A 55152-nucleotide genomic window follows, 5' to 3' on the forward strand; every position below is an offset into this window, starting at 1 on the left:
GAGGTCGCGGTCGCGGGTGGCGGCGATGGCCTGGGTCATGGCGCGCAGGTAGTCCTCGGCCCGATCCACCACGCGCGCCACGCGGTCGCTTTGAAAGCTGTCGATGCCCTCGGCGGACTTGTCGCGCAGCGGGTCGGGGCCGAAGGCCAGCAGGTGCAGGGCCATCCCCGCCACTGCATAGATCGCGGGCTCGGCCACGCCGCCGCCCGCGGCATGGGCGGCCACGGCAAGCCCCACGCCGGTGAGGGCTGCGCCGAAGATCTTGCGCGGGATGGCGGGCCGACGGGCGATGCGGCGCGCATCATAGGCTTCCTCGGCGCGCAGCCCCTCGCGGGTGAGCCAGGCCGCCAGCAGCAGAATCCCGAGGGCGACGAGGTTGAGCGCCATCTCGACCGGACCGCCGAGAAAGGCACGAAAGGCCAGCGGCAAAGGTGCAATGAACAGCATGTTGACGCGACCGCCGACGCGCGTGCGCCGCGCGCCGCGATAGCCGCCGCGCGGTGGCGGGGCGGTGTCGCTCCGGTCGGGACTGTGTCTGCCGCCGTAGCGCTGCGCCATCACACGCCCCCCGCCACCGCCACGAAGGCGATGAGCGCCACCAGCAGGAAGAACGCCAGTTTCTGTAACCCGGTATCGCTCATGCACCCTCTCATGCCGCCCTGCGGCAAACTTAGGCGATGGGGGGCGGGGGCGCTAGGGGGAAGATTGGCGGACCGGCCTCAGCCGCGCGCGACCTGGCGGTCCGATTTCGCCTTCTTCTTTTCGCCCACCACCTTTTCGGCGAGATCGCGGGCGATGGCGAAGGCGCCGCGGACCCGGTCGGCCTCGCCCTTCCAGTCGCGGCGCACGACGATCTTGTTGTCGCGGACCTTGGCCAGCCCCTTCTGGTCCTGGATGAATTCCACCAGCCCCTGCGGCGAGGCGAACTTGTCGTTGTGGAACTGGATCGTCGCACCCTTGGGCCCGCCGTCGAGCTTGGCGATACCCGCGCGCTTGCACATCGCCTTGATGCGCATGACCAGCATGAGCAGGTTTACCTCGCGGGGCAGGGGGCCGAAGCGGTCGATCATCTCGGCGGCGAAGCCTTCGAGATCGACCTTGCTCTCCATCCCGCTGAGACGGCGGTAGAGGCCGAGGCGCACGTCGAGATCGGGCACGTAATCCTCGGGGATGAGGACCGGCACGCCAAGGTTGATTTGCGGGGCCCATTGGCCGTCGTCGTCGGGCAGGCCCGTGGCCTCGCCCGAGCGGATGCGCGCGATCGCCTCTTCCAGCATGGACTGATAAAGTTCGAACCCGACGTCGCGCATCTGGCCCGACTGTTCCTCGCCCAACAGGTTGCCCGCGCCGCGGATGTCGAGATCCTGGGAGGCCAGCGTGAAGCCCGCGCCGAGCGTGTCGAGGCTGCTGAGCACGCGCAGGCGCTTCTCGGCCCCCGGTGTCAGCGGCGCGCGCGGCTTGGTCGTGAGGTAGGCATAGGCGCGGGCCTTGGAACGGCCCACCCGGCCACGGATCTGGTAGAGTTGCGCCAGCCCGAACATGTCGGCCCGGTGGATGATCATGGTGTTGGCGGTGGGGATGTCGAGCCCGGATTCGACGATGGTGGTGGCCAGCAGCACGTCGTACTTGCCGTCGTAAAAGGCGTTCATCCGCTGGTCCAGTTCTCCAGCCGCCATCTGACCGTGGGCCACGACATAGGAAACCTCGGGCACCTGATTGGCGAGGAAATCCTCGATCTCGGGCAGGTCCTTGATGCGGGGCACCACGAAGAAGGACTGCCCGCCCCGGTAATGCTCGCGCAAGAGCGCCTCGCGCACGGTGACGGTGTCGAACTCGGACACGTAGGTGCGGATCGACAGGCGATCCACCGGCGGCGTGCCGATGATCGACAGATCGCGAACCCCGGAGAGCGACAATTGCAGCGTGCGCGGGATCGGGGTGGCGGTGAGCGTCAGAACATGCACATCCGAGCGCATCTGCTTGAGCCGTTCCTTGTGCGCCACGCCAAAGCGCTGTTCCTCGTCGATGATGAGCAGGCCGAGGTTCTGGAACCGCACGCTTTTTGCGAGGAGAGCGTGGGTGCCCACCACGATATCGGCGGTGCCCTTTGCCATCGCCTCGCGGGTGCGGGTGGCGTCGCGTTGCGATACGAACCGTGACAACGCGTGGACCGACAGCGGGAACCCGCGGAACCGCTCGGCGAATTCCTTGTAGTGCTGGCGCGCGAGCAGGGTGGTGGGCGCGATCACCGCGACCTGCTGCCCCGCCATCGCGGCGGCAAAGGCCGCGCGCATCGCCACCTCGGTCTTGCCGAAGCCCACGTCGCCGCAGATGAGCCGGTCCATCGGACGCCCAGCCTCGAGATCGGAGAGCACATCCTCGATGGCACGAAGCTGGTCCTCGGTTTCCTGATAGGGGAAGCGTGCCGCGAAGGCCTCCCACGCGTGGGGCTCGGCGGCGATGACGGGGGCGCGGCGCAATTCGCGCTCGGCGGCCACGCGGATGAGCCGATCGGCCATCTCGCGGATGCGCTGTTTGAGCTTGGCCTTCTTGGCCTGCCACGCGCCACCGCCAAGACGGTCGAGCAGCCCCTCTTCGTGACCGTAGCGCGACAGCAGTTCGATATTCTCGACTGGCAGGTAGAGCCTTGATCCTTCGGCATATTCAAGCACGAGGCATTCATGTGCTGCACCCGCCGCAGTGACCACCTCGAGCCCCAGATAGCGGCCGATCCCGTGATCCACATGCACGACAAGGTCGCCCTGCGACAGCGCCTGTGCTTCGGTCAGGAAATTCTCGGCCCGCCGCTTGCGCCGGGCCCCGCGGATGAGCCGGTCGCCCAGCACGTCCTGTTCGGAGATCACGGTGAGCGACGGCGCTTCGAAGCCCTGCTCGAGCGGCCAGACCGCGAGGTGCAGCCCGTGGCGGCCCAGCCCGCCCGCGTCGCGGATGCCGGTCGCGCCGATCAGCCCCTCGTCGGACAAGAGCCCCTCGATGCGTTCACGCGCGCCCTCGGACCAGCACGCGACGAGCACCGATCCGGCCTCCATACGGTCCTCGACGTGATCTTTCAGGACGCTGAAAAGGTTTACCTTTTCCTGCTGCCGTTCGGGGGCAAAGTTGCGCCCGATGCGGCCGCCCGCGTCGATCACGCCCGGCCCCGTGGGTCGTGGCAGCGCCGAGAACTGCAGCACCCGCCGTGCGCCGGTCGCGTCCTGCCAGGCGTTGTCGTCGAGGTATAGCTCCTCTGGCGGGACCGGGTGATAGACCGCTTCGCCGCGTGCCTTCTGACCCTGAGCGTGGCAGCGCGCCTCGTACTGGTCTCGAACCGCCTCCCACCGCGCGGCGCGCGCGGCGTTGGCCTGGTCGTCGAGGGTGATGGCGGCATCGGGGAGGTAGTCGAACAGCGTCTCGAGCCGCTCGTGAAAGAGCGGCAGCCAGTGTTCGGCGCCGGCCGGCTTGCGCCCGGCGCTGACGGATTCGTAGAGCGGATCGTCGGCCACGCTGGTGCCGAAGGCGATGCGGTAATTCTGCCGGAAGCGGCGGATCGCGGTCTCGTCCAGGATCACCTCGGAGACGGGGGCAAGCTCGACGCGGGCAAGCTTTTCGGTGGTGCGCTGCGAGGCGGGATCGAAACGGCGCACCCCGTCGAGCACGTCGCCGAAGAGGTCGAGCCGCACCGGCCCCGCCTCGCCGGGCGGGTAGATGTCGATGATACCGCCACGCAGGGCGTAATCGCCAGGCTCTGTCACGGTGGGGGCCTGCACGAAGCCCATGCGCACGAGGAAGTCGCGCAACGCCTTTTCGTCGATGCGCTCGCCCACCTCCGCCGCGAAGGCGCTCTCGCGCAGGACATCGCGTGCCGGGAGGCGCTGTGTTGCGGCGTTGAGCGTGGTCAGAAGCACGAATCGCTGCGGCATTCCGTGTACCAGCCCGGCCAGCGTCGCCATCCGCGCCGCCGAAATCTCGGCATTGGGCGAGATACGGTCATAGGGCAGGCAATCCCAGCCGGGAAAGCGGATAACCGGCATGTCGGGGGCGAAGAAGGCGAGCGCCGCGGCCATCGCCGCCATCCGCTTGTCGTCGCGTGCGACATGGATCACCGGGCCCTCACGCGCCGACACCTCGCCCAGCACGAGCCGCGCGTCGTACCCCTCGGGCGCGCCGCCCACGGTGATATGGCTGGCCGCTCCCATGCCGGTCAGCCGAGCGCGCCGATGGCCATGTTCTGGTACATGCCCCACATGGCGGTGACGAAGATCGACGCCATGCCGACCATCTGCACCGAGAGGCGGTGCCGCGACAGACGCGCGATGAGCGCCTCGCCGCGCAGCGCCTCGTCGCGGATGCGGCGCGCTGTGCGCAACGACAGCAAGCCCACCCCGGTGAGCGGGAAGGCCAGCATGAAGACGGCCTGCGAGAACTCGTTGCCGTAGACGAAGCCGAGGATCGCGAGCGAGGACAGCGCGAAGGCGGCGATCCCCGCGAGCAGCGTGCCCGACTGGTTCGCCACGTACAGGAGCCGCCCGGTATTTATACGCACCATGTCCTCGAAATCCTCCATCGCCGTTTCGCCCTGACCGCGCCGTGCGCGGATCGCCATGTCCCAGGGCACGCCCAGTACCCAATGGCTGACGGTCGACCATGTCACCGCTAGCGCGATCCAGAACCAGAGGTTGCTGAAGGAGCGCAGGTCGATCAACTCGAAAACATTGTCAAGAAGGGTCAAGGCCGCGCCTCTGTCACTGTATTGCTCGCCCTCTTAGCGCTCGTGCGCGGCAATTCCTACCCTTGAGATGGCGGAATTTCCGTGCAAATGAGGCAGGGTTCCGAATGCCAAACGCCGCGGAGAGCCCGCCATGACCCCTGTTCAGGCCCCCTATCCCGCAAACCGCCCGCGGCGCCTGCGCGCGAGCGGCGCGCTGCGCGACCTCGTGGCCGAGACCACGCTCAGCCCTGCCGACCTGATCTGGCCGGTTTTCGTGCGCGATGGCGAGGGGGTGGAAGAGCCGGTGGCCTCGATGCCCGGCGTGATGCGCCGCTCGATCGACAAGGTGGTGGAGGCCGCGCGCGAGGCGGCCGATCTCGGCATCCCGGCGATGTGCCTGTTTCCCTATACATCGGCAGAGCACCGCACCGCCGATTGCGCCGAGGCGTGGAACCCCGACAACCTCAGCAACCGCGCCACCCGCGCCATCAAGGCCGCGGTGCCGGAGATTGCGGTGATGACCGACGTGGCGCTCGACCCCTATTCGGATACCGGCCATGACGGGTTCGTCGAGGATGGGCGGATCGTCAACGACGCCACAGTCGAGGCGCTGGTGAAACAGGCGCTGGCGCAGGCAGAGGCGGGGGCCGACATCCTGGGGCCATCCGACATGATGGATGGGCGCGTGGGCGCGATGCGCGGGGCGCTGGAATCCGCGGGATATTGGGACGTGGCGATCATGTCCTACGCGGCCAAGTACGCCTCGGCCTTCTACGGCCCGTTCCGCGATGCGGTCGGGGCGTCCGCCGCGCTCAAGGGCGACAAGAAGACCTATCAGATGGACCCGGCCAACAGTGACGAGGCGCTGCGCATGGTGGCGCGCGACCTGGCCGAGGGGGCGGACATGGTGATGGTCAAGCCGGGGCTGCCCTATCTCGACATCTGTCGCCGGGTGAAGGAGCGCTTCGGCGCGCCAACTTTTGCCTACCAGGTGTCGGGCGAATACGCGATGATCCGCGCTGCCGCGCTCAACGGCTGGATCGACGGCGAGCGCGCCATGATGGAGAGCCTCGCCTGTTTCAAGCGTGCGGGTTGCGATGGCATCCTGAGCTATTTTGCCCCCGCTGCCGCGCGGCTGATGGCGGGGCGCTGATGTCTGCGCGGTATCTTGCGCAGAACCGCAATCCTTGGTGACATTGGTGGCTGGCTCGACTATATTGAGTGGCAAGAGTCCGGCTAGGCGAAACGACCGGGCGCAATCAGACGCAATCGAGGCGGGCAAACACATGAGCAATCTCACAAGACGCGGATTCACCCTCGGCGCACTGGCTGGCATGCCGGTTCTCGCAGCATGCGGCAACGGGGTGGGCAGCTCTGGCGGCGCAAAGATCGACGCGCGCGTGAACGCAACGCTGTCGCACATGTATGCCAACTATCCCGGCACGCGCGATCTGGCCGACAAGGCGACCGGCATTCTTGTCATGCCGGTGGTGACCGAGGGGGGGATATTCGTGGGCGGCGGCTATGGCCGCGGGGCGCTGCGGATCGACAACGTCACGGTGGATTACTACTCGGCCACCAAGGGCAGCGTCGGGCTACAATTCGGCGCGCAGCAATTCGCACATGTGCTGTTTTTCATGACCGAAGAGGCGCTGGAAAGGTTCCGGCGGTCGTCAGGCTGGGCCGCGGGCGGCGATATCGAGTATGTCTTCAACGACCGGGGCGAGAACCTGCGTGCCGAGACCACGACCTCCACCGCGCCGGTGGTGGCGGTGATCTTCGGACAGGCGGGGCTGATGGCCGGCGTTTCGCTCGAGGGCATGAAATACACCCGTATCATCCCCTGAGCGGGGGATGGCCGGGTCTGGCCTGGAACTGCCTTTCAGGGGGTTCCCCGCGCGGCTAGTCGCCTCACAACCGACGTCCACTCAATGCCAGTCATCCCTCCCCGGAGCCCCGCCTTGCACGCGCCGCGTTTGCATTGGCGGGGTTTCTTGCTATGGGGCGGGCAGGTTTCATTCAACTCCGGGACAGACACGCCATGAGCAGCATCATCGACATTCACGCCCGCGAAATCCTCGACAGCCGGGGCAACCCGACGGTGGAGGTCGAGGTCATCCTGGAGGACGGCACCATGGGCCGCGCCGCGGTGCCTTCGGGGGCCTCGACCGGCGCGCACGAGGCGGTCGAGAAGCGCGACGGCGATCCGGAGCGCTATGGCGGCAAGGGTGTGCTGGAGGCCTGCGCGAGCGTCAATGGCGAGATCGCCGAGGCGCTCTTGGGCATGGACGCGACCGAGCAGGTGGCGGTGGACGAGACCATGATCGAGCTTGATGGCACCGCCAACAAGGGCCGCCTCGGGGCTAACGCGATCCTCGGCGTCTCGCTCGCCTGTGCGAAGGCGGCTGCCGATTACAGCGCGCAGCCCCTCTATCGCTACGTGGGGGGCACTTCGGCGCGGGTGCTGCCCGTACCGATGATGAACATCATCAATGGCGGCGAGCATGCCGACAACCCCATCGACATCCAGGAATTCATGATCATGCCGGTGAGCGCCGGCACGATCCGCGAGGCGGTGCGCATGGGTGCAGAGGTGTTCCACACGCTCAAGAAGGAACTGAACGCCGCCGGGCTCGCCACCGGGGTGGGCGACGAGGGCGGCTTTGCCCCGGCGCTGTCGGGCACGCGCGATGCGCTGGATTTCATCCTGCGGTCCATCGAGAAGGCGGGCTACGCCCCGGGCGAGGATATCCACCTCGCCCTCGATTGCGCCGCGACCGAGTATTACAAGGGCGGCAAGTACGAGATGGCGGGCGAGGGGGCGAGCCTCACGAGCGAGGAGAACGTCGCCTATCTTCAGGCGCTCTGCGCCGACTATCCGATCATCTCGATCGAGGACGGCATGGCCGAAGACGACTGGGACGGCTGGAAGGCGCTAACCGACGCCATCGGCGACAAGGTGCAACTGGTGGGCGATGACCTGTTCGTGACCAACCCCGCGCGGCTGGCCGAGGGCATCGCGCGCGGCGCGGCCAATTCCATGCTGGTCAAGGTAAACCAGATCGGCACGCTGACCGAGACGCTGCAGGCGGTCGAGATGGCGCATCGCGCGTGCATGACCAACGTGATGTCGCACCGCTCGGGCGAGACCGAGGACGCGACCATCGCCGACCTCGCCGTGGCCACCAATTGCGGGCAGATCAAGACCGGCAGCCTCGCGCGGTCGGACCGGCTGGCGAAATACAACCAGCTCATTCGTATCGAGGAGATGCTGGGCGAGAGTGCGCGCTACGCCGGGTCGTCGATCCTGAAGTAAGCGGCGGGAGGCGTGTTGCTGACAGAAATCCGACCGGATTTCTGTCAGGACTCCGGTCGCGCGTATGGGGGTCAAGTAATTTTCGGGGGCGGGTGAAACCCTAGTCCGTCCCGCTCTGCGTCAGGTTATTCAACCTACACGAAGAATCCCAGCAATCCGCAATGGTCCGTGGTATCAAACGCTCCCCGCGCGTGGGGGGCGTCTTCAAGTCACCCGTAGCTCTGTCCGCCGTTTGCAACAACGCGGACGATTCCGAGCGGACGCGGCGCGGGACCGCCACGCTGGCGAAGTTGTGCGCCAGCGTGGCGTGGCACTCAGGCCCTGCGGCGGCGGCTGCGGCTGCCTGCGCGGCCGCCCGAGCGCACCTCTTCGCCGGGCTTCGGCGGGGCCTTGTTGAACTTGATCCAGTTGCCGCCGTGGGGGTCGTTGGCCATCAGGAAATTCGCGGCGTGGATCGCCTCCATCTCCTTGCCCGCGCGCGCCTTGGTCGATCCCAGACCGAAGATCTGGCAGAAGGTCTCGTCGTCCATGTCCTCGGGAATCACCAGCCCGGTCGCGGCGACCTCGGCCTTCTTGGCCTCGATCTCGGCCTGTTTCACCGGCAGCGCGATCGGGTTCATGATGGCGCTTGTCATCCCCGCCTCGATCGCCATCGGCAGGAAGGCGTTGTTGATGCCGTGCCGGTTGGGTAGGCCGAAAGAGATGTTGGATGCGCCGCAGGTGGTATTGACGCCCAGTTCCTCGCGCAGGCGGCGCACCAGCGTGAACACCTGACGCCCGGCGGTGCCCATCGCGCCCACCGGCATGACCAGCGGATCGACCACGATGTCATGAGCCGGGATGCCGAAATCGGCGGCGCGCTCGACGATCTTCTTGGCGACGGCAAAACGCACGTCCGGATCCTCGGAAATGCCGGTGTCGTCGTTGGAAATGGCCACAACCGGCACGTTGTACTTCTTGACCAACGGCAGCACGTATTCCAGCCGCTCTTCCTCGCCGGTTACCGAGTTCAGGAGCGGGCGGCCGTGCGCGGCCTGAAGCCCGGCTTCCAGCGCCGCGGGAACGGATGAGTCGATGCACAGCGGCAGATCGACCAGCCCCTGCACCAACTCGACGATGGCCGTCATCAGCGGCGGCTCGGTCTCGTTGGGGTTAGGGTTGGAGTTGTAGACCACTCCAGCGTTGATATCGAGCACGGTGGCGCCCGCTGCGGCCTGCGCCACGGCGTCGGATTCCACGGTGGAATAGTCGCCCGCCTCCAGCTCGGCGGCGAGCTTCTTTCGGCCGGTGGGGTTGATGCGTTCGCCAATGACGCAGAACGGCTCGTCAAAGCCGATCACGGCGGTCCTGGTCTTGCTCTCGACGATGGTGCGGGTCATGTCTTATCCTTGTTGCGCAGCCGGGGTGCCCGAGGCACCGCCGTTGTCGATCACCCATTGGGCGTTGGTCTTGATCCCGCCCAGCGGGAAGAAATGCACGCGCTCGATCAGGCAATCGGGATCGGCGGCCTTGTGGGCGGCCAGCGCGGCGAGAACCTCTGTCGGCTCGTAGGGCAGCAGAAGCTTGGTGACATCCATTGCGCGTTTCTGAAGCACTTTCAAGGACGGACCGACGCCGCAGGCGATGGCGAACTTGATCAGCGTCTGAAGTTTGGCGGGCCCGGCGATGCCGATATGAATAGGCATGGTGATGCCCGCTTCGCGCAGGGCATCGGCCCAGGCGATGATCGGCTTCGAGTCAAAGGCGAACTGCGTCGCGATGGCCATCTCGGCATCGGTGGTCTCGGAGAATTTCTGCTTCCAGCGCAGCGCCTCCTCGACGTTCTTGCGGCTGCCATTGGGGTCGATATCCTTGTTGCCCTCGGGGTGGCCCGCAACATGGAGCCGCTTGAAACCCGCGCGGTCAAACGCGCCCGCCTCCAGAAGCTGCATTGAGGAATGGAAATCGCCATGTGGCTTTTGCACGCCACCGGCGAGCAACAGCGCCTGCTCGACGCCCGCCTCGCCCTGATAGCGGGCGATCCAGTCCTCGAGCGTTGCCTGGTCCTTGATGATGCGCGCCGGGAAATGCGGCATCACCGGATAGCCCTCGCTCGCCACGCGGCGTGCGGTGGCGACCATGTCCTCGATGGACGTGCCCTCGATATGGGCGATGTAGACGCGCGTGCCCTCTGGCAGAAGGTCGCGGAAATTCTCGACCTTCTCGGCGGTGCGCGGCATCACCTCGATCGAGTAGCCCTCGAGGAACGCCTCGACCTGCCGGTTCACGGGCGGCTTTGCGGAGGTCGCGGTGTCACGCTTCCTGAAATTCAAAAGAGCCATCGCGGCCTCCCATAGCGATGCGGGTCGCATTCACGCCCAGCCATCATTGCCGATGAGCGCCTTGAGACGCTCGGTGTCGTAAAGGGCGTCGAGCCGGGCGGCCTCGCTTTGCGCGACCTCGCCGGGATCGCCCTCCACCGGGTAGGCATCGCCCTTGCGCCACTCGGCAAGATAGTCGTCCGTCCCCGCCGCCCCCGTCTTCATGGCCGCGCGGTCAATGGCCTGCTCGAAACGCTCGGGCAGTTGCACCTTGGACCCGCGCCGACCCTTGCCGACGATGACCTGCGCGGGAATGTCGCGCCAGTAAACGATGGTGACATCAACCATGACCGATTCCCCTTCCGTGGGCTCTGTCTAATTCACGCCGGGGTCGCGGCAGTGCAGGATTTCGACTTAACAGCGACGTGGAGCGACGCGCCCAACCTAGTCATGCCGCGCGCACCCCGCCACCGTCCGGCTTTGGAATAATTCTCAAGATCATGTTGGCCCGGCGCGAGCGGGTCACGCACGAAAACGGGCGGCACCATCGGTGCCGCCCGTTCAATCTTTGCACTGCAATTGCAGAAATGCGCCTCAGGCCTCGGCTTCAGCCTCTTCTTCGGCGTCGGCTGCGACTTCTTCGGTCTCGTCCTCTTCATCCTCCTGGCTCTTGAGCGCGGAGGGGGCGGAGATGTTGCAGATCACGAAATCGCGGTCGATGGTCGGCTTGGCGCCCGCGGGCAGATCGACCATCGAGATGGTCATCGTATCGCCGATATTCTCCATCTTCGTCAGATCCACGACGATTTTCTCGGGAATGTCGCCCGCCGTCACCACGACCTCGATCTCGGGGCGCACGATGGTCAGCACGCCGCCCTTGCGTAGCGCCGCGCACTCTTCCTCGCCCTCGAAATCGACATGGATGAACAGGTTGATCTTGGTGGTGCGGCGCAGGCGCATGAAATCGACATGCGTCGGCAGGTCCTTGACCACGTCGCGCTGCACGTCGCGGCAGATGACGCGCACATCCTCGTGGCCATCGACCTTGAGGTTGAACAGGGTAGACTTGAACCGGCCTTTCTTGAGGCGTCGGATCAGCTCGTTATAGGGCATCTGTATGGGCAACGGATCCACGTCGCCCCCGAAAACGATCCCCGGAACCAGGTGTGCGCGGCGCACGGCACGAGCGGCGCCCTTGCCTGTCCCCGTGCGTTCCTGGGCGTGAAGATCAGGAATTTCTCCAGCCATGTTGTCTCTCCTTGGCAAAAGGCGGGGTGCCTCCAAGGCTGTCACCCCGCGTGAAGCCGCGCTGATAGCCGACCACGGCCCGGTTGAAAAGAGCAAAATGCCCCGGTACCGGGCTTCACCATTCCTCGAGCACTCATGTCGTGACCCTCGCCGTGCCTCACACCCAGTCCCCGGCAAAATCCTTCGGGATCATCAGCACGTCGCGGTCCAGATCGTGCACGTCACGCCGCCCGCACAGCCCCATCGAGGTGTCGAGCTCCTTGGCGATCACCTCCAGCGCTCGGGTCACGCCCGCCTCGCCCATGGCACCCAGCCCGTAGATAAATGCGCGCCCGATATAGGCACCGCGCGCGCCCAGGCTGAGCGCCTTGAGCACGTCCTGGCCCGATCGGATGCCGCTGTCGAGATGCACCTCGATCTTGTCGCCCACGGCATCCATGATCGCGGGCAGGGCGCGGATGGACGATAGCGCCCCGTCAAGCTGCCGCCCGCCGTGGTTCGACACGATGATCGCGTCCGCACCCACGTTGAGCGCCTCCGCCGCGTCGCGCGGGTCCATGATCCCCTTGATGATGAGCGGGCCGTCCCACATCTTGCGGAATTGCCGGATGCGATCCCAGTCGAGCGCCTGGTCGAACGCCTCTGCCGTCCACGCGGAGAGCGACGAGGGATCGGTCACGCCCTTGGCATGGCCCACGATGTTGCCAAAGCTGCGCCGCTTGGTCCCCAGCATGCCGAGGCCCCACTGCACCTTGGTCATCATGTTCGCCACGCTCGCGGGCGTCAGCTTGGGTGGTGCGCTCAGGCCGTTTTTCAGATCCTTATGCCGCTGACCAAGCATTTGCAGATCGACCGTGATCATCGCCGCCGAGCATTTCGCGTCACGCGCACGGTCAAAGAGGCGCTGCATGAAATCGTCATCCTTGAGCGTGTAGACCTGGAACCAGAAGGGTTTGGTCGTATGCGCGGCGACATCCTCGATGGAACAGATCGACATGGTCGACAGCGTGAACGGCACGCCGAATTTCTCCGCCGCGCGCGCCGCCTTGATCTCGCCATCGGCGCATTGCATCCCGGTCAGCCCCACCGGCGCGAGCGCCACCGGCATCGACACGTCCTGCCCGATCATGGTCGACGCGAGGTTGCGCCCGGTCATGTCGATGGCGACGCGCTGTTTGAGCAGAAGACGCGAGAAATCAGAGGTATTTTCGCGAAAGGTCTGCTCGGTCCAGCTCCCCGATTCTGCGTAATCGTAGAACATCCGCGGTACGCGGCGGCGGTAGAGGGGTTTGAAATCGTCTATGCATGTAATGACGGGCATGGGCGGCACTCCGGGAATTGGTCAGATATCCTTACCGCCTGACGCACCGCCGCGCAATCGACAGGTTTGCCGCAGGGGTCGGGTAGGGCCCCGGGGCATGCAACATCGGTGAGCAGGCGAAAGGCGGGTGGGAGCGCATGAACGCGGCACGTTTCTTCGTGCGCCGCGCCTCAGGCCAGCATCACCATCGGATTCTCGAGGTTCTCGACGATCTGCTTGAGCAGGTCCGCGCCCATCGCGCCGTCGATGACCCGGTGATCCACCGACAGCGTGACCGACATGACCGTAGCCACGGTCAGCTCGCCATCCGCGCCCACCACCGGCTTCTTCAGCCCCGCGCCGACGGCGAGGATCGCGCCATGTGGCGGGTTGATGACCGCGTCGAAATTCTCGATCCCGAACATCCCGAGATTGGAGATCGCGAAGGTGCCGCCCTGGTACTCCTGTGGTGCCAGCTTGCGGTCTCGGGCGCGCTTGGCGAGGTCCTTCATCTCCGCCGACAGCGCCGAGAGCGATTTCATCTCGGCATCCTTGAGCACGGGCGTGAACAGGCCCCCCTCGATGGCCACGGCTACGGCGACGTCAGAAGGCTTGAGCTTGAGCACCTTGTCGCCGGCCCAGACGGCGTTGGCGTCCGGCACCGCCTGCAAGGCCAATGCGCAGGCCTTGATGATGAAGTCGTTGACCGACAGCTTGACGCCGCGCGGCTCGAGCTGCTTGTTGAGATCGGCGCGGAACTTCATCAGCGCGTCGAGGCGGATCTCGCGGCGCAGGTAGAAATGCGGCACGGTCTGCTTGGCCTCGGTGAGACGCGCGGCGATGGTCTTGCGCATCCCGTCGAGCTTGACCTCCTCGAACTCGCGGCCCTCGTACATGGCCATGACGGCATCCGGGGACGGGCCAGAGGGCGCTGCCGGGGCAGGGGCCTTGTCGGCAGGTTTGGCGGCCTCCTTGGCGGGGGCGGCGGCGGGCTTGGCCCCCTCCACATCCGCGCGCACGATGCGGCCATGCGGGCCCGAGCCCTTGATCTGCGTCAGGTCGAGCCCCTTCTCTGCCGCGATCCGGCGGGCGAGGGGCGAGGCGAAGATGCGCTCGCCTTTCTCGTCCTTGGGTGCTGCGGGGGCCGGGGTATCGGATTGCGCGACAGGCTCTGCGGCCTTGCCCTTGCCGGAGCCCTCACCGCCCGCTTTCTCGTCCGGTTTCTCGTCCTTTTCGGGCTCTGCCGCCGCGTCCGCTTCCGGGGCGCTCGCGCCGCCCGATGCGATATCGTCCGCGCTCTCACCCTCTTCCAGCAGCACGGCGATGGGGGTGTTCACCTTTACCCCCTCGCTGCCTTCCTCGACGAGGAGCTTGCCGATGGTGCCTTCGTCCACGGCCTCGAATTCCATCGTGGCCTTGTCGGTCTCGATCTCGGCCAGCAGGTCGCCCGCGTTGACGGTGTCGCCCTCTTTCACCAGCCATTTGGCCAGCGTGCCCTCTTCCATCGTTGGTGAGAGGGCGGGCATCAGGATTTCGGTCGGCATCGCGTCTCTCCCTTACCGGTAGGTCACTTGGCGCACGGCGTCGATCACCTCTTTGGTAGAGGTCAGCGCCAGCTTTTCCAGATTGGCCGCATAGGGCATCGGCACGTCCTTGCCGGTGCAGTTGATGACCGGCGCGTCAAGATAGTCGAAGGCCTGCTGCATCAGCACCGAAGAGATGTAGCTGCCGATGGAGGGCACCGGCCAGCCTTCCTCCACCGTCACGCATCGGTTGGTCTTCATCACCGAGGCGATCACCGTGTCGGTGTCCATCGGGCGCAGGGTACGCAGGTCAATTACCTCGGCCTCGATCCCGTCTTCGGCCAGCTTTTCGGCTGCCTCCAGCGCGTAGGTCATGCCGATGCCGAAGCTGACGATGGTCACATCCGTGCCTTCGCGCCAGACCTTGGCCTTGCCGAAGGGGATGGTGAAATCATCCATCTTGGGCACCTCGAAGGACTTGCCATAGAGGATCTCGTTCTCGAGGAATATCACCGGGTTTGGGTCGCGGATGGCGCTCTTCAGCAGGCCCTTGGCGCAGGCCGCCGAATAGGGCTGCACGACGCGCAGCCCGGGTACCTGGGCGTACCAGACGGCGTAGTCCTGGCTGTGCTGGGCACCCACGCGCGCCGCCGCCCCGTTGGGACCGCGAAACACGATCGGGCTGCCCATCTGACCGCCCGACATATAGAGCGTCTTGGCCGCCGAGTTGATGATCTGGTCGATCGCCTGCATGGCGAAGTTCCACGTCATGAACTCGACGATGGGGCGCAGACCGCCCCAGGACGCGCCCACGCCGATCCCGGCAAAGCCGTGCTCGGTGATGGGCGTGTCGATCACGCGCTTGGCGCCGAATTCATCGAGCAGGTTCTGGGTTATCTTGTAGGCGCCCTCGTACTCGGCCACCTCCTCGCCCATGATGAAGACCGTGTCGTCGCGGCGCATCTCCTCGGCCATGGCCGCATTCAATGCCTCGCGTACCGTCTTCTTTTCCATCTCGGTGCCCTCGGGCCAGTCGGGGCTGGCATCCGCCTTCGGCGCGGCGGGCGCCTTGGCCTCCGCCGGGGCGGATTTCGCCTCCGGCTCGGGGCTCTTCTCGGCGGCTTGCGGGGCAGGGGTGCTTGACGCGGTGTCGATATCGTCGGCGCTCTCGCCTTCCTCCAGCAGCACGGCGATGGGGGTGTTGACCTTGACGCCCTCGGTGCCGTCCTCGACGAGGATTTTGCCGATGGTGCCCTCGTCCACGGCCTCGAATTCCATCGTCGCCTTGTCGGTTTCGATCTCGGCCATGATGTCACCGGCGTTGACGGTGTCGCCTTCCTTGACCAGCCATTTCGCGAGTGTGCCTTCTTCCATCGTCGGCGAGAGGGCGGGCATGAGAATTTCGGTTGCCATTGTCGTCTCTCCTCCTCAGGCGTTCTGCGGCGTCACGTCGGCGACGATATCGGTCCACAATTCCTCGACCGCGGGCTCGGGGCTGTCCTTGGCGAAATCGGCGGACTTGTTGACGACATCCTTGATCTCCTTGTCGATCGCCTTGAGGTCTTCCTCAGAGGCATGACCGCCCGAGATCAGCAATTCGCGCACGTGCTCGATGGCGTCCTTTTCCTCGCGCATCTTCTGCACCTCTTCGCGGGTGCGGTACTTGGCCGGGTCCGACATCGAATGGCCACGATAGCGGTAGGTCTTGATTTCCAGGATATACGGCCCCTTGCCGGCGCGGCAGTGCTTGACCGCCTTGTCGCCCGCCGCCTTGACGGCGAGCACATCCATCCCGTCCACCGCCTCGCCGGGGATGCCGAAGGCCGCGCCCCGGGTGTAGATGTCGGGGGTGGAGGTCGAGCGTTTCTGCGACGTGCCCATGGCATACTGGTTGTTCTCGATCACGAACACCACCGGCAGGCTCCACAGAGAGGCCATGTTGAAGGTCTCGTACACCTGTCCCTGGTTGGCCGCCCCGTCGCCGAAATAGGTGAAGGTCACGCGATCGTTCTCGAGATACTTGTCGGCGAAGGCGAGCCCCGCGCCAAGCGGCACGTTGGCCCCCACGATGCCGTGGCCGCCGTAAAAGCGCTTTTCGGTGGAAAACATGTGCATCGAGCCGCCCTTGCCGCGGCTGTAACCGTCCTCGCGGCCCGTCAATTCGGCCATCACGCCCTTGGGGTCCATCCCGCAGGCGAGCATGTGGCCGTGATCGCGGTAGGTGGTGATGCGCCGGTCGCCTTCCTCGGCGGCGGCCTCGAGGCCCACGACGACCGCTTCCTGACCGATATAGAGGTGACAGAATCCGCCGATCAGCCCCATGCCGTAGAGCTGGCCCGCCTTTTCCTCGAATCGGCGGATCAGGAGCATGTCGCGATAATAGGTCTTGAGTTCGTCGGCAGAAACGTTTGGTTTCGATGCGCTTTTCCGGGGGGCCATACGGTGCTCCTCCTTGGTGGCGGAAATGGTTTAGCGTTAAACAATCTCTTACAACAATCGCGCTTTCGTGGCGAGACCGAATTTTCCGGAGGGGGCAGGACGGCGTGGGTCCGCGTTTAGCGGATCACGATCTCGTCGCCGCGCAGCAGGCCCAGCACGTCGCGCGCCTGCTCATCGAGAAGGTCGAGATCGAGGTATTCATCCGACAGCCGTTTGGTGAGGTTCTCCATCCGCGCCACTTCCGCTTCCAACTCGGCAAGCTGGCGGGCGAGCCGGGCGTTCTGCGCCTCGATCTCGGCGCGGCGAAACAGGCCGTAATCACCCTGAACCGCGGCATAGGCGAAATACACGCCCAGAAAGAACGCGACGGTCAGCCCTGCCAGGGCACCCCAGGGACGGCTCTTGGATTCCATGCTCGGCTCCTCGGTGCGCGGTCTCGGGCCACGCTTTGCCGGACAACCATGCCACAGGTGGCCATGCTTGTGAATCCCCTTTCCTCGGGCCGCGCCGATGCTTAGCCTTCTTGCGAGGAGGATCGCCGCCATGCCCGACAGCCCCGCCCGCGCGTACCTTGCCACCCACGAGGTCACCAACCAGCCCGCGCCGCGCGGCGATCTCGACCTGTGGGCGGGCGACCCGGCGCTCGTAACTCACGCCGGGGCGGCGGGCGCCGACGCGGCGCGGTTGGCCGATTTCGGCGCCAGTATCGGCACGGTGGCGATGCGCGCAGCGGGGCGCGACGCCAACCGCCATCCACCCGAATTCGTGCCGTTCGACGCGGGCGGGCGGCGGCTCGACGCGGTGCACTTTCACCCCGCCTATCATGATCTGATGCGCGCTGGCATCGGCGCGGGCTATGCCGCGATCCCGTGGGAGGCGGCGGCGGGCGGGCACGCCACCCATGCCGCGATGGTCTATCTGATGAGCCAGGTGGAGCCGGGCGTGTGCTGCCCGATGACCATGACCTATGCCGCGATTCCCGCGCTCAAGGCCGACAAGGCGCTGTTCTCTGATTGGGTGCCCAAGCTCACCGCGCGGCTCTACGATCCCGCGCCGCGTCCGCTGCGGGCCAAGGGTGGCGCGACGATGGGCATGGCGATGACGGAAAAGCAGGGCGGTTCGGACGTGCGCGCCAACGCCACCACCGCCACGCCAGAGGGCGCGTATTACCGCCTCACCGGGCACAAGTGGTTCTGTTCCGCGCCAATGTCTGACGGCTTCCTGACACTGGCGCAGGCAGAGGGGGGGCTCACCTGTTTTCTCGTCCCGCGCTGGCTCGAGGAGGGACAAAACGCCATCCATATCCAGCGGCTCAAGGACAAACTCGGCAACCGTGCCAACGCCTCGGCCGAGATCGAGTATCACGGCGCGATCGCGCACCGGCTGGGCGAGGAGGGCGCGGGCGTGCGCACCATCATCGAGATGGTGCACCACACGCGGCTCGACACGTCGATGGCCCCCGCCGGGCTGATGCGCGCCGCGCTGTCGGAGGCGCATTACTGGGCCTGTCACCGCTCTGCCTTTCAGAAACGGCTGATCGACCAGCCGCTGATGCGCGCCGTGCTGGCCGATCTCGCGCTCGACTGGGAGGGCACGCTGGCGTTGGGGATGCACGTCGCGCGTGCCTTCGACGGGCGCGGACCCGAGGCGCGCGCCTTTTCCCGGCTGGGTGTGGCGCTTGCGAAATTCCTCGGCAACAAGCTCTGCCCCGGCCTGGTCTACGAGGCGATGGAGTGCCTGGGCGGCATGGGGTATGTCGAGGACACCCCACTGCCGCTGCTCTACCGCGAGGCGCCGCTCAACTCGATCTGGGAGGGGTCGGGCAACGTGATCTGTCTCGACATCCTGCGCACGATGGCGCGTGAGCCGCTGGCGGGCGAGGCGCTGAGCGCCGAACTGGCCACGGTGGCGGGACAGGATCGCCGCTTTGACGCGGCAATGCGCGCGCATATGGAGACCTTCCCCAAGCCCCCCGGGGAGGCGCAGGCGCGCTGGTATGCCGAGAGCCTCGCCACCCTGCTCACCGCCTCGGTGCTGATGCGTCACGCGCCCGACGCGGTGGCCGGGGCCTATATCGCCACGCGGCTGGCCGAGCCGCGCGGCCGCGTGGCCGGCGCCATTGGCGAAATCGACCCGAGCCCGGTACTAGCGCGGCTGGGCGACGCAAGAGAAGCATGACGCTTTCGCTTCTGGCCTTCGGCGTGGTGATCGCGCTCAACAACCTTGCGCTGTCGCTCACGCTCGGGGCGCTGGACGGGCGGCGGCATTGGCGGCGCATCCTCTCGGTGTTCGCGGTGTTCGAGTTCACCGTACCGCTGATCGGCGTCTGGCTGGGCCGCGAGATCGCGCAGGCGATGGCCGCCGATCTCGGCTGGCTCGGTCCCGTGATACTTGCCGGGTTGGGGATCACGACGCTGCTGTCGCTGCGCGCGGACCGGCGCGACCGGGCCCATCTGGTGCGCGCGATGACGAGCTGGCGGGGCCTCGCCGCGCTCTCGGCGGGGCTGTCTACCGACAACCTGATGGTGGGCTTCGGCCTCGGGCTGGGCGGTGTGTCGCCGCTGGCGCTGGCCACCACGATCATGGTCTGCTCGGTCAGCTTCGCGGCGATCGGGCTGCAGGTCGGCCACCGCGTCAGCCGCGATTACGAGCGCCCGGCGCTGGCGGTGTCGGGCGTCGCGCTGATCGGGCTGGCGGCGGCCTCGGCACTGGGCTGGCTCTGAGCGCGCCGAATTCACATTCGATTCGTGATATGTGTTTGATGGAGATCAAGGCCCTGTCCGGGCAGGAGGGCCTAGGGTGCCCCGTGAAAGAGCGATTCCAAAGTCACCTTAACCACCGGAGCATCCCATGCGCAAAATCCTCACCGCAGCCGCCCTCGGCCTTGCCACCTTCGCCGCGCCCGCCGCGCAGGCCTCTGACGCCGCGCGGCTCGTCACCATCCTCACCAGCGACGAGCCGCAGACCCAGCTCATGAGCATGGTGCTGACCATGCAATCCATGCAGGCCGGGGCAGGGGCCTACGTGCTCCTGTGCGGCCCGGCGGGCGATCTCGCGCTCAAGGACGCGCCCGAGGCCGCCACCGCCCCGCAGCCGCCCAAGGGGATGAGCCCGCAGGCCCTCATGCAGAAGATCATGGCGCAAGGCGGCACCGTCGAGGTGTGCGCCATCTACCTGCCGGGCAAGGGCGTTGGGGCCGAGGCCCTGCTCGACGGCATCGGTGCGGCCAAGCCGCCGGCGGTGGCGGCGCGCCTGCTGGCCGATGATACGCGGATCATGTCGTTCTGAGAAGTTGGCGAAGCGGGGCAGCCCGATCGGCAGCCCCGCCTTCGTGGGTGGTGTTGGGGTGGAACCGCCGTTCGTCTCCTTGCCCCTGCGCGGCTAACGCGAACGCACGCTCCGCCCCTCACGCCTCGGCCTTCTTCTCCCACTTGCCCGATTCTTCGGACCAGTACTGCGCGGCACAGCCCGCACCGGTCAGCGCGCGCCACTGCCCGCGCGCGGTGTCCTTCGCGGTCTCGTCATTGCCGTCAAAGAGGATGCAGACCCGCTCCAGCGCCCGCACCTCCTCAGCCATGACCTCGGCCCCGTCCACCGCCATCACGCAGGCGGCACCGTTGGGATGCTCGATGCCGGTTGTCAGCAAGACCGGTTGCATCGCGTCATGCGGCCCGCCCGCGCGCCCGTGCGGCAAAAAACCGTCCTCCGGCCCCAGCCAGAGCCGTTCGTCGAGCCAGTCCAACCGCGCCGGATCGCGCCCGCGCACGGCGACGCGCCACCCCGCCGCCAGCGCCTTTTCCAGCAGCAGCGGCAGGGTCTGCTCCAGCGGACGGCGCGTCAGGTGATAGAAATAGGCCGCCCCCATCAGCCCTCCTCGAAACGGTCGCGCACCAGCCGGTCGAGGGTCAGCACCCCCCAGCCGCTCGCGCCCTCGGGGGCGTGAACGCTCTCGGCCTTGACGCTTGCCATGCCGGCGATGTCGAGATGCACCCAGGGCGTGCCATCCTCGATGAACCGGTGCAGGAACTCGGCCGCCGTGATCGTGCCCGCGGGCCGCCCGCCCACGTTCTTGACATCGGCGATACGGCTCTTGAGCGCCTTGGCATAGCCCTTACCCAGCGGCAGCCGCCACAGCCCCTCACCCTCGGTGCGGGCGGCGCGCAGCACCGCCTCGCAAAGCGCATCGTCGTTGCTGAGCGCCGCCGCGTTCTCGTGGCCGAGCGCGATGATCGCCGCCCCGGTGAGGGTGGCGAGGTCGATCACGGCGCGGGGTTCGTAAGTTTTTTGCGCGTACCACAGCACGTCCGCCAGCACGAGGCGCCCCTCGGCATCGGTGTTGATGACCTCGATCGTGTCGCCCTTCATCGAGGTGACGACATCGCCGGGGCGCACTGCGTTGCCCGAGGGCATGTTTTCCACCAGCCCCACGAGGCCGACGACATTGGCCTTGGCACCGCGCCCCGCGAGCGCGCGCATCACGCCGGTGACGACGCCCGCGCCGCCCATGTCCATGGTCATGTCCTCCATGCCCGCCGCCGGCTTGATCGAGATGCCGCCGGTGTCGAACACCACCCCCTTGCCCACCAGCGCGAGCGGTGCCGCGTCGCCGCCGCCCTGCCACTCCATCACCGCCAGGTGCGAGGGGCTCGCGCTGCCCTGTCCCACGCACAGGAGCGCGCCCATCCCGAGCCGCTCCATCTCTGCCTCGTCCAGCACGGTCACCTTGACCCCCAGCGCCGACAGCGCCTCGATCTCGGCGACAAAGGCGGTGGTGGTCAGGTGGTTGGCCGGGGCGTTCACCAGGTCGCGGGTGAGGAATACGCCTTCCGCCATCTCCCGCAGCGGCGAGAATGCCGCCTCGGCGGCCCCCGGGTCGCGGACCATGACGGTGATGTCTTCCTGCACCGCGATGTCGCCGGTCTTGTGCGCGGCGAAATCATAGGCCCGCAGCACCGCGCCGAGCGCCACCAACGCAGGCCGCTTGAGGGTGCCGCCCAGCAGGGTGAGCGGCTTGTCGCCCTTGGCACGACCAAGCGCCACACCCGCGCGGCGGCTCGTCTCGGCATCGGCGTTGCGCGACAGCACCACCATGTCGAGCGCCCGCGCCGCCAGTCCAGAGGGCCAGTCGAGGGTGAGCACATCGCCCGCTTCCTTGCCGTCGAGTGCGCCGCCCTCGATCAGCCGCGCGAGCGCACCCCGCGTCAGACGATTGACCCGCCGCCCGCCGGGATCGAGCTTGCCATCCGGGGTCACGATGACGGCCACGCGGCCCTCGGCGGTGGCGATGGCATCAAGGTCGGTCTCGACAAAGCGGACAGAGGCGGGAGAGGTCATTCGGCGGAGCTCCTTTTCACGGTTCACGCCAGACCTAGCGCGCTCTGCCGCCGATGGCCAGTTAGCAGTTTTCCCCCGTCACCAATTCCGCTAGGTTGCCCGGCAAGACTGCTGTCGCGGGGGGGAGAAGTGACCAGATTCGACAGATACATGCTGTCGCAATTGATGGTGTTGTTCGGTTTCTTCGCACTCGTTCTGGTGTCGATCTTCTGGATCAACAAGGCGGTGCGCATGTTCGACAAGCTCATCGGGGATGGCCAGCCCGCATGGGTCTTCTTCGAGTTCACCGCGCTTACTTTGCCGGCGGTGATCGGCAGCATGCTGCCCATCGCCGCCTTCGCCGCAGCCGTCTACGTGGTGCACCGTCTTTCTGCCGACAGCGAGCTCGCGGTGGTGCAGGCCACCGGTTATTCGCCGTGGCGGCTGGCGCGGGCGGTTGTGGTGTTCGGGCTGATCGTGGCGCTGATGATGTCAATACTTGCCCACCTGCTCATTCCCAACAGCCTGAGCCAGCTGCGCCTGCGCGAGGACGAGGTGTCTCGCAATGTAACCGCCCAGCTTCTGACCGCGGGCGAGTTCCTGCACCCGGCGCCGGGTGTTACCTTCTATACCCGCGAGATCACGCCAGAGGGCGAGTTGCGCGATGTGTTCCTGTCGGATCGGCGCAATCCCGGTAGCGCGGTGACCTACACCTCGTCCCGCGCCTACCTGGTGCAGGATCCGGCGGGCACGCGGCTGGTGATGGTGGCGGGGCTGGCACAAAACATGCAGCAGTCGGGCCAAAAGCTCTTTACCACGCATTTCGAGGATTTCTCTCACGATATCAGCAGCCTTGTCAGCCGTGACGCGATCAACCTCAACAAGCTGGCCTTTGCCGGAACGCCCGAGCTGCTGCGCGACCCGCAGGCGGTGGCGACCCGCACGGGGGCGGCACCCGGCGCGGTCATGGCAGAGCTCCACGGGCGTTTCACGGCGGCGCTGATGTGCCTCGTGGCCGCGCTCGTGGGGTTTGCCACGCTGCTTGTCGGCGCGTTCAGCCGCTTCGGTGTGTGGCGGCAGGTGCTGGTGGCCTTCGGCCTGCTGGTGGGACTCAAGTTGATCGAGAGCGCGGTGCTGGCGCCCGTGCTGGTGACCGCGGCGCTCTGGCCGCTGCTCTACCTGCCGTCGCTGGGGGGGCTGGCACTGGCGGCGGGGATTTTATGGCTGGCACAGCGCCCCGGTGTATGGCGGCGGATCGCGAACGCGATCTGGCCGTTGTGGCGACGGGCGAGGGGGGCGGACGCATGATCCTGCACGCCTACCTCGCGCGGCGCTTCGTGACGAATTTCGCCGGGGTGGCGGTGGCGCTGGGGGTGGTGCTCGCCCTGATCGAACTGATCGACAAGCTGGGCGATTTTCCCGACCGGCCCGTCGGCGATGTGCTGGGGTTGGTGGCTCTCAAGATGCCCTGGGCCAACTATGAAATTCTGCCGCTGGTCGTGATCCTTGCTTCGGTGGCGCTGTTCCTGCGGCTCGCGCGCTCGTCCGAGCTGGTGGTGGTGCGTGCCTCGGGGCGCTCGGCGCTTGGCGGGCTGATGGCGCCGGTGGCGGTCACGCTGGTGCTGGGGCTGCTGGCGGTAGCGGTGGGCAACCCGATCGTCGCCGCGACCTCCAAGCGCGATCACGATCTCTCGAACCGTTATCGCGGGATCGAGACCGCGGCACTCGCGGTCGCGGCCGAGGGCCTGTGGCTTCGGCAGGGCGACGCCGACGGGCAAACGGTGATCTTTGCCGAGCGCGCGAGCGCCGACCTCGGCACGCTGCACGCGCCGACATTTGTCGAGTTCGCGCCGGACGGCGCGCCTGCGCGCCGTATCAGCGCCGCAAGCGCCCGGCTGGGCGCGGGGGCCTGGCACCTGGAGGACGTGAAGATTTGGACCCTGGACCGTGGCAGCAACCCCGAGGCCGAAGCGCAACGCATGTCGGCGCTCGAGCTGCCCTCGGATCTCACGCAGGATCGCATTCTCGACAGCTTCGGACGGCCCCGCTACATCCCGGTCTGGGATCTCCCCGGCTTTATCGCGCAGCTCGAGGCGGCAGGCTTCTCGGCGCGTCGCTACGCGGTCTGGTTCCAGAGCGAACTGGCACGCCCGGTCTTTCTGGTGGCGCTGGTGCTGATGTCGGCGGCGTTCACCATCGGCCATGTGCGCGGTGCCAATGTCGGGTTGCGGGTGCTGACGGCGGTCATTGTCGGGTTCGGGCTGCATTACGTGCGCAATTTCGCGCAAATACTGGGTGAGAACGGGCAGATACCGGTGGCGCTGGCAGCGTGGGTGCCGCCGGTGGCGGCGCTGTTCCTGGCGGTCGGCCTGATCCTGCACCTGGAGGATGGCTGATGCGGGCGCTGCGGCTGATCCTCGCGCTCGTGGGCGCGCTCCTCACCGGGGCGGAGCCGTTCGCCGCGCAGGACCTGCCGCCCGATCCGGCGATGCCCGATCCGGCGATGCTGGTGGCCGATGATGTGATGCTGGACACCGACAACCGGCTCATCGCGCGCGGCAATGTCGAGGCGTTCCACGACGGGCGGCGGCTCACCGCGCACAAGATCGTCTACGACCGCGCAACGGATCGGCTCGAGATCACCGGGCCGCTGTCACTAACCGAGGACGAGGGAGAGACGGTGGTGATCGCCGACAGCGCGTCGCTCGACCGCGACCTCGTCAATGGCATCCTGCGCGGCGCCCGAATGGTGATGCAGGACCAGCTCCAGCTCGCCGCGCACCAGATGCGGCGCACGGACGCGCGCGTGACCGAGCTTTACAAGGCTTCAGTCACCTCCTGTCGCATCTGCGAGACCGGGCGCCCGCCGCTGTGGCAGATCCGCGCCCGGCGGATGATCCACGACAGCGAGAAGCGGCGGCTCTATTTCTACGACGCGCAACTGCGCGTGCTCGACACGCCGGTCCTCTACCTGCCGCGGCTGCGGATGCCCGACGGTTCGGTGGATCGCGCCACCGGGTTTCTCACGCCCGAGTTCGTCAACTCCACCCTGCTTGGCAGCGGCGTGCGGGTTCCCTATTTCATCGTTCTGGACGATCACCGCGACCTGACCGTGGCTCCGTTCTGGGCAACCGACTCGCGCCGGATAGAGCTGCGTTACCGACAGGCATTCCGAAACGGCGATATCGAGATCAATACCGCGCTTTCCGACGACGATTTCAACCCGCGCTCGACCCGCGGCTACCTGTTTGCTACCGGTCGGTTCGGGCTGCCGCGCGATTTCTTTCTGCGTTTCGATCTCGAACTGGCGAGCGACGATACCTTTCTGCTCGATCACGGATTCTCCACCAAGAACCGCCTGCGAAGCGGCGTCTCGATCGAGCGCGCGCGGCGCGACGAGTACATCCGCCTCGCGCTCGACCATTTCCAGAGCCTGCGCGTAAACGAGAGCGATTCCACCTTGCCCAGCATCGTCGCCGACGGCGAATATACCCGGCGCATATTTCCGTCGCGGCTGGGGGGCGAGCTGAGCCTTACGGCGCTCGCGCACAGCCATTACCGCACGTCCAGCCTGCGTACCGACGGTCCGGATTTCGACATCTTCGCCGACGGTCACGACGTGACCCGTTTTACCACCGAGGCCAATTGGCAGCGGCAATGGGCACTGTCCTCAGGGGTGCTTGCCACGGTCGAGACGGGGCTCGCGCTCGATCATTTCGAGATCGCCCAGATCGGGGTGACGGCACGCAGCCAGGCCACCGAGATCACGCCGAGCGCCGCCGTTCGCCTGCGCTGGCCGCTGATGAAGACGACGCGCGAAGGCGTGGCTCACGTGATCGAGCCGGTGGCCCAGCTTGCCTGGTCAGGCGGCTCGAATCCGGACATTCCCTTCGAGGAAAGCACCGCGGTCGAGTTCGACGAGGGCAACCTGTTCAACATCTCACGATTTCCCTCGTCCGGTCGCCGCGAGCGCGGGGTGAGCGGCGCTGTCGGGCTGAGCTATGCGCGGGTGTCGCCCGAGGGCTGGGAGGGGCGGCTGGCGTTGGGCCACGTGATCCGCGACGAGCGCCTGCTCGAGCCCACGGGCGCGCCCAGCTTCACCCGCTCCTCGGGCCTGCGCGACCGCCGGTCGGATCTGCTCGTGGCCGCGCAGTACCGCAACCAGTCGGGGTTTGTCGTGACCGGGCGCAGCCTCTTTGACGACGTGTTCGACACCACCAAGGCCGAGGCGCGGGTCAGTTGGCAGAACGCCCGCACCGATCTTGGCGCGACCTATACATGGCTGCCCTCCGATCCCGCCGAGCAACGCCCCTCGACCGTGTCGGAGTGGTCCTTCGACGGGCACCACCGCTTTGCCGATAACTGGACGGCCAGCGCCGAGTGGCGTTATGACGCGGCCACCGATCGCAGCATCCAGGCGGGGGCGGGGATCACCTACACCAACGAATGCGTGGACATCACCCTTTCGGTCTCGCGCCGCTTTACCTCCTCGACTATCCTTGAACCCGAGACCAACATCGGTTTTATCGTGGGGCTGCGGGGTTTTTCCGCCGCTTCGCGCGACAAGAGTTTCACTCGCACATGCAGGAAATGATGAGAATGACCCCGAGCCACCGCCCCGCGCCCTTCCTCCTCGCCGCGCTGTGCCTTGCCGTGCTGGTCGCGGTGGGGCTACTGCCATCCGGTCCGGCCCGCGCGCAGAACCTCTTCGCGCCGGTCATTCTCGTCAATGACAGCGCCATCACCCGCTACGAGCTTCAGCAACGCGCGCGCATGCTGACGCTGTTCCGCGCGCCCGGCGACCCGGCGCAGCTCGCCCGCGAGCAGCTTATCGAGGAGCGTATCAAGCTCGAAGTCGCGAATGGCATGGGCATCTCCCTGAGTGAGGATGCGCTGCGCACGGGCATAGAGGAATTCGCCGGCCGTGCCGGGATGAACGCCGAGCAACTGATCGCCGCGCTGGCACAATCGGGCGTGTCGGAGCAGTCGCTGATCGATTTCGTGCGCGCGGGTGTCACCTGGCGCGAGGTCACCGCCGCGCGCTTTGCGGGGCGCGTCTCGGTCAGCCAGGAAGAGATCGACCGCGCCACGCGGGCGCTGTCGGGCGGCGCGTCCGTGCGGGTGCTGTTGTCCGAGATCGTGCTGCCGGTAACCAGCGTCGAGGACGCCGAGGACAAGCAGCGGCTTGCCGCGCGCATCGCCACCGCCAATAGCGAAGGGGCCTTCGCCCGGTTTGCCCATCAGCATTCGGCGGCACCGACCGCGGGGCGCGGGGGGCGGCTCGGCTGGCAGGCGGTGTCTGACCTGCCGCAGGCGCTCCGGCAGGTGGCGCTCGGTCTCGCCCCCGGCGAGGTGTCCGAGCCGCTCCCCGTCGAGGGCGGACTGGCGCTCATCTACATGCGCGACATCCGCGAGGGCGCGGTACCAAAGCCGGAATATTCCGCGATCGAGTACGCCAGCTATTACATCCCCGGCGGGCGCAGCGAACAGGCGCTGTCGCACGCGGCCGGCGTGCGCGCCCGGGTCGATACCTGCGACGATCTCTACGGCGTGGCGCAGGATCAGCCCCCCGAGGTGCTCGACCGCGTGAGCAAGGCGCCGGAAGATATCCCCGCCGACATCGCTGCCGAACTTGCGCTGCTCGACCCCGGCGAAAGCTCGACGCGGCTGACCCGTTCGAACGGGCAGACGTTGATGTTCCTGATGCTGTGCGGGCGCACGCCCAAGCTCGATGACGAGCAACCCTCGATCGAGAACCTGACCAACTTCATCCGCAACCAGCGCATCCAGTCGTTGGCCGATGGCTATCTCCAACAGCTCTTGGCCGAGGCGCGGATCGTCGAGCCGTGATCGCGCTCACCTGCGGAGAGCCCGCGGGCATCGGCCCCGAGATTGCCGCAGGCGCCTGGGAAAAGCTGCGCGGGCGCGTGCCGTTCTTCCTGATCGGCGACCCGGCGCACCTGCCCGAGGACACTCCGCTTGCGGTGATCGACGCGCCGGGGGACGCCGCGCGCGCCTGCGGTGACGCGCTGCCGGTACTGCCCCATCCCTTCGCCGGGCCGCGCGTGCCGGGGGTGCCGCAACCGGCACAGGCGCAGTCCGTCATCGACGTGATCGCCCGCGGCGTTGATCTGGTGCAGGCAGGCGCAGCATTGGCGCTCTGCACCGCGCCCATCCACAAGCAGGCGTTGCAGGAGGGGGCGGGGTTCGGCTTCCCAGGCCATACCGAGTATCTTGCCCATCTCGCAGGGGGTGCCCGCGTGGCGATGATGCTCGCGGGGCCCAGCCTGCGCGTGGTGCCCGCGACCATCCATATTCCCCTTGCAGAGGTGCCAGGCGCGCTCACCGCCGACCGGCTCGAAGAGGCGATCCGCATCACGCACGCCGCGCTCATCCGCGATTTCGGCATCCCGGAGCCGCGACTCGCCGTGGCGGGACTCAATCCGCACGCGGGCGAGGGTGGGCGTATGGGCCGCGAGGAAATCGAGATGATCGCGCCCTTGCTCGACCGGCTGCGCGCCGAAGGCATGGATTTGCGCGGCCCCATGTCCGCCGACACGATGTTCCACGCGGCGGCGCGGGCGCGCTATGACGCGGCCATCGCCATGTATCACGATCAGGCACTCATTCCCATCAAGACGCTGGATTTTGACCGCGGCGTGAACGTGACGCTGGGCCTGCCCTTCGTGCGCACCTCTCCCGATCATGGCACCGCGCTCGACATCGCCGGGCAGGGGGTGGCCGATCCTACCTCGCTCGTCGCGGCGCTGGAAATGGCCGACCGGCTGGCGCGGGCGCGCGCGGCATGAGCGGATTGGACGCGCTGCCGCCACTTTCGCAGGTGATCGCGGCACACGGCCTCTCGGCGCGCAAATCTCTCGGGCAGAACTTCCTGCTCGATCTAAACCTCACGTCCAAGATCGCCCGCCAGGCGGGTGACCTCAGCGCCTGCGACGTGCTCGAGGTGGGGCCCGGCCCCGGCGGGCTCACCCGTGGCCTTTTGATGGAGGGCGCGCGCCACGTGCTCGCGGTGGAAAAGGACCCGCGCTGCCTGCCTGCGCTGGCCCAGATTGCCGAGGCCGCGCCAGGTCGGCTTACCGTGCTGGAGGGAGACGCGCTTGACATCGACCCGTTGGCGCATCTCACGCCGCCCATCCGCGTGGTCGCGAACCTGCCCTACAATGTGGGCACCGAGTTGCTGGTGCGCTGGCTCACGCCCAAGGAATGGCCGCCCGTGTGGGAGACGCTGACCCTGATGTTCCAGCGCGAGGTCGCCCAGCGGATCGTCGCCGCGCCGGGGTCCAAGGCCTATGGACGGCTGGCACTGCTGGCACAGTGGCGCACGGATGCGCGGATCGTCATGCACCTGCCGCCCAGCGCCTTCATCCCGCCGCCCAAGGTGTCGAGCGCGGTGGTGCACCTCACTGCATTGCCCGCGCCGCGCTACCCTGCGGATGCGCGCATCCTCGAACGCCTGGTGGCGCGCGCCTTCAACCAGCGGCGCAAGATGCTGCGCGCGGCGCTCAAGGGGGCGGCCCCCGATATCGAGGAGCGGCTCCTGGCCGCTGGCATCTCCCCCACCGACCGGGCCGAGACTGTTGATCTCGAACGGTTCTGCGCTCTGGCCCGGTTGATGCCGGGGGCAAAGCCCGAGTAGAGCATGTTGCTCAAGAGCGGGAACCGGTTTTGAGCTCCTCGAACATGCGAAATCAAGGGGTTGGAGCGTGTCGCGTGAAGGCGATTGAACGCGACGCATGCCACGGGGGCTGCCGCGCCCTATTTCTGTGCCAGCGCCCAGGCGCAAATCGGAAAATCCGGCTCGTCGGTCAGATTGTCGGTTTCGGGATCGTAGGGTGGCGGCCACGGACCTTCGAGGTTGCGCAGCGCGGCGGCGCGGTTGCCCCATTGCCGGGCGGTGATCCTGCGCGCGTCGAATCCGGCCTCGATGAGCAGGTTCTTCAACCCTCGCGCGCTCCAGCGCGAGCAATCCACCGGATCACCGTGATACGGGATGAAGAACGGCACGGCGAGCCAGAACCAGCCTTCCTCGCGCAGCATCTCGCGCACGTGGCGCGTGGCGGCATAGGGCCGGTCGAGGTGCTCCCACACCTGGTTGGCGAGGATCAGGTCGAATTGCTGCACTGCGCCGGCGGCATCATGAAACGCGCCCTCGCAGATGTCGTGGCGCGGATAGCGAAAGCGCGTGTAGCTGCGAAAGGCGAAGCGCCGCCCGAACTTGCCCGAAATCTCGGCGGTGTCGAGTGTTTCGGGCTCCAGCGCCTCGATCCAGCGGCGGGTGGCTTTCTGCATGACGATGCGGTTCAGACTGGCCACGCGGCGGGGCTCCTTACGGGGTCCGGGCGTTTACCCTGCCCGAGCCATGCACAGCGCGCAAGCCGCTACTCGTCATCCACCACCGAGAAGAGATGCGGCACCGCCGGGCAGGGCGCCAGCGCGTTGCCCACCACGTCGCTCAGCCGCGCCTGGTGCAGGAACACGTAGACATGCGCGCTCAGCCCCTCCCAGAGCCGGTTCGACAGCGATTGTGCGCGACTGCCGCTCGCCCCGCCCGACGCACCCGCCCCCTTGTGCAGCGCGTCGACCGTCTCGTCCACCGCCGCCAGCACCTCGGCCACGCGAATTTCCGAGGTCGGGCGCGCCAGCCGGTAGCCGCCGCCGGGGCCACGCACCGATTCAACCAGCCCCGCGCGGCGCAGCTTGACGAAGAGCTGTTCGAGATAGGGCAGCGAGATATCCTGTCGCCGCGATACTTCGCCCAGCGTGACCACCTCACCCTCGGGCTGAAGCGCGATATCGACCAGCGCAACCATCGCGTAGCGCCCCTTGGTGCTGAGTTTCATGGCCCTTCCTCCTCGATACGGAGCGACACAGATTGACCTTGGACGGCGCAGGGCTTATCTCGGCCTTCAGCCGCATCGGTGTCGATGATCCCGCTTGCCTAGAGCGCGGCGTCGGTTCCGTCAAGAAATTCGCCCGCGCAGGACAGTGACATAAAAAGAGAGCATAAATGCCCGAGGTAATCTTTCCCGGCCCCGAGGGCCGTCTCGAAGGCCGATATCACCCGCAGCGCGACCGCGATGCGCCTATTGCCATCATCCTGCACCCGCACCCGCAATTCGGCGGCACGATGAACAACAAGGTCGTCTACAACCTGCATTACGCCTTTTACAAGATGGGCTTTACCGTCATGCGCTTCAACTTTCGGGGTGTCGGACGCAGCCAGGGTGAGTACGACCAGGGCGTGGGCGAGCTTAGCGATGCCGCCTCGGCGCTCGACTACCTGCAATCCATGAACGCCAATTCCAAGCATTGCTGGGTCGCGGGCTTTTCCTTCGGCGCGTGGATCGGGATGCAATTGCTGATGCGGCGGCCCGAGATCACCGGCTTCGTCTCTGTGGCGCCCCCCGCCAACATGTACGATTTCTCCTTCCTCGCGCCCTGCCCAGCCTCGGGTCTCGTCATCAACGGCACCGCCGACCGCGTGGCCCCGCCCGCCGACACCACCCATCTCGTTGCCAAGCTCAAGGAGCAGCAGGGCATCACCATCACCCATGAGGAAATCGAGGGCGCGGACCATTTCTTCCGCGATCCCTACATGGACACGATGGTCGACAGCGTTACCGACTACGTCAAGCGCCGCCTGACCGAAACCACCCGCTGAGGCCGCATCATGGGCGTGACAGAAGACCTTGCCGACGAACTGGCCCGCGACGTCATCAAGGCGATCGACGCCACCGGCGACGAGGATATCGTGGGCGAGATAACCAAGGTGCTCGGCGCGTCCTCGCAGACTGCCGAAGAGGCATTCCTCACCGCATTGCGCGTGCGCCGCGCCAACCTCAAGGCCCGCGCGATCCTGATAGAGCGGCTGCGTCGCTTCAAGGCAGAGAAAGACGCTGCGACCGATACCGGGGCGGGCGGCTAGCCCGGCTTTCGGAACATCGGCCAATAGCGATCCGGCGCGTCCCTCGCATCCCTGATCTTTTCCTTCGATTCGGTGCTCTCGGCGCTGGCCATCACCGACGTGTTCGCGGTGCTGGCCATCGCGATCCTGCTGTCGGGGGCGGCGATGCTGCTCTTGGCCGACAACGTCACCGCCTTCCTTCAGAAGAACCGCATGTACGAGGTGCTGGGCCTGTTCATCCTGTTGATCGTCGGGGTGGTCCTCTTGGGCGAGGCGGGGCAGGCGGCGGCGCACGCCACGCATGACGATACCCTTGCGCTCAGGTTCTTCGGATACGAGGTGATCCCGATGTCCAAGACCACCTTCTATTTCGCGGTGGTGGTGCTGTTCGTGGTCGAGATTGTGCAGTCACGCTATCGCCGCAAGCTCGACGTCGAACGGCGGGAGCTGGCGGCACGCCGGTGACGCATCGCGCTCCCGGTCAGGGGATCAACCGCCGGACATAGCCGGGCAGGGCAAACGCCGCCTTGTGCACCTCGGGGGTGTAGTAGTCCGGCGCGAACCCGGCAGCATCGAGCCGCCCCTGTAACACGTCGAGCGGCGTGTTGCGCGCGGTGCCGTCGGTGCCCCAGCCAAAGGCCATCGGCCCGCCCGCATAGGTGGGGATTGTGGCCAGGTAGCAGGTCGCGTCGGCAAAGAGCGCGCGAAAGGCGCGCATGGTGTTGGTCAGCTCCTCGCCCTGCAGGAAGGGCACGCCGTTCTGCGTCACGAGGATACCGTCCTCGGCGAGCGCGCGTTTCGCGTGGCCGTAAAACGTCTCGGTAAAGAGCACCTCGCCCGGCCCGATGGGATCGGTGGAGTCGACGATGATGACGTCATAGCCGCCCTTGGTCTGCCGGATGAACTCGGCCCCATCGGCGATCACCAGCTCCAGCCGCGGGTCCTCAAAAGCGCCCGCGCTCAGCATCGGCAGGTATTCCCTGGAGAAATCCACCACGCCTGCGTCGATCTCGACCATCGTGACATGTCCGACGCTGTCGTGCCGCAGCACCTCGCGCGCCATGCCGCCATCACCGCCGCCGATGATGAGCACGCGCCGCGCCATCCCGTGGGCGAGGATCGGCACATGGGTCAGCATTTCGTGGTAGATGAAATTGTCGCCCTCGGTGGTCTGCACCACGTCGTCGAGCGTCAGCACGCGGCCAAAGGTGCCGTTGGTAAACACCTTCAGCCGCTGATGGTCTGTCTTGCTGTCATACAGCATCTCGTCCACGCGCAGGGATTGCGCGTAGTCGGGATGCAGGTTCTCGCGGGTCCAGTCGCTCATGCCGCGACACCGGCCTCGCTCACGAGACCCTCGCCACGCTTGAGTTCGCGCACGCGGACATCGGCGGTGCCGAAGGCCGATTTCAGCACGTCCACGGCCAGCCATGGACGCGCGTCGCCGCACATGAACACGTCGAACGCGCCATAGCCGATTTCGGGCCAGGTGTGGACCGAGATGTGGCTTTCGGCCAGCACCGCCACGCCCGAGACGCCCTGCGGCGAGAACTTGTGCGTATGGATGTGCAGAAGCGTCGCCCCGCAGGTGTCCACGCAATCGCGGAACGCCTGTTGGATGCGGCTCTCGTCGTCGAGCCCGTGGCCGTTCACCACCTCGATGATGAGATGTGTGCCCGCAAACACGGTGCCGTCGCGCCGGATGAAGTGATCCTCGCGGTCCTCGTCCAGCACGTCGCGGGCGAAAATGGTGTGATCGTTCGCGGGGGTGATCCCGCGGGCGGTGTCTTCCTCTTGGGCGCCTGTCTCCAGACCGATCCCCAGTTGGAAGAGGTTGGCGTCTTTCATGGCGCTCCCCTTCTTACCAGCAGATTGAATCCAGTCGGTCCCTTAGCGCCCCCCCGGAAGACATCCGAAGTTGGGATCGGTCCCGATCAAGTGAAGCGGCAGATAGGGGTGTGCCTTGAGTCGTGCAAGCCATTTCTGCCAAGTGTGCGAAATAAATGTGACCTGCGGCCCCGTGGCCCATGCCGCGCGGGGGCCAGACTGGAAAGAGCGATGGGGTAAATTAATACCGTAATTGTAACAGATTGAAATATAGTATTTAATTAAGAGCGTGGGCCATTGACGTGGCGCAAAACCCGCGTATAACCCGCCCATCGACCGGCCCGGCCATGCCCGAGGTCCGGACATCACTGGAATAACAGCAAGGTTCTGCCCGAAATGAAGACGTTTTCCGCAAAACCGGCAGATATCGAGAAGAGCTGGATCGTGATCGACGCCGAGGGCGTCGTTCTGGGCCGCCTTGCCTCGATCATCGCCATGCGCCTGCGAGGCAAGCACAAGCCGAGCTTTACCCCGCACATGGACATGGGTGACAACGTGATCGTCATCAATGCCGACAAGGTGCAGCTCACCGGCAACAAGCGCAACAAGCCCAACTATTGGCACACCGGCCACCCCGGTGGGATCAAGAGCCGCACCACCGGCGAAATCCTCGAGGGCAAGTATCCCGAGCGTGTGGTGATGCAGGCCGTCAAGCGGATGCTGCCTGGCAACCGGCTGAGCCGCCGCCAGATGACCAATCTGCGCGTTTATGCCGGCACCGAGCATCCCCATGAAGCCCAGAACCCCGAGGTTCTGGACGTCAAGAACATGAACTCCAAGAATACGCGGGTGGCTTACTGATGGCTGAAGAAATCAAATCCCTCGAAGGTCTCGAAGCCGTCGCAGGCGAGGTGACCGCGTCCCCCGAGGCCGTTGAGACGCCGCGCGAGCCGGTGCGCGACGCGCTCGGCCGCTCCTACGCCACGGGCAAGCGCAAGGACGCCGTGGCCCGCGTCTGGATCAAGCCCGGATCGGGCAAGGTTGTCGTCAATGGCAAGCCGATCAACGATTATTTCGCGCGCCCCGTGCTCCAGATGATCCTCAAGCAGCCGTTCACCGTGTCGGGCACCGAGGACCAGTTCGACGTGATGGCGACGGTCAAGGGCGGCGGCCTGTCGGGCCAGGCGGGCGCCGTCAAGCATGGCGTATCCAAGGCGCTCCAGCTTTACGATCCGAGCTTGCGCGGTGCGCTCAAGGCCGCAGGCTTCCTCACCCGCGACAGCCGCGTGGTCGAGCGCAAGAAATACGGCAAGGCCAAGGCGCGCAAGAGCTTCCAGTTCTCCAAGCGCTGATCGTCGGCAACTGCCAGATCAATGGAAGGGCCGCCCCCAGGGGCGGCCCTTTGCATTTCGTGGTGCGAACGCGGACTCCTGAGGCTCGGAGCGCAATCTTACCTGCGAGCCCATAACCGCCGTTAGCGTGTTGCTCAAAAGTGGAACCGGTTTTGAGCTCCTTAACACATGCGAAATCAGTGCGTAGGAGCGCGTCGCGTGAATGCGAATGATCGCGGCGCGCTCTAAAGGCCTCAGCCGAGCGCCTTGCGCATCTTGCTGCGCGTCAGGATCACGCCCCTCCGCTCGACTCGCTCCTCCATCACCACGTGCCAACCGCTCTTCAGGAAGAAGGGGCGGGCAACCACACTGGCCTCGGTTGTAAGTCGCTCTGCGCCACGGTCTTTGGCCCACCGTTCTGCTTCACGCAGGAGTGCGCGCCCCACGCCTATCCCGGTTGCTGATGGCAGAACGAATGCGAGTTCGATGTAGCCCGTTGGGTCGACAGTGAAGAAGCCGACCGGCTCGTCATCCATCTCCGCGACAAACCCCGTCAGGGTCTCCAGTCGTTTTTTCCAGCGATCAAGATCAATCGTCTCTCCGCCCCACGCGAGCCGCTGTTCGTAGTTGTAGGCTCCTCTTGTGCCTTCATGGACTGCGCAGAAGAAGATGCGAGCAACAGCACCATAATCTCCAGCGACCAAAGGCCTGACATCTACACGATCGCCCATATCTTCCTCTCTTACCGGCGCTGCCGTCTTTGTAGCGGGGGAACCAACTTCCAACATACACAACTCCCGAAGATTTTTCGGAAGCCTCTGTTCGACATGGTTTCGTAGTCGCGAGGGCCGCCGCGCGAGCATGCACCGCGAAACGCAAAGAGCTGGCCTCCGGGGCGCGGTCAAGGGGTCCGTTCACGGCTGCGTCAACAGGTGCGATTTAGGTTCACTCACCGTGATGCCGATGCATACTCCGCCCCCAAGGCTCGGCCCCGCGGGAGTGGGCCGAGGGAGGAGAAACCATGACGGATACCGTGAAGTTCCTGCACCATCCCACGTCGCAGCCCTGCCGGGCGGTACATCAGCTCATGCTGGAGACGGGCGTTCCCTTCGAGGAGGTCATCGTCAACCTGATGGATGGCGAGAACGAGACCGAGGATTTCAAGACCACCTACAACCCCACCGGCCAGGTGCCGATCCTCGTGGATGGCGATTTCACCCTGTGGGAAAGCGCCGCCATCGGCTTCTACCTCTCCGAACGGTTCGATCTTCCGGGCAATTGGCTGGGCCGTGACACGCGGCAGCGGGCGTTGATCCAGCAATACACGCATTTCCATTCCACCATGCTGCGGCGCGGGGCGGGGGCGTTTTTCTACACTCGCTTCGCCGAATGCATCTGGGGCCCGCGCGACTATTCCCCCGAGATCGCCATGGGCCGCTACATGCTGGCGCAATCCATGCCGATCGTTGAGACGTGGCTGGAGCGTCACACCCACCTCTGCGGCGACGAGATCAGCTTTGCCGATCTGCTGGCGTTTCACGAATTCGTCTCGCATGAGGCCGGCGCGATCATCCCGGTGGAGGAGTGGGCACGCTTTCCCCGCATCCGCACCTGGTTCGAGCGGCTACAAGAGCGGCCGCACGCCAAGGCCGTGAGTGGCATGATCATGGAGGTGGGCGCGATGCGCCAGGCCGGGCACTTGATCCCCATGACCCGCCGCACCTCGCTCGCCAAGGGCACCGCCGTCAAGCCCGGCCTGCCGGGCTGAGGCCCGCGCGCGGCAGGCGTCGCGCGGCCCGGTTTCTCCTTGCGTGTGCCCGTGCCCACCCATAGAAGGGCCGCGACTTTGACCGCCGCGGACGCCTCCGCGGCCCGATGCATAGGAAAGGACGAACATGCAGGTCACCGAAACCCTCAACGAAGGTCTCAAGCGCAGCTACAAGATGGTGCTGTCGGCGCAGGCTCTCGAAGACAAGGTCACCTCCAAGCTCAAGGAAGCGCAACCCGAGATCGAGCTCAAGGGGTTCCGCAAGGGCAAGGTGCCGTTGCCGCTTTTGAAAAAGCAGTTCGGCCAGCGGGTCCTCGGCGAGGCGATGCAGGAAAGCGTCGATGACGCGATGAAGGCGCATTTCGCCGAGAAGGGCGAGCGCCCGGCTTTTGAGCCCGACGTGAAAATGGCCAACGAACAGTGGAAAGAAGGCGACGACGTCGAGATCGAGATGACCTACGAGGCGCTGCCGGAAATCCCGGAGGTCGATCTCGGCACGCTCAAGCTCGAACGGATGGTCGTCAAGGCCGACGACGCGGCCGTGGACGAGGCCCTCAAGAACCTTGCCGAGAGCGCGCAGGACTTCAAGGACCGCAAGAAGGGCACCAAGGCCAAGGACGGTGACCAGGTGGTGGTCGATTTCGTCGGCAAGGTCGATGGCGAGCCGTTCGAGGGCGGCGCGGCGGAGGATTATCCGCTCACGCTCGGCTCGGGCAGCTTCATCCCCGGTTTCGAGGAGCAGCTCGTCGGCGTCAAGGTGGGCGAGGAGAAGGCCGTAACGGTGACCTTCCCCGAGGAGTACCAGGCCGAACACCTGGCGGGCAAGGAAGCGGTGTTCGACTGCACGGTAAAGGCCGTGAAGGAGCCCGTCGCCGCCGAGATCGACGACGAACTGGCGCAGAAATATGGCGCCGAGGACCTTGCCGGGCTCAAGCAGCAGATCGGCGAGCGGCTCGAGCAGGAGTATGCCGGCGCCGCGCGCGCGATCCTCAAGCGTAACGTGCTCGACGCGCTCGACGAGAAGGTGACCTTCGAGTTGCCGCCGACGATGGTCGAGACCGAGGCCAAGCAGATCGCGCACCAGCTCTGGCACGAGGAAAACTCCGAGCACGAGGGCCACGACCATCCCGATATCGAACCGACCGAGGAGCATACGAAGCTCGCTGAGCGGCGTGTGCGGCTCGGGCTCCTGCTGGCCGATCTGGGCCAGAAGGCCGAGGTCGAGGTGACCGATGCCGAGATGACGCAGGCCGTGATGAACCAGGCGCGCCAGTATCCCGGCCAGGAGCGGGAATTCTTCGAATTCGTGCAGAACAACCCGCAGATGCGCCAGCAGATGCGCGCACCGATCTTCGAAGACAAGGTGATCGACTACGTGGTCGAACTGGCCGAGGTCTCTGACAAGGAAGTGTCCAAGGAAGATCTCGAGAAGGCGATCGAAGAGATGAACGACGAGTAAGCCCTGCAGGGCAAAACCGTCGCCAAGCGATCAAAGGGCCGCCCCGGGGAGATTGGGGCGGCCCTCTTCGTTCGATCACCCGGCCCGGCGCCTGCGCCGGGCGGGCCAGGCCCGATGGGGGTCAGGCACCGACTTGCGAGTGAGAACGAATCTTGTCGGCGAGCGCCGCCTTGAGCTTCAGCGCGGCGATGCGTTCGTCAACGTTGCGTGCCGCGGCGATCTGCTCGTCGCAATAGGTCTCGAGCGCGGACTTGCGCGGTACGTGCGCAGCGATCGCGGGCAGGGCGAGCGCCTCGTCGTCGGTGAGGAATACCTCGCCCTCGATCCCCGCCACCTCGCGGATGCTTGCGGCCCGCTCTTCCGTGCAGTCAAGAAGCCCGGCCAGCGCCGCAACCTTGCCCATCTGCACGGTCTTGCCGACGTAGTCGTAGGGCGCGTTGCCCGAGCGTTTGAGCACCCGGTCCATCACCGGGTCGATCACCGTGACCACGTCGCTGATGCCCGAACGCATGGCGTATTCCACCGCGCCCAGCATCAACTCGGACGTGGCGTAGGTGACCGAGCCACGGGACCGCCCGCGCCCGAGCCGCTCTGTATCGACGCAAAAGCGCGTGGATTCCCACAGGGTCGCGCTGCGCAGCGGTGGCTCGCCATCGAGGATCGCGTGGAATACGTCCGACAGCATGTGCGGCCCTGTGGTTTGCAGCGCGCGCACGCACGCCACGACATTGCCTGCCTCGTCGAGGCCGATGACATAGGCTGGATCGAGCGCGTCGAACTGATCTTCCTCGCGCCCGTCTGTAATGGTCACGTCCCATCCCAGCCGCCCGGCAAAGACCCGGGCGCGCAATCGGAACATCTGGTCGAGAACCATCGGAAACTTGTGCTTGTTGAGTGCGTCAACGATCAGTATCATAGTGTTCATCCCCTTGAGTTTGCAGTATGAAAGTCGCGAACGTGAGTGACGCGGCTGCAGCCTTGAGATTAGGGGAAGCTGTGGGGAACGCTATTGGGGAAATCCCGTATGGAATCGCCTCAGCCGGGGTAGATGAGCCCCATCGAGATCGCGCGACCGACCGCTTGTGCCGTGGTGAGCGCGTATAGCTTGTGGCGCGCCGAGCGCAGGTGAACCTCGACCGTGCGGTGAGAAATCGTAAGGATATCAGCGATATCCTGCTGCGACTTACCCTCAGCCGTCCATTGCAGGATCTCGCGTTCGCGCATTGACATCGACGGGCCGCGCAACAGGCTCGAGAAACTGTCCGAACTAATCACAAGGTCGTGCACATGTACCGAAAGCGCCTGCCAGACGTGCAGGTTCTCTCGGCAAAGTGCCTTCCATTCCGTCTTGGAACCACCGCAGGTCAGGCTCAGCCCGCCGATGTCGCCATAGGGGCCACGCACCGGGATCGTGACGCCCTGGTCGGAGATGCCGAAATCATGGGCGGAGCGAAACACCGTGAGATAGTCGAGGTCGCGCTCCAGCCGCGACCAGTCCACCGGTGCGATCGAGCGGCGCGCGCTGTGCAGGGTTGGGTCGATGCGGTGAAAGCCCTGGGTGGCGTAATGCTCTTGCCAATCCTTGCCGTAGGTGACGTGGCCAATAACCGAGCGATTGATCGGGTTCATTCCGGCATAGGCGACGTGATCGACACCGAACCGGTCGCGTATTTCGCGAAGAAAGGCGTCGAAATCCTGCGCGGCATCGGGCAATTCGGCGAGGTCGATAAGCCCGGCCTGGTCGAATGCGTCACCCATCATGGTGCCTCCCGCCGCGGCGTGCGCCGCTTCTCAGAACCGTTCTCTCCCTGGAAACACGCCACCGCGTCAACCGTACCGGGCCATGACACATGATCGTGCCCCGCCCGAGGTAATCCCATGGTTGTGCCCTGCCAGGTAATGTCAAGTTAAAAGCGAGCACATACGAACATTTCCAACGCTAGCATGGGATGAAGGCGCGTGTCGAGCGATCCGCCAGAATGACAAACGCACCGCGCGGGCAGGCCGCGCGGTGCGTCTTAACGTCTGCGTGCCGGGTGGCCGATCAGGCGCTCTCGTCTTCCGAGGTGGCGGCTCCGGGGGCGTCGTCGTCCGAGGCGGCACCACCGATATCGTCGAACAGTTCCGCGATCTCGAAATCCGCCGCGGCCTCTTCCTCGGCGGCGGCGTCCTGGATCGTCCGCCCCGAGGCCTGAAGCTCGGCTTCCTCGGGCGAACGCGCCACGTTGAGCGTGATCGCCGCCATCACCTCGGGGTGGAGGTGAATCTCGACCTCGTGCAGGCCGAGCGTCTTGATCGGCTGGCGGATGATCGCCTGCTTGCGGTCGATGGAAAAGCCCTCGGCGATGGCGACATCGGCCACGTCACGGGTGCTGACCGAGCCGTAAAGGTTGCCGCCGTCCGAGGCCTGGCGAATCACGATGAAGCTCTGGCCGTCGAGCTTCTCGGAGAGCGACTCGGCTTCCTTGCGGGTCTCGAGGTTCTGCGCTTCGAGTTGCGCCTTGCGCTCCTCGAAATCGGCGATGTTGCGCTCGGACGCCGACAGCGCCTTGCCCTGCGGCAGCAGGTAGTTGCGTGCGAAGCCGGGTTTGACCTCGACGACATCGCCCATCTGGCCAAGCTTGGCGACGCGTTCCAGAAGGATCACTTGCATGGTCTCGCCTCCTTATTTCACGGCGTAGGGAAGAAGCGCGAGGAAGCGCGCGCGCTTGATCGCACGCGACAGCTCGCGCTGCTTCTTGGCCGACACGGCGGTGATGCGCGACGGCACGATCTTGCCGCGCTCGGAAATGTAGCGCTGAAGCAGGCGGGTATCCTTGTAGTCGATCTTCGGCGCGTTCTCGCCCGAGAAGGGGCAGACCTTGCGGCGGCGGAAAAACGGTTTCGTAGCCATTACTTATCGTCCTTTTCTCAGGTGGTGGATCAACGGCGCTCGCGGCGCTCGCCGCGTTCCTCGCGCTTTTGCATCTGCACCGACGGCCCTTCTTCGTGGGCATCGACCTTGATGGTCAGCACGCGCATCACGTCGTCGTGCAGACGCATCAGGCGCTCCATTTCCTGCACGGCAGCGGCCGGTGCGTCGGTCCTGAGATAGGCGTAGTGGCCCTTGCGGTTCTTGTTGATCTTGTAGGCCATCGTCTTGACGCCCCAGTACTCGCTTTCGAGGACTTTGCCCCCGTTATCGGCGAGAACGGTGCTGAAATGCTCGATGAGCCCCTCTGCCTGCGCGTTGGAAAGATCCTGGCGCGCGATCATCACATGCTCGTAAAGCGGCATGTCGTCTCCACTTCTGTCAAGGCGCATTTCATAGGGCGGGCGATACCCTTTCGCTGCCCGTCCACGAGAGTCTGCGCGGTCCATAACGTTTGCGAAAGGTTGGCGGCGTATACCGTGCTGCATCCGCGCCTGCAAGGGCGATCGCGCCGGATCCGGCCTTGGCCCCCGGGTTGCCCAATTCCGGGCACGATTGCCGCGCAGACTGCGCCTGTCGAGGAAAGGAGAGGATCATGGTTGCGCACTCCGATTTCGATCGCGATCTCACAGGTCCGCCCCTGCGCGGCGGCGATCCCGGCATTCCCGTTCATGACGGGGGGCGCGGCCTGGTGCGGATCGTGCTGCGTTTGGTGGGTGCGGGGCTCATCGCGGCCGCGCTTGGGCTCTGGGTGCTGCCGACGCATGGCCCCGATCCCGCTATGATGCTTATCAAGCTTTTGTTCTCGATCGGTCTTTTCTGGTCCGGGGCGCTCTGTCTCCACGCCGCGCGCCTGCCCGACAGACGCCCCGAGGTGCAGATCGACCGTACCGCGCGCGAGTTGCGTGTGCTGAGCCGGGGTCACGGCGGCGTGCATCACGTGTCGGTGCACCCGCTCGACGATCTGCCCGAACTGTCCCTGCGTGACGGGCTGTTGAGCGCGCGCGACCGCAGTGGGCGGCTCGTTGTGTCGCTCCATGTGGCGGGCAGGTACCGCGAACGGCTCCTGCGCGAGGCGCTCGCCGCCGCACGCTGACCGTTGGCGCGCCGCGGCGAGTGTTCGCCTGTCCACAGGGGTTGTTTGAAACTGTGCAATTGTTCTCTGCCGTGAATGATCCAATTTCCTGCGTATCGCTTGACGATTGCAGGATTGGAGTTTTTTGCAGATGAGACCGACCGTCTTCAGCACCGCCGCCGCGCTCGCGCTTGCCGCCTCCGTGGCCCATGCCGCGCCCGAGACCTATGACCTCGACCCCGCCCACAGCCAGGTCGTGTTCACCTACAACCACCTTGGCTTCTCGACGACCACGGGGATGTTTTCGGGTTTCGAGGGTGCAATCCAGTTCGACGAGGACGACCCGGCCAATTCCTCGGTCAGCGTTTCCATGCCGGTGATGTCGATGTTCACCGGCTGGGAAGCACGCGAGGAGCATTTCATGTCCGATGACTTCTTCGGTGCGGAGGCGGGCGACATGGTCACTTTCACTTCGACCGGTATCGAAGTGACGGGCGAGAACACCGCGATCATCACCGGTGATCTGACCATGAACGGTGTCACCAAGTCGGTTGATCTCGACACGGTGATGAATCAAAAGGCCAATGCCCACCCGATGGAGAACCGCCCCTGGGTCGGGTTCGACGCCACGACCACGCTCACGCGCACCGATTTCGGGCTCGGCAAGTTCGCGCCCTATGTCAGCGACGAGGTGCAGGTCGAGATCTCGCTCGAGGCGGGCAAGCCGGAATAACCCTTGCGCTCACCGCTCACACGAATGCCGGGCCGTCCGCATCGCGGGCGGCCCCTTTGCGTCTATCAGGTGCCGTAGGCACGACGCGCACCCGTCACCTCTGCCACTGCCTCGAGCAGGATATCGGCCACGGTATCGCAGTCCTGTCGTGTCAACCGCGCGGGCAGGCGCACGTCGCAGGCCCGCATCAGCATCGCCCGCGTGCGCGGCAGGTCGGGCGCGGGTCCGGGCAGAAAACCCCAGTTCCAGAAGGCGCGCGCGTTGTCCGTGCTCTGCCCGAACACCTGCACCTTGACACCGCGCGCAGCGGCATTCTCGGCAAAATCGCGGGCTTCCACGTCGCTCAGCCCGACGAGGTTGAACTGGATCGAATCGGGCGCACGCACCTCGCCGTCGAGCGGGGCAGGTACCGACAGGTGCGGCGACGAGTCGAGCCGCCCGGCCACGTGATCGTGGTTGGCGCGGCCCGCCTGAACGCGGCGCGGGACCTCGGGCAGTTGCGCGCGGATGATCGCCGCCGACAGGTTCGACAGGCGCAGGTTGTAGAGCGGCAGCCGGTTCTGCCAGCGGGCAAAGGCCGCGTCGAGCGCTTCATCGGTGCCGTCCATGTGCTTGGCCCAATTGTGTTCGTAGGCGCCCGACATGATCACCGCGCGCGCCACGAGGTCGGCATCGTCGGTGATCAGAATGCCGCCCTCGCCCGCGTTCACCAGCTTGTAGGACTGAAAGCTGAAACAGCCCACACGCCCTATCGTGCCGATCTTTCGCCCGCGCCACAGCGTGCCCAGCGAATGCGCCGCGTCCTCGATCACCGGCACGCCGCGCGCTTCTGCCAGCGCCATGATCGCGTCCATGTCGGAGGTGTGGCCGCGCATGTGGCTGACGATCACCGCCTCGACACCCTCGAGCCGCGCCTCGAAATCGGCGATGTCGATGCGGTAGTTCTCGCCCACCTCGCACAGCACCGGCACGCAATCGGCATGGACCACCGAGGAGGGCACGGCGGCAAAGGTGAAGCCGGGGATCAGCACCCTTGCCCCGCGCGGCAGCCCCAGCGCCTTCAGCGACAGGAACAGCGCCGCCGAGCACGACGACACGGCGAGCGCGTAGGATGTGCCCATCATCTCCGCGAATTCGCGCTCGAGCAGTGTCACTGGCGCGTTTCGCGGAGCGGTGTAGCGAAACAGGTCGCCGGAGAGGAGCAGCCGCTCGATCTCGGCGCGCGCGGCTTCGGGGATCGGCTCGGCGTCGTGGACATTCGGGGCTTGCGTCATGCGTTCGGCTTTCCTGAAAGTGACTTTCGGCTTTCCCGAACATATAGGCCCGAATTGTGACGGTTTGTCAAAGCCCGTCAGAGACCAAGCCGGTCGCGCAGCGCGAACCAGCTCATCGCCAGCACCAGGAGCGGGCTGCGCAGTGCCGTGCCGCCGGGAAAGGCGGGGCAGGGCACGCGCGTCATGCAGTCGAATCCATCCGATTGCCCGCGCACCGCCTCGGCCATCAGCCGCCCCGCGAGCGTCGCCATGCCCACCCCGTGGCCCGAATAGCCCGAGGCCGACAGGATATTGGGCGCAACCCGCGCCAGGCACGGCATCCGCTTCATGGTGATGGCCAGCGTCCCACCCCAGGCGTAGTCGAGCGGCACCTCCGCCAGATGCGGAAAGATCTCGAGCATGGGCCGCCGCACGGTGGCGCGGATGTCGCGCGGAAAGCGGTAGCCATAGCTCTCACCACCGCCAAACAGAAGCCGCTTGTCATGGCTGAGACGGAAATAGTTCACCACGAATTTCGTGTCCGCCACCGCCACGTCGCGGGTCAGCACGCGCGCGGCGTCCTCACCCAGCGGCTCGGTCGCGACGATGAAATTGTTGATCGGCATGACGCGCGCGGCCACCCGCCGCTCCAGCCCGCCGAGATAGCCGTTGCAGGCCAACACCACGTGATCCGCCTCGACATGGCCCGCATCGGTGGCCACGCGGGCCTTGGCCCCGCGCTGGATGTCGTGCACCTGCGCGCCCTCATGGATGCGCACCCCCGCCGCCTGCGCCGCCCGCGCCAGCCCCAGGGCAAAGGCCAGCGGGTGCAGATGCGCGGCGCCCATGTCCAGCGTGCCGCCGTGATAGGCGGGCGAGGGGCAGAGCGCGTGCATCGCTTCGCGGTCCAACGTCTCGATCTGCTCATAGCCGTAGCGCGCGGCGAGATCGGCGGCATAGGCGTGTTCCTCGTCCATCTCGCGCGGGGTGAAACAGGCGTGCGCCACGCCCGGCTTGAGATGACAGGCGATGCCGTGGCGCGCCACCAGCCCCTTGACGAGGTCCTTGGCCTCTTCACCCAGCCGCCACAGATGGCTCGCGTCATCCGCACCCACCAGCCGCTCCAGCACGGTCTGCTCCATCCGCTGCCCGCTGCCCAATTGTCCGCCATTGCGCCCGGACGCGCCAAAGCCCACGCGCTGCGCCTCGAGCAGCACCACGTCGTGCCCTGCCTCGGCCAGGTGCAGCGCCGCAGACAGCCCGGTATAGCCCGCGCCCACAACGCAGACATCGGCCCGCGCCGCGCCGCGCAGGGGCGGGAACGGCGGCAGCGGCTCGGTCGTGGCGGCGTACCAGCTTGGCGGATACTCCCCCCGCCGGTCGTTGGCATGGAGCAGGTTCATGGCTTCATCTCTCCCGAAATACTCTCCTTCCGCGCCCCGGGGCTCAGACGTTGAGCAGCAGGTGCTCGCGTTCCCACGGGCTGATGACTTGCAGGAATTCCTCGTACTCTGTGCGCTTCACGATGGCATAGACACGGGCAAACTCGGGCCCGAGGATGTCGTGCAGCGCCGTGGCCTCCTCGAAGAGGGTCAGCGCCTCGCCCATCACGTTGGGAATGTCGGACTCGCCGGAATAGGCATCGCCCTTGAACTGCTTGTCGGGCCACTCCTCGTTCAGGATGCCCAGCAGGCCGCAGGAAAGGCTCGCGGCGATGCCAAGATAGGGGTTGCAGTCCATCCCGGCCATCCGGTTCTCGACCCGCCGCGCGTCGGGCCCCGAGAGCGGCACGCGGATCCCGGTGGTGCGGTTGTCGCGGCCCCAGGCGAGGTTGATGGGGGCGGCGTGATCCTTGACGTAGCGGCGATAGGAATTGACGTAAGGTGCCAGCACCGCGATGGCCGAAGGCAGGTGTTTCTGCAAGCCGCCGATGAAGTGAAAGAACAGGTCGGTCTCACCGCCCTGCGGCCCGGCAAAGAGGTTGCGCCCGGTCTCTATATCGAGGATCGAGTGATGGACATGCATGGCGCTGCCCGGTTCGTCCTCGATCGGCTTGGCCATGAAGGTGGCAAAGCAGTCGTGCTTGAGTGCCGCCTCGCGAATCAACCGCTTGAAGTAGAACACCTCGTCTGCGAGCTTGATCGGATCGCCGTGCCGCAGGTTGATCTCGAGTTGCCCGGCACCGCCCTCCTGCGTGATGCCGTCGATCTCGAAGCCCTGCGCCTCGGCGAAATCGTAGATGTCGTCGATCACCGGGCCGAACTCATCCACCGCGGTCATCGAATAGGCCTGCCGTGCGGCGGCAGGGCGGCCGGAGCGACCCATCATCGGTTTGATCTCATGCGCGGGGTCGAGGTTGCGCGCCACGAGGAAGAATTCCATCTCGGGCGCGACCACGGGCTTCCAGCCGCGCGCGTGATACATCTCGACCACACGGCGCAGCACGTTGCGCGGGCTGAACGGGATCGGCGCGCCCTCGCGGTCAAACGCATCGTGGATCACCTGTATCGTCCAGTCCGCCGTCCACGGCGCGGCCGACGCGGTGGACATGTCGGGGCGCAGGATCATGTCGCGCTCGATAAAACCTTCGTCGCCCGCGGCTTCGCCCCAGTCGCCGGTGATGGTCTGGTAAAAGATCGAATCTGGCAGGTGGAAATAGTCCTGCCGGGCGAATTTCGTCGCCGGAACGGCCTTGCCGCGGGCGATGCCGGGCAGGTCCGAGATGATGCATTCAACTTCGTCTAGGCGGCGGTTCTCCAGATAGGCTTGCGCCGCCTCGGGAAGCCCTTTGACGAACTCTTTCAAATCAGCCATCTCAGCCGCCTTTCGTGAAAATGTCGGCGATGGTCTGCGCCATCGCGTCCGTGTCGGTCGGTGTGTCGAGCCGGGCGCGCGCATGATCGCGCAGCGGATCGGGAACCACGCCGATGGCGCGGTGCTCGATCAGACGGTCCATCATGGTGGCATTGAACTCGGGGTGCGGCTGAACGCTGAAGATGCGCGGACCGTATCGCAGCGCGGCGATGTCGCAGCCTTCGGCGCGGCCCACCACCTCCGAGCCCGGCGGGGCCGCGATTATCTGGTCCTGGTGCCAGGCGTTGAGGGTGTAGGGGCGGCCGTCGATCTCGTAGGTCGTGGCGCCCACGCGCCAGCCGTCGGGGTGCTTGACCACCTTGCCGCCCAGCGCCTGTGCGATCACCTGGTGGCCGAAGCACACACCGACCAGCGGCAGGTCCGCCGCGCGGATGTCGCGGATGAGTTGCTCCAGCGGGGGCAGCCAGGGATGATCCTCGTAGACGCCGTGTCTCGAGCCGGTGACGAGCCAGCCGTCGGCGGCGTGCGGTCCATCAGGGAATTCTTCATCGACCACGTTGTAAGGTTCGAAGTCGAATCCGTGCCCCTCCAGCAGCCGCGCGAACATGGCGTCGTAATCGCCCAGTTCACCCAGCACGATGTCGGGGGCGTGGCCGGTTTTCAGGATGCCGATCTTCATTTGGGTGTCCGTTGTTTGATCAAATCTTGGCGGTGGGCTTTCCCGAACCCTACACCGTTTCGAGATAGACCTTCCAGTGATCCTCTGCGGCCATCTGGTCGATGCGCGCGTGTTCCTGACGCTTGGTCATCACCAGGTTGGCGATCAGATCGGCGGGGAAGATGCGGGCGATCAGCGGATCGGCCTCGAACAGGTCGATGGCGCTCTGCCAGTCGGCGGCAAGCTGTGGCAGGTCCGCCTCGTAGGCGTTGCCGGTGATCGGGTCGGGGGGTGTCATCGCGTCGTCGATGCCGGTGATTGCAGCACCCAGTATGGCGGCAAAGGTCAGGTAGGGGTTGATGTCGCCACCCGCCACGCGGTGCTCGATCCGGCGTGCGGCGCCCGCGCCACCGGGGATGCGCAGCGCGGCGGTGCGGTTCTCATACCCCCAGCCCGCGCCGGTGGGCGCATGCGCGCCGGGCACGAGACGGGCGTAGCTGTTGGCGTGCGGGGCAAAGATCAGCGTCGAGGCGGGCATCGCCGCGAGGCACCCCGCCACCGCGCTGCGCAGCACATCGGTGCCGCGTGGCGTGCCGTCGTCGAACACGTTGTTTCCCTCGGCATCGAGCACCGAGAAATGCATGTGCATGCCGTTGCCGCTATCGGCGTCGAAGGGCTTGGCCATGAACGTGGCGACATAGCCGTGCCGTCGTGCAAGCCCGGTAATGAGGGTCTTGAACAGCCAGGTATCGTCGGCGGCGCGCAGCGCGGATTGGTGGTGGAGGGTTAATTCGAACTGTCCGATACCGGCCTCCGAGATCGCCGATTCCACCGGGATGCCCATCTCTGCCCCCGCCGAGTAAAGCGCCGAGAGGAATTCGTCGAACGCGTCCATCTGCCCCAGGCTGAGGATGCCGGGCGCCTTCATGCGCCGCCCGGAACGTGGATCGCGAATTGTTTTCAACGACTTGCCGGATGGATCGACCAGCGTGAACTCAAGCTCGGTGGCGGCGAACACCTCCCATCCGCGGGCGGCATAGCGCGCCAGAACAGCCGAGAGCGCGTGGCGCGGGTCGCCCGTGAAGGGCGTGCCGTCCTCGTAATGCATCACCATCGGCACCAGCGCCTGCGGCTCTTCCAACCAGGGCAGGGGCACGGCACCACGGTCGGTCGCGAATAGCCGCCCGTCAATGTCGCCGCTGTCGAAAACCAGCGGTGAGCCCTCGATATCGGCACCGAAAATATCGAGATTCAAGGCACTTAGTGGCATACGCAGGCTACCGTCGTCGAGCTTGTCGGCAAAGCTTGCGGGCAGGCGCTTGCCGCGCATCCTGCCGTTGAGGTCGCACGCGGCCACGCGGAAGGTCTGGAACTGTGAGAGGTCCATCGGGGAGGTCCTGATCGGGGTTTTGGCGAGCCTATCGCGGGGCAGGGGGCTTGCCAAGGATAATTTGATCAAAAAAATGCCAAGCGGCACCGGGGCGAACCTGTAGGTTCAAGAGGCGAACCGCAAGGTTCGTGCCGGGCAGCGCACGGGGAAGGTGTGAAGGGATTTGCGCAACGGAATAGGTGTGGAAATGTCATCCTCGGGCTTGACCCGAGGACCTCCCGGTCAAGAGATCCTCGGGTCAAGCCCGAGGACGACGTTAATGCAGCGAGCGCTGCCAGCGGTCCTCGAGCTTCTCGATGGCGGCGATGCGGTCTGCGGTCTTGGGGTGGCTCATCAGCCACGCGGGCATCGCGCCACCCGCGCCCGAGGTCAGCGCCTCGAGCTTCTGAAACAGCGATTTCTGCGGCTCGGTGCCGATCCCCGCCTTGGTCAGAAGTGCTGCGGCGTAGGCGTCGGCCTCGTGTTCGTCGCCGCGCGACAGCCGCGCGGCCAGAAGCGACATGATACCGTTGGCGATCCACACGCCAATGCCGGGCAGGAAACGCGACAGGATCATCGCCAGCGCCGTACGCAGGGCGTTCTGCCCGGAAAAGTCGATCATCCGCCGCCGCGCGTGGCCCAAGGCAACGTGACCAAGCTCGTGCGCGATCACGCTGGCCATCTCCTCGGCCGAGACCTCGCCGGTCTGGAACTTGCGGTAGAAGCCGCGGGTGATGAAGATGCGCCCGTCGGGGGCGGCGAGCCCGTTCACCGGGTCGATCTCGTAGAGATGCACGCGCACGCGCGGCAGGTCGAGCGCGCGGGCGAGGCGGTCGAACACCGACTTGAGCCGCGGGTCGGCCAACTCGGTCGAGCGCGCGTCGAGCTCGCGCGTGGTGCGCCAGACCGAGAAGCGATACATCGCGAGCGCGTAGAGAAGCGCCAGAAGGATCGGCGTGAATTTCAACATGACCCGAGATATGGGGCAGCGGGGCGCCGCTGGCAAGCGGCGGGACGGGCTGGACCGCGCGAGGGTGCTCGCGTAACGAGGGGCCACATCCCATCCAAGGAGCGTCTGCCATGAGCGTCCAGGTCTATATCTTTCTCGCGCTGGCGATCCTCGCCGAGACGGCGGGCACCACGGCGTTGCAGGCCAGCCAGCAATTCACCCGGCTGTGGCCGTCGGTGCTGGTGGTGGTCGCCTACGCGATCAGTTTCTACCTCCTTGCGCTGACGCTCAAATACATGCCGGTGGGCGTGGTCTATGCCATCTGGTCGGGGCTGGGCATCGTGTTCATCGCCGCCATCGGCTACGTGATCTTCGGGCAGAAGCTGGACGCGCCTGCGATGATCGGCACCGCGATGATTCTCGCCGGGATCGTGGTGATCCAGCTCTTCTCCAAGGTGGCGCCGCATTGACGGGTGGTTGTCGCGCTGCGGGCAGGAACGGTGGTCGGAGTGTGCCACGCATCGACCGGCAGCCGAGGCGTGCAAGCATGTCTTGATCCGCGCATTGACGCGAGTCCCCCGTGTCCCGCCAACGCCATAACGCCGATCCAGGAGTGACCGGGGTCGCTCGGCGGTCCTGAAAAGGGTGGAAATGCGCCGCTTGGGGCGCTATCCCGGCTTGCGTAACCGATGCGGAGGCGTGCGATGCGCGACACCATCACCGAGCGCTGCGCGGCCAGGGGGCTGAGGATGACCGGGCAGCGGCGCGTGATCGCCCGCGTGCTGGAGATTTCCGACGATCACCCCGATGTCGAGGAACTGCACGCCCGCGCTACCGCCCGGGACCCGAAGATCTCCATCGCCACGGTGTATCGCACGGTCAAGCTGCTGGAGGAGGCGGGTATCCTCGACAAGCTGGAGTTCGGCGACGGGCGCGCGCGCTACGAGGATGCCGAGCGCGCCCATCACGATCATCTCATCGACGTCAATTCCGGCGACGTGATCGAATTCGTCGATCCCGATATCGAGGCCCTGCAGGAGCGCATCGCCGAGAAGCTGGGCTATCGGCTTGTGGGGCACCGGCTGGAGCTTTACGGCGTGCCGCGCAAGGACAAGGAGTAGCGCGGAACATGGACCGGGTGATGCGGCTGGCGCTGGGCAGCGTGCTGGTGGGGCTTGCGGTGCTCTCGCTCAAGGTGGTGGCGTGGCGCGTGACCGGCTCGGTGGCGCTCATGTCCGATGCGCTCGAAAGCGTGGTCAACGTGGCCACCGCGCTGGCGGTGATCGCCGCCTTGCGGCTGGCGCGGCGTCCGGCGGATGCCAACCACCCGTTCGGCCATCACAAGGCCGAGTTCTTCGCCGCGGTGCTGGAAGGCGTGCTGATCGTGCTGGCGGCGGTGTTCATCCTGCGCGAGGCGTGGGCGGGCTTTGCCGCGCCGCGCGCGATCGACGCGCCGTGGCTGGGGCTGGCCGTCAATGCCGTGGCGGGGGTGATCAACGCGGCGTGGGCGTGGTTGCTCATCCGCGAGGGGCGGCGGCACCGCTCGCCCGCGCTGGCCGCCGACGGGCGGCACCTGATGACCGACGTGGTCTCGTCGGTGGGGGTGCTGGCGGGCGTGGCGCTGGCAGTGGCGACGGGGTGGTGGGTGCTCGACCCCGCGCTCGCGGTGCTGGTGGCGCTCAACATCCTGTGGTCGGGCTGGAGCGTGATCCGCGGCTCGCTGAGCGGGCTGATGGACGAGGCGGTGTCGGATGACGAGCTGGTGCGCATCCGCCGCATCATCGCCGAGAGCGCCGAGGGCGAAACCGCGCTGGAGGCGCATGACTTGCGCACGCGCCACGCCGGTCCGGTGACGTTCATCGAGTTTCACCTCGTCGTGCCGGGCGAGACCACGGTAGAGGCCGCCCACGCGCTGTGCGACCGGATCGAGGCGGCGCTGATGGGCGCGCTGCCCGATGCGCGGGTGACGATCCATGTCGAACCCGAGCACAAGGCCAAGCACAGCGGCATCGTCGTGTTGTCGTAGGCCAGTGGCTTTCGCCCCGTCGCGGGCTGTGCGAATAGGGGGTGATCGCCCCCGAGGAAAGGCCCCCGAGAATGGAAAACCTGCGCGGCAGCGTGCTGATGGTGCTGGCGATGGCCGGCTTCGCGCTGGAGGACATGTTCATCAAGCGGCTGGCCGGGGCCATGCCGGTGGGGCAGATCATCATGGTGCTGGGGCTGGGCGGCGCGGTGATATTCGCCGCGATCTGCCTGGGGCAGGGGCGGCGGCTGTTCTCGCGGGATTTGCTGGCGCGGCCGGTGATCCTGCGCAACACCGGAGAGATGGCGGGCACCATGTGTTTCGTCACCGCGATCGCGCTGACGCCCTTGTCGTCGGCCTCGGCGATTCTTCAGGCGACGCCGCTCGCCGTCACGCTGGGTGCGGCGCTGTTCCTGGGCGAGCCGGTGGGCTGGCGGCGGTGGTCGGCGATCCTGGTGGGGTTCGCGGGCGTGCTGATGGTGGTGCGCCCGGGGCTCGAAGGTTTTGCGCCCGCCTCGCTCTTTGCCGTGGGGGCGGTGGTCGGGCTGGCGGTGCGGGACCTGGCAACGCGGGCGGTGCCGGCGGCGATCTCGTCGATGCAGCTCTCGGCCTATGCCTTTGCCACGCTGGTGCCGACGGGCGCGATCCTTCTGGCGTTCGGGGACGGGCCGGTGGCGCCGGGGGGCGTGCAGATGCGTGACCTCGGGCTGGCACTGGCCTGCGGCGTGGGGGCCTATTACGCCATCGTCGCGGCAATGCGGGTGGGCGAGGTGGCGGTGGTGACACCGTTTCGCTACACGCGGCTGGTGTTCGCGCTGGGGATCGGGATGCTGGTCTTTGCCGAGCGGCCCGATACGTGGACGCTCACCGGCGCGGCGGTGATCGTGGCCTCGGGGCTCTACACTCTGATGCGCGAGGCACGGATGGGGCGGCGGCGATAGGGGAGAGGCCTAGCCCGAAGCGACAGTCTGCGTGTTCCGCGCGGGGTATCGCGCCGTACCTCTCCCCCACCCCTCAGAACGGCATCGGGTGCGCCCTGTGCGTCGCGTCGAGATCGGCCAGCACCTCGTCGCCCAGCGTCACGTCCGCCGCGCCCAGCGCCCGGTCGAGCTGATCCATGCGCGTCGCGCCGAAGATCGCCGAACACATGAATGGCCGCGTCAGGCACCACGCCAGCGCCATCTGCACCGGGTCGAGCCCGTGCTTGCGCGCCACCTCCAGGTAGGCATCCACGGCGGCAAAGGCGCGCGGCACGCGGCGCCCGCCGAGATCGGTGTTGATCGTCATCCGCGATCCTGCGGGCAGCGCGCCGTCCTGGTACTTGCCCGTCAGCATCCCCGCCGCCAGCGGCGAGAACGCCAGCAGGCCGACATCCTCGTTGACGCTCAGCTCCGCCAGGTCGGTGTCATAGAGGCGGCACATCAGCGAATACTCGTTCTGGATCGAGGCCACGCGGGGCCCGCGCCCCGCCTCGGCCAGCCGCAGCCATTGCGCCGTGCCCCACGCGCTCTCGTTCGACAGGCCAAAGGCGCGGATGCGGCCCTTGTCGACCTCGCGTTGCAAGGCTTCCAGCGCCTCTTCCATGTGGGCGAGCGTCGCGGCGCGGTCCTGCCCCGAGGGATCGAAGCTCCAGTTCTGGCGGAACATGTAGCTGCCCCGGTTGGGCCAGTGGAATTGATAGAGGTCGATGTAATCGGTGCGCAGCCGCCGCAGCGACCCCTCCACCGCCTCGGGTATGGTCGCCGCCGAGATCGGCGCGCCGTCGCGGGCGTGCGAAAAACCCGCGCCGGAATGCTTGGTGGCCAGCACCACCTCATCCCGCCGCCCCGTCCGTGCGACCCAGTCGCCGATAATCTCCTCGGTGCGGCCAGTGGTTTCGGCTCGGACGGGCGCGGTGGGATACATCTCGGCAGTGTCGATGAAATTCACGCCCCGGTCCAGCGCCCGGTCGATCTGCGCGTGGCCCTCTTCGGCGGTGTTCTGCGCGCCCCAGGTCATCGAGCCGAGGCACAGCGCGCTCACCTCGATGCCGGTGCGGCCCAGCGGTCTTTTGTGCATGTCGGATGGTCCTGTCCCGTTTCGCGCGGAGCCTATGGGCGCGGCCCCGCGATGGCAAGCGCCGCTCAGATGGCCACGCGCTTCCTGCCCACCCGCACCTCCGGCGTGGCCCCCAGCGCCCCGGCCAGCGCCTTGAAGCGCGCCTGCGCCACCTCGCCGAACAGCGCCGAGGCGTCCGAGGCGAGATCGAGCTTCAGCACCTTGCGCCGCGGGTGCCAGCGCATCCGCGCGATATCGGTCTCGTCGGTCAGCCACAGCATCGCCGCCAGCCGCAGGGCGCGCCCGAGGATCTCGGCCTCGTTGCGGTCGCGCTCGGAAATCAGCTCTTCCAGCGTGTCGAACCGCGTGCCCGCGCGCTTGTTGGAATAGCGGTGCAACAGCGCCAGCCCGAGAAACACCCGCTCGGAATGCTTCAGCCCGCCGAGATTGGCGCGGGTGGCGTTGTCGAAACAATCCTCGGCGCGGTAGTCGGGATGGGCGCGCCAGCTCACGTCGTGCAGCAGGCAGGCCGCCTTGACCAGCCGCAGCCGCTCGGGCCGTGCGGATTTGTAGAGCGGCGCGATGAAGCGATAGATCACCTGGCCAAAACCGGGCAGGCGCGCGTCCTTGGCCTCGGAAAAGCGGCATGCCTCGATCAGCGGGTCGCGCACGCGCAGCGATTCCGGCATCTGTTCATAGAGCAGCCCCTCGCGGATACCGTAGCTCGACACCGCGATGTCATGCGGGCGAAAGCTGCGCACCACCTCGCGCAGCACCTCGGCGGCAAAGGGCACCAGCGCGATGCGCGCCGCCGACACGCCCGATTGCGCGCGCAACGCGTCCGCGTCGTGCTTGGCGATATGCTTGATGGTG

General features: G+C 66.4%; 57 protein-coding genes (2 of these 57 cut by a window edge). 25 read left to right on the forward strand and 32 right to left on the reverse strand.

Features of this window, described 5'->3' with window-relative positions; all coding sequences use genetic code 11:
* The 3 genes from CRJ03_RS02555 to CRJ03_RS02565 form a co-directional block, all read right to left on the reverse strand.
* On the reverse strand, positions 1-558 hold the 5' portion of the coding sequence (locus tag CRJ03_RS02555) for a 5-bromo-4-chloroindolyl phosphate hydrolysis family protein (RefSeq protein WP_104017344.1). 339 nt of this gene lie to the left of the window's left edge; only the first 558 of its 897 coding nucleotides appear in the window; it begins with the start codon at positions 556-558; its stop codon lies off the left edge, out of view.
* 161 nt (positions 559-719) lie between these two features.
* Positions 720-4196: a transcription-repair coupling factor gene (mfd, locus tag CRJ03_RS02560; RefSeq protein WP_104017345.1), complete on the reverse strand. Its 3477-nt coding sequence runs from the start codon at positions 4194-4196 to the stop codon at positions 720-722.
* Between the two features lie 5 nt (positions 4197-4201).
* Positions 4202-4729 (reverse strand): component of SufBCD complex, encoded by a 528-nt coding sequence (locus tag CRJ03_RS02565; protein ID WP_104017346.1) that lies wholly within the window; start codon positions 4727-4729, stop codon positions 4202-4204.
* 130 nt (positions 4730-4859) lie between these two features.
* On the opposite strand from CRJ03_RS02565, the gene hemB reads away from it, so the two are divergent.
* The 3 genes from hemB to eno all read left to right on the forward strand — a co-directional run bounded on the left by hemB (position 4860) and on the right by eno (position 8024).
* The gene (gene hemB, locus CRJ03_RS02570) at positions 4860-5861 is read left to right on the forward strand and encodes a porphobilinogen synthase (RefSeq protein ID WP_104017347.1); all 1002 of its coding nucleotides are present in this window, start codon (positions 4860-4862) and stop codon (positions 5859-5861) included.
* Positions 5862-5994: 133 nt separating this feature from the next.
* Positions 5995-6555, forward strand: coding sequence for a lipid-binding SYLF domain-containing protein (locus CRJ03_RS02575; RefSeq protein ID WP_104017348.1), 561 nt, complete (start codon positions 5995-5997; stop codon positions 6553-6555).
* A 194-nt stretch (positions 6556-6749) separates the two neighbouring features.
* Positions 6750-8024: a phosphopyruvate hydratase gene (eno, locus tag CRJ03_RS02580; protein WP_104017349.1), complete on the forward strand. Its 1275-nt coding sequence runs from the start codon at positions 6750-6752 to the stop codon at positions 8022-8024.
* A gap of 314 nt (positions 8025-8338) precedes the next feature.
* Here the strand turns inward: eno and CRJ03_RS02585 are convergent, their stop codons facing one another.
* The 9 genes from CRJ03_RS02585 to CRJ03_RS02625 form a co-directional block, all read right to left on the reverse strand.
* Positions 8339-9403 carry a dihydropteroate synthase gene (locus CRJ03_RS02585; protein ID WP_104017350.1) on the reverse strand — a complete coding sequence of 355 codons (1065 nt, stop codon included), beginning with the start codon at positions 9401-9403 and terminating at the stop codon, positions 8339-8341.
* Between the two features lie 3 nt (positions 9404-9406).
* Positions 9407-10345 carry a methylenetetrahydrofolate reductase gene (locus tag CRJ03_RS02590; RefSeq protein ID WP_104017421.1) on the reverse strand — a complete coding sequence of 313 codons (939 nt, stop codon included), beginning with the start codon at positions 10343-10345 and terminating at the stop codon, positions 9407-9409.
* Between the two features lie 30 nt (positions 10346-10375).
* On the reverse strand, positions 10376-10672 hold the full coding sequence (locus tag CRJ03_RS02595) for a virulence factor (protein WP_104017351.1): 297 nt from the start codon (positions 10670-10672) through the stop codon (positions 10376-10378).
* A 246-nt stretch (positions 10673-10918) separates the two neighbouring features.
* Complete coding sequence (locus CRJ03_RS02600; RefSeq protein WP_104017352.1) at positions 10919-11572, reverse strand: 50S ribosomal protein L25/general stress protein Ctc; 654 nt, start codon at positions 11570-11572, stop codon at positions 10919-10921.
* 157 nt (positions 11573-11729) lie between these two features.
* A complete protein-coding gene (locus tag CRJ03_RS02605) occupies positions 11730-12893 on the reverse strand; it encodes an alpha-hydroxy acid oxidase (RefSeq protein WP_104017353.1) in 1164 nt (387 codons plus the stop codon).
* Positions 12894-13063: 170 nt separating this feature from the next.
* Complete coding sequence (locus CRJ03_RS02610) at positions 13064-14416, reverse strand: pyruvate dehydrogenase complex dihydrolipoamide acetyltransferase (protein WP_104017354.1); 1353 nt, start codon at positions 14414-14416, stop codon at positions 13064-13066.
* A gap of 12 nt (positions 14417-14428) precedes the next feature.
* Complete coding sequence (locus tag CRJ03_RS02615; RefSeq protein ID WP_104017355.1) at positions 14429-15808, reverse strand: pyruvate dehydrogenase complex E1 component subunit beta; 1380 nt, start codon at positions 15806-15808, stop codon at positions 14429-14431.
* A gap of 15 nt (positions 15809-15823) precedes the next feature.
* Positions 15824-16834 carry a pyruvate dehydrogenase (acetyl-transferring) E1 component subunit alpha gene (gene pdhA, locus CRJ03_RS02620; protein WP_104017356.1) on the reverse strand — a complete coding sequence of 337 codons (1011 nt, stop codon included), beginning with the start codon at positions 16832-16834 and terminating at the stop codon, positions 15824-15826.
* Positions 16835-16950: 116 nt separating this feature from the next.
* Positions 16951-17247 carry an FtsB family cell division protein gene (locus CRJ03_RS02625; protein ID WP_104017357.1) on the reverse strand — a complete coding sequence of 99 codons (297 nt, stop codon included), beginning with the start codon at positions 17245-17247 and terminating at the stop codon, positions 16951-16953.
* Positions 17248-17377: 130 nt separating this feature from the next.
* Here CRJ03_RS02625 and CRJ03_RS02630 point away from each other — a divergent pair, with 130 nt between their 5' ends.
* The 3 genes from CRJ03_RS02630 (at position 17378) to CRJ03_RS02640 (ending at position 20122) form a co-directional block, all read left to right on the forward strand.
* Positions 17378-19012: an acyl-CoA dehydrogenase family protein gene (locus tag CRJ03_RS02630; RefSeq protein WP_104017358.1), complete on the forward strand. Its 1635-nt coding sequence runs from the start codon at positions 17378-17380 to the stop codon at positions 19010-19012.
* Entirely contained in the window at positions 19009-19557 is a 549-nt protein-coding gene (locus CRJ03_RS02635; protein ID WP_104017359.1) for a manganese efflux pump MntP, read from the forward strand. The genes CRJ03_RS02630 and CRJ03_RS02635 overlap by 4 nt, the downstream gene beginning before the upstream one ends.
* Before the next feature lie 127 nt (positions 19558-19684).
* Positions 19685-20122, forward strand: coding sequence for a DsrE family protein (locus CRJ03_RS02640; protein ID WP_104017360.1), 438 nt, complete (start codon positions 19685-19687; stop codon positions 20120-20122).
* Between the two features lie 118 nt (positions 20123-20240).
* Here CRJ03_RS02640 and CRJ03_RS02645 read toward each other — a convergent pair whose 3' ends face one another.
* Complete coding sequence (locus CRJ03_RS02645; protein WP_104017361.1) at positions 20241-20699, reverse strand: DNA polymerase III subunit chi; 459 nt, start codon at positions 20697-20699, stop codon at positions 20241-20243.
* A complete protein-coding gene (locus tag CRJ03_RS02650) occupies positions 20699-22168 on the reverse strand; it encodes a leucyl aminopeptidase (RefSeq protein ID WP_104017362.1) in 1470 nt (489 codons plus the stop codon). Before CRJ03_RS02650 ends, CRJ03_RS02645 begins: the two co-directional genes overlap by 1 nt.
* A 150-nt stretch (positions 22169-22318) precedes the next feature.
* On the opposite strand from CRJ03_RS02650, the gene lptF reads away from it, so the two are divergent.
* The 6 genes from lptF to rsmA are packed head-to-tail and all read left to right on the forward strand — an operon-like array spanning position 22319 to position 29804.
* The gene (lptF, locus tag CRJ03_RS02655; RefSeq protein ID WP_206018280.1) at positions 22319-23455 is read left to right on the forward strand and encodes an LPS export ABC transporter permease LptF; all 1137 of its coding nucleotides are present in this window, start codon (positions 22319-22321) and stop codon (positions 23453-23455) included.
* Positions 23392-24543 carry an LPS export ABC transporter permease LptG gene (gene lptG / locus CRJ03_RS02660; protein ID WP_338066326.1) on the forward strand — a complete coding sequence of 384 codons (1152 nt, stop codon included), beginning with the start codon at positions 23392-23394 and terminating at the stop codon, positions 24541-24543. The genes lptF and lptG overlap by 64 nt, the downstream gene beginning before the upstream one ends.
* On the forward strand, positions 24543-26741 hold the full coding sequence (locus CRJ03_RS02665) for an LPS-assembly protein LptD (RefSeq protein WP_104017364.1): 2199 nt from the start codon (positions 24543-24545) through the stop codon (positions 26739-26741). Before lptG ends, CRJ03_RS02665 begins: the two co-directional genes overlap by 1 nt.
* 5 nt (positions 26742-26746) lie before the next feature.
* The gene (locus CRJ03_RS02670; RefSeq protein WP_104017365.1) at positions 26747-27997 is read left to right on the forward strand and encodes a peptidylprolyl isomerase; all 1251 of its coding nucleotides are present in this window, start codon (positions 26747-26749) and stop codon (positions 27995-27997) included.
* Complete coding sequence (gene pdxA, locus CRJ03_RS02675) at positions 27994-28956, forward strand: 4-hydroxythreonine-4-phosphate dehydrogenase PdxA (RefSeq protein WP_104017366.1); 963 nt, start codon at positions 27994-27996, stop codon at positions 28954-28956. Before CRJ03_RS02670 ends, pdxA begins: the two co-directional genes overlap by 4 nt.
* The gene (rsmA, locus tag CRJ03_RS02680) at positions 28953-29804 is read left to right on the forward strand and encodes a 16S rRNA (adenine(1518)-N(6)/adenine(1519)-N(6))-dimethyltransferase RsmA (RefSeq protein WP_104017367.1); all 852 of its coding nucleotides are present in this window, start codon (positions 28953-28955) and stop codon (positions 29802-29804) included. Before pdxA ends, rsmA begins: the two co-directional genes overlap by 4 nt.
* A 119-nt stretch (positions 29805-29923) precedes the next feature.
* Here rsmA and CRJ03_RS02685 read toward each other — a convergent pair whose 3' ends face one another.
* Both CRJ03_RS02685 and iscR read right to left on the reverse strand, forming a co-directional pair.
* Positions 29924-30481: a methyltransferase domain-containing protein gene (locus tag CRJ03_RS02685; RefSeq protein ID WP_240611536.1), complete on the reverse strand. Its 558-nt coding sequence runs from the start codon at positions 30479-30481 to the stop codon at positions 29924-29926.
* A gap of 65 nt (positions 30482-30546) precedes the next feature.
* Positions 30547-31008: a Fe-S cluster assembly transcriptional regulator IscR gene (gene iscR / locus CRJ03_RS02690; protein ID WP_104017368.1), complete on the reverse strand. Its 462-nt coding sequence runs from the start codon at positions 31006-31008 to the stop codon at positions 30547-30549.
* A 167-nt stretch (positions 31009-31175) separates the two neighbouring features.
* Here iscR and CRJ03_RS02695 point away from each other — a divergent pair, with 167 nt between their 5' ends.
* From CRJ03_RS02695 to CRJ03_RS02705, 3 genes are read left to right on the forward strand one after another with little or no spacing between them, the layout of a single operon-like run.
* Positions 31176-31829 carry an alpha/beta hydrolase gene (locus CRJ03_RS02695; RefSeq protein ID WP_104017369.1) on the forward strand — a complete coding sequence of 218 codons (654 nt, stop codon included), beginning with the start codon at positions 31176-31178 and terminating at the stop codon, positions 31827-31829.
* 9 nt (positions 31830-31838) lie between these two features.
* Positions 31839-32093, forward strand: a complete 255-nt coding sequence (locus CRJ03_RS02700) for a hypothetical protein (protein WP_104017370.1) — start codon at positions 31839-31841, stop codon at positions 32091-32093.
* Between the two features lie 54 nt (positions 32094-32147).
* Positions 32148-32537 (forward strand): TerC family protein, encoded by a 390-nt coding sequence (locus tag CRJ03_RS02705; RefSeq protein WP_338066328.1) that lies wholly within the window; start codon positions 32148-32150, stop codon positions 32535-32537.
* Between the two features lie 16 nt (positions 32538-32553).
* On the opposite strand, the gene speE is transcribed toward CRJ03_RS02705, so the two are convergent.
* The gene (gene speE / locus CRJ03_RS02710) at positions 32554-33399 is read right to left on the reverse strand and encodes a polyamine aminopropyltransferase (RefSeq protein ID WP_104017371.1); all 846 of its coding nucleotides are present in this window, start codon (positions 33397-33399) and stop codon (positions 32554-32556) included.
* On the reverse strand, positions 33396-33920 hold the full coding sequence (speD, locus tag CRJ03_RS02715; RefSeq protein ID WP_104017372.1) for an adenosylmethionine decarboxylase: 525 nt from the start codon (positions 33918-33920) through the stop codon (positions 33396-33398). The genes speE and speD overlap by 4 nt, the downstream gene beginning before the upstream one ends.
* Positions 33921-34295: 375 nt before the next feature.
* Here speD and rplM point away from each other — a divergent pair, with 375 nt between their 5' ends.
* The gene (gene rplM, locus CRJ03_RS02720; RefSeq protein ID WP_104017373.1) at positions 34296-34760 is read left to right on the forward strand and encodes a 50S ribosomal protein L13; all 465 of its coding nucleotides are present in this window, start codon (positions 34296-34298) and stop codon (positions 34758-34760) included.
* Complete coding sequence (rpsI, locus tag CRJ03_RS02725) at positions 34760-35251, forward strand: 30S ribosomal protein S9 (RefSeq protein ID WP_104017374.1); 492 nt, start codon at positions 34760-34762, stop codon at positions 35249-35251. Before rplM ends, rpsI begins: the two co-directional genes overlap by 1 nt.
* 233 nt (positions 35252-35484) lie before the next feature.
* Here the strand turns inward: rpsI and CRJ03_RS02730 are convergent, their stop codons facing one another.
* Positions 35485-35961 (reverse strand): GNAT family N-acetyltransferase, encoded by a 477-nt coding sequence (locus tag CRJ03_RS02730; protein WP_165375221.1) that lies wholly within the window; start codon positions 35959-35961, stop codon positions 35485-35487.
* 290 nt (positions 35962-36251) lie between these two features.
* Between CRJ03_RS02730 and CRJ03_RS02735 the strand changes: the two genes are divergently transcribed.
* Positions 36252-36998 carry a glutathione S-transferase family protein gene (locus CRJ03_RS02735; RefSeq protein ID WP_104017376.1) on the forward strand — a complete coding sequence of 249 codons (747 nt, stop codon included), beginning with the start codon at positions 36252-36254 and terminating at the stop codon, positions 36996-36998.
* A 127-nt stretch (positions 36999-37125) separates the two neighbouring features.
* Positions 37126-38457 (forward strand): trigger factor, encoded by a 1332-nt coding sequence (gene tig, locus CRJ03_RS02740; protein WP_104017377.1) that lies wholly within the window; start codon positions 37126-37128, stop codon positions 38455-38457.
* 121 nt (positions 38458-38578) lie between these two features.
* Here the strand turns inward: tig and CRJ03_RS02745 are convergent, their stop codons facing one another.
* The 5 genes from CRJ03_RS02745 to rpsF form a co-directional block, all read right to left on the reverse strand.
* Entirely contained in the window at positions 38579-39373 is a 795-nt protein-coding gene (locus CRJ03_RS02745) for an acyl-homoserine-lactone synthase (RefSeq protein WP_104017378.1), read from the reverse strand.
* Positions 39374-39492: 119 nt separating this feature from the next.
* Positions 39493-40215, reverse strand: coding sequence for an autoinducer binding domain-containing protein (locus tag CRJ03_RS02750; RefSeq protein ID WP_104017424.1), 723 nt, complete (start codon positions 40213-40215; stop codon positions 39493-39495).
* A gap of 286 nt (positions 40216-40501) precedes the next feature.
* Positions 40502-41110: a 50S ribosomal protein L9 gene (gene rplI, locus CRJ03_RS02755; protein WP_104017379.1), complete on the reverse strand. Its 609-nt coding sequence runs from the start codon at positions 41108-41110 to the stop codon at positions 40502-40504.
* Positions 41111-41122: 12 nt separating this feature from the next.
* A complete protein-coding gene (rpsR, locus tag CRJ03_RS02760) occupies positions 41123-41350 on the reverse strand; it encodes a 30S ribosomal protein S18 (protein WP_104017380.1) in 228 nt (75 codons plus the stop codon).
* Positions 41351-41379: 29 nt separating this feature from the next.
* Positions 41380-41733: a 30S ribosomal protein S6 gene (gene rpsF, locus CRJ03_RS02765; protein ID WP_104017381.1), complete on the reverse strand. Its 354-nt coding sequence runs from the start codon at positions 41731-41733 to the stop codon at positions 41380-41382.
* A 230-nt stretch (positions 41734-41963) separates the two neighbouring features.
* On the opposite strand from rpsF, the gene CRJ03_RS02770 reads away from it, so the two are divergent.
* Both CRJ03_RS02770 and CRJ03_RS02775 read left to right on the forward strand, forming a co-directional pair.
* Positions 41964-42464 (forward strand): hypothetical protein, encoded by a 501-nt coding sequence (locus tag CRJ03_RS02770; RefSeq protein ID WP_104017382.1) that lies wholly within the window; start codon positions 41964-41966, stop codon positions 42462-42464.
* A gap of 130 nt (positions 42465-42594) precedes the next feature.
* Positions 42595-43176: a YceI family protein gene (locus CRJ03_RS02775; protein ID WP_104017383.1), complete on the forward strand. Its 582-nt coding sequence runs from the start codon at positions 42595-42597 to the stop codon at positions 43174-43176.
* Between the two features lie 65 nt (positions 43177-43241).
* Here the strand turns inward: CRJ03_RS02775 and CRJ03_RS02780 are convergent, their stop codons facing one another.
* The 6 genes from CRJ03_RS02780 to CRJ03_RS02805 form a co-directional block, all read right to left on the reverse strand.
* Positions 43242-44450, reverse strand: coding sequence for a DegT/DnrJ/EryC1/StrS family aminotransferase (locus CRJ03_RS02780; RefSeq protein ID WP_104017384.1), 1209 nt, complete (start codon positions 44448-44450; stop codon positions 43242-43244).
* 77 nt (positions 44451-44527) lie between these two features.
* Positions 44528-45832, reverse strand: coding sequence for an NAD(P)/FAD-dependent oxidoreductase (locus tag CRJ03_RS02785; RefSeq protein ID WP_104017385.1), 1305 nt, complete (start codon positions 45830-45832; stop codon positions 44528-44530).
* 43 nt (positions 45833-45875) lie between these two features.
* The gene (locus tag CRJ03_RS02790; protein ID WP_104017386.1) at positions 45876-47243 is read right to left on the reverse strand and encodes a glutamine synthetase family protein; all 1368 of its coding nucleotides are present in this window, start codon (positions 47241-47243) and stop codon (positions 45876-45878) included.
* A gap of 1 nt (position 47244) precedes the next feature.
* Positions 47245-47922 carry a type 1 glutamine amidotransferase gene (locus CRJ03_RS02795; RefSeq protein WP_104017387.1) on the reverse strand — a complete coding sequence of 226 codons (678 nt, stop codon included), beginning with the start codon at positions 47920-47922 and terminating at the stop codon, positions 47245-47247.
* A gap of 49 nt (positions 47923-47971) precedes the next feature.
* Positions 47972-49288 (reverse strand): glutamine synthetase family protein, encoded by a 1317-nt coding sequence (locus CRJ03_RS02800; protein ID WP_104017388.1) that lies wholly within the window; start codon positions 49286-49288, stop codon positions 47972-47974.
* 259 nt (positions 49289-49547) lie between these two features.
* Entirely contained in the window at positions 49548-50240 is a 693-nt protein-coding gene (locus tag CRJ03_RS02805) for a M48 family metallopeptidase (protein WP_104017389.1), read from the reverse strand.
* Positions 50241-50350: 110 nt separating this feature from the next.
* On the opposite strand from CRJ03_RS02805, the gene CRJ03_RS02810 reads away from it, so the two are divergent.
* From CRJ03_RS02810 to CRJ03_RS02825, 4 genes are all read left to right on the forward strand, one after another.
* Entirely contained in the window at positions 50351-50689 is a 339-nt protein-coding gene (locus CRJ03_RS02810) for an SMR family transporter (protein ID WP_338066327.1), read from the forward strand.
* Positions 50690-50923: 234 nt separating this feature from the next.
* The gene (locus tag CRJ03_RS02815; protein ID WP_104017391.1) at positions 50924-51340 is read left to right on the forward strand and encodes a Fur family transcriptional regulator; all 417 of its coding nucleotides are present in this window, start codon (positions 50924-50926) and stop codon (positions 51338-51340) included.
* Between the two features lie 8 nt (positions 51341-51348).
* Positions 51349-52245: a cation diffusion facilitator family transporter gene (locus CRJ03_RS02820; protein ID WP_104017392.1), complete on the forward strand. Its 897-nt coding sequence runs from the start codon at positions 51349-51351 to the stop codon at positions 52243-52245.
* A gap of 71 nt (positions 52246-52316) precedes the next feature.
* Positions 52317-53183 carry a DMT family transporter gene (locus CRJ03_RS02825; protein WP_104017393.1) on the forward strand — a complete coding sequence of 289 codons (867 nt, stop codon included), beginning with the start codon at positions 52317-52319 and terminating at the stop codon, positions 53181-53183.
* Between the two features lie 73 nt (positions 53184-53256).
* Here the strand turns inward: CRJ03_RS02825 and CRJ03_RS02830 are convergent, their stop codons facing one another.
* Both CRJ03_RS02830 and CRJ03_RS02835 read right to left on the reverse strand, forming a co-directional pair.
* Positions 53257-54300: an aldo/keto reductase gene (locus CRJ03_RS02830; protein WP_104017394.1), complete on the reverse strand. Its 1044-nt coding sequence runs from the start codon at positions 54298-54300 to the stop codon at positions 53257-53259.
* A gap of 65 nt (positions 54301-54365) precedes the next feature.
* Positions 54366-55152, reverse strand: partial view of a Ppx/GppA family phosphatase gene (locus CRJ03_RS02835; protein ID WP_104017395.1) — the 3' portion only. The gene runs 773 nt beyond the window's last position; the window shows 787 of its 1560 coding nt (coding positions 774-1560); the start codon falls outside the window, past its right edge; it ends in the stop codon at positions 54366-54368.

Origin of the sequence: Roseovarius nitratireducens (genome assembly GCF_002925845.1) — a bacterium.
GTDB classification, from domain to species: domain Bacteria; phylum Pseudomonadota; class Alphaproteobacteria; order Rhodobacterales; family Rhodobacteraceae; genus Roseovarius; species Roseovarius nitratireducens.

Coding starts and splice junctions, on each gene's coding strand:
- CRJ03_RS02795 (WP_104017387.1), bottom strand. CDS start 47,922: ATGAAGATCGGCATCCTGAAAACCGGCCACGCCCCCGACATCGTGCTG.
- lptG (WP_338066326.1), top strand. CDS start 23,392: ATGGCGGCGGATCGCGAACGCGATCTGGCCGTTGTGGCGACGGGCGAG.
- rplM (WP_104017373.1), top strand. CDS start 34,296: ATGAAGACGTTTTCCGCAAAACCGGCAGATATCGAGAAGAGCTGGATC.
- rpsF (WP_104017381.1), bottom strand. CDS start 41,733: ATGCCGCTTTACGAGCATGTGATGATCGCGCGCCAGGATCTTTCCAAC.
- CRJ03_RS02775 (WP_104017383.1), top strand. CDS start 42,595: ATGAGACCGACCGTCTTCAGCACCGCCGCCGCGCTCGCGCTTGCCGCC.
- CRJ03_RS02825 (WP_104017393.1), top strand. CDS start 52,317: ATGGAAAACCTGCGCGGCAGCGTGCTGATGGTGCTGGCGATGGCCGGC.
- CRJ03_RS02630 (WP_104017358.1), top strand. CDS start 17,378: ATGCCCGACAGCCCCGCCCGCGCGTACCTTGCCACCCACGAGGTCACC.
- CRJ03_RS02695 (WP_104017369.1), top strand. CDS start 31,176: ATGCCCGAGGTAATCTTTCCCGGCCCCGAGGGCCGTCTCGAAGGCCGA.
- CRJ03_RS02585 (WP_104017350.1), bottom strand. CDS start 9,403: ATGACCCGCACCATCGTCGAGAGCAAGACCAGGACCGCCGTGATCGGC.
- CRJ03_RS02610 (WP_104017354.1), bottom strand. CDS start 14,416: ATGCCGACCGAAATCCTGATGCCCGCCCTCTCACCAACGATGGAAGAG.
- CRJ03_RS02745 (WP_104017378.1), bottom strand. CDS start 39,373: ATGATACTGATCGTTGACGCACTCAACAAGCACAAGTTTCCGATGGTT.
- CRJ03_RS02750 (WP_104017424.1), bottom strand. CDS start 40,215: ATGGGTGACGCATTCGACCAGGCCGGGCTTATCGACCTCGCCGAATTG.
- CRJ03_RS02590 (WP_104017421.1), bottom strand. CDS start 10,345: ATGGCTCTTTTGAATTTCAGGAAGCGTGACACCGCGACCTCCGCAAAG.
- CRJ03_RS02625 (WP_104017357.1), bottom strand. CDS start 17,247: ATGGAATCCAAGAGCCGTCCCTGGGGTGCCCTGGCAGGGCTGACCGTC.
- CRJ03_RS02605 (WP_104017353.1), bottom strand. CDS start 12,893: ATGCCCGTCATTACATGCATAGACGATTTCAAACCCCTCTACCGCCGC.
- CRJ03_RS02615 (WP_104017355.1), bottom strand. CDS start 15,808: ATGGCAACCGAAATTCTCATGCCCGCCCTCTCGCCGACGATGGAAGAA.
- CRJ03_RS02830 (WP_104017394.1), bottom strand. CDS start 54,300: ATGCACAAAAGACCGCTGGGCCGCACCGGCATCGAGGTGAGCGCGCTG.
- CRJ03_RS02810 (WP_338066327.1), top strand. CDS start 50,351: ATGAGCGTCCAGGTCTATATCTTTCTCGCGCTGGCGATCCTCGCCGAG.
- CRJ03_RS02820 (WP_104017392.1), top strand. CDS start 51,349: ATGGACCGGGTGATGCGGCTGGCGCTGGGCAGCGTGCTGGTGGGGCTT.
- pdhA (WP_104017356.1), bottom strand. CDS start 16,834: ATGGCCCCCCGGAAAAGCGCATCGAAACCAAACGTTTCTGCCGACGAA.
- CRJ03_RS02575 (WP_104017348.1), top strand. CDS start 5,995: ATGAGCAATCTCACAAGACGCGGATTCACCCTCGGCGCACTGGCTGGC.
- CRJ03_RS02770 (WP_104017382.1), top strand. CDS start 41,964: ATGGTTGCGCACTCCGATTTCGATCGCGATCTCACAGGTCCGCCCCTG.
- CRJ03_RS02600 (WP_104017352.1), bottom strand. CDS start 11,572: ATGGCTGGAGAAATTCCTGATCTTCACGCCCAGGAACGCACGGGGACA.
- CRJ03_RS02645 (WP_104017361.1), bottom strand. CDS start 20,699: ATGGGGGCGGCCTATTTCTATCACCTGACGCGCCGTCCGCTGGAGCAG.
- rplI (WP_104017379.1), bottom strand. CDS start 41,110: ATGCAAGTGATCCTTCTGGAACGCGTCGCCAAGCTTGGCCAGATGGGC.
- CRJ03_RS02735 (WP_104017376.1), top strand. CDS start 36,252: ATGACGGATACCGTGAAGTTCCTGCACCATCCCACGTCGCAGCCCTGC.
- CRJ03_RS02670 (WP_104017365.1), top strand. CDS start 26,747: ATGACCCCGAGCCACCGCCCCGCGCCCTTCCTCCTCGCCGCGCTGTGC.
- rpsI (WP_104017374.1), top strand. CDS start 34,760: ATGGCTGAAGAAATCAAATCCCTCGAAGGTCTCGAAGCCGTCGCAGGC.
- speD (WP_104017372.1), bottom strand. CDS start 33,920: ATGAAAGACGCCAACCTCTTCCAACTGGGGATCGGTCTGGAGACAGGC.
- CRJ03_RS02800 (WP_104017388.1), bottom strand. CDS start 49,288: ATGGACCTCTCACAGTTCCAGACCTTCCGCGTGGCCGCGTGCGACCTC.
- CRJ03_RS02805 (WP_104017389.1), bottom strand. CDS start 50,240: ATGTTGAAATTCACGCCGATCCTTCTGGCGCTTCTCTACGCGCTCGCG.
- mfd (WP_104017345.1), bottom strand. CDS start 4,196: ATGGGAGCGGCCAGCCATATCACCGTGGGCGGCGCGCCCGAGGGGTAC.
- CRJ03_RS02595 (WP_104017351.1), bottom strand. CDS start 10,672: ATGGTTGATGTCACCATCGTTTACTGGCGCGACATTCCCGCGCAGGTC.
- iscR (WP_104017368.1), bottom strand. CDS start 31,008: ATGAAACTCAGCACCAAGGGGCGCTACGCGATGGTTGCGCTGGTCGAT.
- CRJ03_RS02700 (WP_104017370.1), top strand. CDS start 31,839: ATGGGCGTGACAGAAGACCTTGCCGACGAACTGGCCCGCGACGTCATC.
- CRJ03_RS02635 (WP_104017359.1), top strand. CDS start 19,009: ATGACGCTTTCGCTTCTGGCCTTCGGCGTGGTGATCGCGCTCAACAAC.
- CRJ03_RS02640 (WP_104017360.1), top strand. CDS start 19,685: ATGCGCAAAATCCTCACCGCAGCCGCCCTCGGCCTTGCCACCTTCGCC.
- speE (WP_104017371.1), bottom strand. CDS start 33,399: ATGAGCGACTGGACCCGCGAGAACCTGCATCCCGACTACGCGCAATCC.
- CRJ03_RS02730 (WP_165375221.1), bottom strand. CDS start 35,961: ATGGGCGATCGTGTAGATGTCAGGCCTTTGGTCGCTGGAGATTATGGT.
- rsmA (WP_104017367.1), top strand. CDS start 28,953: ATGAGCGGATTGGACGCGCTGCCGCCACTTTCGCAGGTGATCGCGGCA.
- CRJ03_RS02665 (WP_104017364.1), top strand. CDS start 24,543: ATGCGGGCGCTGCGGCTGATCCTCGCGCTCGTGGGCGCGCTCCTCACC.
- rpsR (WP_104017380.1), bottom strand. CDS start 41,350: ATGGCTACGAAACCGTTTTTCCGCCGCCGCAAGGTCTGCCCCTTCTCG.
- CRJ03_RS02785 (WP_104017385.1), bottom strand. CDS start 45,832: ATGAACCTGCTCCATGCCAACGACCGGCGGGGGGAGTATCCGCCAAGC.
- CRJ03_RS02780 (WP_104017384.1), bottom strand. CDS start 44,450: ATGACGCAAGCCCCGAATGTCCACGACGCCGAGCCGATCCCCGAAGCC.
- lptF (WP_206018280.1), top strand. CDS start 22,319: ATGCTGTCGCAATTGATGGTGTTGTTCGGTTTCTTCGCACTCGTTCTG.
- eno (WP_104017349.1), top strand. CDS start 6,750: ATGAGCAGCATCATCGACATTCACGCCCGCGAAATCCTCGACAGCCGG.
- CRJ03_RS02815 (WP_104017391.1), top strand. CDS start 50,924: ATGCGCGACACCATCACCGAGCGCTGCGCGGCCAGGGGGCTGAGGATG.
- hemB (WP_104017347.1), top strand. CDS start 4,860: ATGACCCCTGTTCAGGCCCCCTATCCCGCAAACCGCCCGCGGCGCCTG.
- CRJ03_RS02650 (WP_104017362.1), bottom strand. CDS start 22,168: ATGACCTCTCCCGCCTCTGTCCGCTTTGTCGAGACCGACCTTGATGCC.
- CRJ03_RS02790 (WP_104017386.1), bottom strand. CDS start 47,243: ATGGCTGATTTGAAAGAGTTCGTCAAAGGGCTTCCCGAGGCGGCGCAA.
- tig (WP_104017377.1), top strand. CDS start 37,126: ATGCAGGTCACCGAAACCCTCAACGAAGGTCTCAAGCGCAGCTACAAG.